The sequence below is a fragment of the Acinetobacter halobius genome, from assembly GCF_044130335.1.
Taxonomy (GTDB): domain Bacteria; phylum Pseudomonadota; class Gammaproteobacteria; order Pseudomonadales; family Moraxellaceae; genus Acinetobacter.
In genome coordinates this window covers 173,015-230,246 of sequence record NZ_JBIQOD010000001.1, presented here as the reverse complement: position 1 = coordinate 230,246, position 57,232 = coordinate 173,015, and the positions used below count along the sequence as shown (strand labels likewise).

Below are 57,232 nucleotides of genomic sequence, written 5' to 3'. Positions count from 1 at the left end.
GCGGGGTCAGTCCAAACTGTAAATATGCCATATTGGTGGCGATACGCCCCCGAGCGGTGCGCATCACATAACCTTGCTGGATCAAATACGGTTCAATCACATCTTCAAGCGTACCTGAGTCTTCAGCCATCGCTGCTGCCAATGCTTCTACACCGCCAGGGCCACCATCAAAACGCTCAAGTAACATACTCAAATAACGACGGTCTAAAGTATCTAAACCGTCTTTGTCGACATTGAGCATATCGAGTGCACGTTGCGCCATATCTTGTGTCACTTCACCTGTGCCTTTGACTTGTGCATAGTCACGGACTCGACGCAGTAAACGGTTGGCGATACGCGGTGTACCACGAGAACGACGTGCAATTTCTGCTGACCCTTCACGTGTAATCGGTACATCCATCAAATTGGCAGAACGAGTCACAATATGCGTCAAGTCAGTGACTGAATAGAACTCAAGGCGTTGCACAATACCAAAACGGTCACGTAAAGGAGAGGTGAGGAGTCCTGCACGTGTGGTTGCAGCAACTAAAGTAAAGGGGGGTAAGTCGAGCTTAATTGAACGAGCCGCAGGACCTTCACCAATCATAATGTCGAGTTGGTAGTCTTCCATAGCAGGGTACAGAATTTCTTCAATCACGGGAGAAAGACGGTGAATTTCATCAATAAATAGTACATCACCTTCTTCAAGGTTGGTCAGCATGGCTGCCAAGTCCCCAGCACGTTCCAATACAGGACCCGAAGTCGACTTGAGGTTTCCACCCATTTCACGGGCAATAATGTTCGCAAGTGTGGTTTTACCCAGCCCTGGTGGGCCAAAAATTAAGGTGTGATCAAGGGCTTCACCACGACCACGGGCTGCGCCAATAAAGATTTCCATTTGTTCACGAACCACGGGCTGACCGATGTAGTCATCGAGTGAGGTCGGACGGATGGCGCGGTCGATATGATCTTCGGGTTTTTCGGAACCACCGATGAGACGGTCTTGCATATAGTTAAATCAATCTCTGGCTGAACTTTCGAGGCACAGCCTCAAATTATGATTTGTGTTTAGGTACCATTGTGTAGGCATTGCCTTACTTTTGAAAGATCAAAATGAGGGCTTTTAAATATATTTAAAAGTCCGCAAGTAAATCTTATGTTGGATTGAGGATATGTCCTTATATCCCAATCCAACATGGCGACATCCATGTCGCCTTCGTGTATCCAATTTAGGTGTATTGGTGTGTCTATTTGAATTATTTATTCATGGATTTGAGAGCAGCACGGATGATGTCGCTCGCCTCAGTAAAATCACCTTTTGCAGCATTGACTAATTTCTGTGCTTCTAGAGGTTTATACCCTAAAGACTGCAATGCAGCTTCGGCTTCTGCCACGGCAGAGTTGCCTGTGAACTGGATTTGTTCAACGGTTGAATTGCTTGGCGCTGCGCCTGAAGACATCGCTTTAAAGCGATCACGTAGCTCAATCATCAAACGTTCAGCGGTTTTTTTACCCACGCCCGGTACTTTAACCAGAGTATTGATATCTTCATGTTCAACAGTGTGAATCAGCATATCGACACTGAGTGTGGATAAAATGCCTAAAGCCATTTTAGGGCCGACACCGTTGACCTTTAATAGCGTGCGAAAAATGATTTTTTCTTGTTGATGTAGAAAACCATAGAGCAGTTGAGCGTCTTCGCGAACGGCAAGGTGCGTCCATAAGGTAATTTTCTGGCCTTTTTGTAGTTGGCAGAAAGTGGTTAGTGGTGTATCAATTTCATAACCGACACCATTTACATTTAAAAGTACGGTGGGTGCTTCTAGTGCGAAGACTTCACCAATAAGACATCCGATCATGTTGTGTGATTCACTTTTTTATCAATGGTTGCATAGTAGTGAGCATTGCGCAGAAAGGCAAAAGACTCACGAAAAATTGAGTTGAGATTGATGGTTTTATCATCAAATTGGATGCTGATGAGAGGTTTAAATCAATCCTGCTTTATTACCTTGTAATTCCTGAGACAAGTTATAGGCTTGGTGGTCTGAAAACTTAGAAATAATATCTAAGACCTGCATGATATTTTCATAATGGTTACTGCCAAAGTGTGCACCAGAACGACATAAAATGGCCATTAAGCGCTGCTCTTTAAAACTTAAGGTTTTATGCGGTGTAGTGAGCGGAATAAAGGCATCTAAAATATTTTGCAAACTTTGATGAGCAATAATTTCCAAACCAGCTTTTTGCGGGTGTTCAAATATTTTATCGCGGGCTAAATCCTTAGCACGGTTAATGCCTAACTCAATATCAGCAGCACAGTATTGCAATAAACTGCCAGCCAGTTGTCCACTTAAAATTTCAAAATGATGCTTGGCAAAAGCGGATGTGACTTCTTCAACCAGACGTTTCATCACCCGTCCGCGTAACGCTGCAATTTTTTGCTGCCACGTGGTATCTGGCATAGAGAGTTCTACTGGCGCACTATATTCACCAAGTAAGCTTAAAAAAATCGGTTCAACTTCTTCATAAGACAACATGTTTAAAATGATGCCATCTTCAAGGTCAATCAGGGCGTAGCAAATATCATCTGCTGCTTCAAGTAAATAAGTCAGTGGATGGCGACAATAATGATATTCACCCAGTTGAATCAGTCCGAGTTGCTCTGCGATTTGTTGCAGGATTTCTTTTTCTGCTTGATAGCAGCCAAATTTGGCACGTTTACTGGCTGGGGTATCGCCTTGTGATTCGATGGTTTTCGACAGCCACGGATATTTTAAGTAAGCTCCCAACGTTGCATAGGTTAGACGCATGCCACCATCATTAGGATGATAGTCAATTTTAGTCAGTAGACGTAGACCTTGGGCATTGCCTTCAAACTGACGCACATCGGCTTGTTCCTCTGCGGAAAGTTTCTCCAAAAAGTTGCCGTGTGATGCATCATCAAACCATTCACGAATGGCATATTCACCTGCATGACCAAAAGGTGGGTTCCCAATATCATGTGCTAAACAAGCCGCTTGAATAATGGCTCCAACATCGGCAGGAGAAATCCACATTGGTAGTTCGTCTTTGATTTTTTCTGCTGCGAGCATACCGAGCGAGCGCCCAATGCAGGAGACTTCGAGTGAATGCGTTAAACGAGTATGAATGCCATCGTGTTGAGTTAGTGGATGGACTTGGGTTTTTCGGTTCAGTTGGCGAAAGCTTTGAGAAAAAATAATTCGGTCATAATCTTTGTGAAATGGGCTACGTGCCAATTCTGTGTTTTGTTTTTTACTTCCAATACGAACTGTTGAGAGCAGTTCTAACCAACGCATTTGCATCATTTATCGTTATTCAGTGAGTTATTGGCTTCATCATGCCAAAAAAGTGTGACGAGCTCTAGAGGGCTGCGACATAAGTTGTCTTTTAATTTATGCTGTATTAAATTTTTATCAATAGAGCATCTTAAAGCAGTTCTGTTTGTTCTCAAGGAGGCTGTCGACTTCGTTATTTGTAGCTCGAATATCAATTGACAATGGTTTTTAGAATCGAATCAAAGCCTAAAACTCGGGCATCTTTGAAATTTATCCCTTAAAACATTTGTTACTAATCATGTTTGATTTTTAAAGTCAAAGTAAATTGATCTTTTAAAACAAAGAAATCTCACTTTTTTAAGTCGTAGACGACTAGCTGATTTTGGCAATACACAGTAGAATATGCGCTCTCTTCAAGTCACATTGAGGTAGGTTGTTTAGACCTGCCCGTGGAGCCAAAAACAGCATGTTTATCGTTGCCGGTGCACCTGCACACTCTTCTTTTAAGCAAACACAACTTTTAACACGTCTATCGTCTATTAGTTCTGTTCAATCAATAGAAAGCCAATGGGTTTACCTTTTCGACCAAGCGCTCGACGAGCAACAACAGCAATCTGCTTTGCAGCTATTAAATGATGGCGCAACCTTCCAAGTTCGCCAAGCGACAAGTGATGAAGTTCAAGTCCTTGTGACGCCACGTGTAGGCACAATTTCGCCGTGGTCATCAAAGGCAACGGATATTTTTGCCAACTGTAATACCCCGATACACCGCTTAGAACGCGGTGTTTTGTTTACTTTAAAAGGTATTTCTGAAGTATCGGATGCAGTAAAACAAGTTTTACATGACCGCATGACTGAAAGTGTGTTCAATCAAATTGAAGACGCTGCTGCATTATTTTCTGAAACTGCACCAAAGCCTTTAAATGCAATTGACATATTAGGTCAGGGTAAAGACGCTTTAGTGAAAGCAAACTCTGAGTTTGGTTTTGCACTCTCTGATGAAGAAATTGATTATTTGGTTGCTGCTTTTAACAAGCTCGGCCGTAATCCACACGATATTGAACTAATGATGTTTGCTCAGGCAAACTCAGAGCACTGTCGTCATAAAATCTTTGGTTCTGAATGGACAATTGATGGTGAAAAACAGCCATTGTCATTGTTCCAAATGATTAAAAACACCTATAAAGAATCACCAACAGATGTATTGTCGGCATATAAAGACAATGCTTCGGTGATCGTTGGTTTTGATACTCAGCGTTTCTATCCGAAGAAAGATGAAGCGACTGGTCACCACGTTTATAAGTATAAGAGCCAAGCCGCTCACATCCTCATGAAAGTGGAAACGCATAACCACCCAACAGCGATTGCGCCATTTGCGGGCGCTGCGACTGGTTCAGGCGGTGAAATCCGTGATGAAGGCGCAACAGGTCGTGGTGGTAAACCAAAAGCAGGTTTAACAGGCTTTACGGTTTCAAACTTAAATATTCCGGGCTTTGAACAGCCTTGGGAAGAAAACTACGGTAAACCATCTCGTATGGCATCGCCACTTCAAATCATGATTGAAGGGCCTTTGGGCGGTGCTGCGTTTAACAACGAGTTTGGCCGTCCTGCGTTAAATGGTTACTTCCGTACTTTTGAACAAAACGTGAATGGCGATGTGAAAGGCTTCCATAAGCCAATCATGATTGCGGGTGGTTACGGTAACATCCGTCCAGACCACGTGGAAAAAGATGCGATTCAACCAGGCGATTTACTGATCGTTCTCGGCGGCCCTGCAATGCTGATCGGTTTAGGCGGCGGTGCGGCATCTTCTGTAGACAGCGGTAAACTCGGTGAAAACCTAGACTTCGCTTCTGTACAACGTGAAAACCCTGAAATGGAACGTCGTTGCCAAGAAGTGATTGATGCATGCTGGCGTATGGAAGACTTCAACCCAATCGTGTCTGTACATGACGTGGGTGCAGGTGGTGTTTCGAACGCAATGCCTGAACTGGTGAATGACCACGAACTGGGTGCGATTCTTGATTTGCGTAAGATCCCATCGCTTGAACCGGGTATGTCTCCAATGGAGATTTGGTCAAACGAAGCGCAAGAGCGTTATGTGTTGGCGATTCGTCCAAGTTCTTTAGAATTATTTGAATCATTATGTGCGCGTGAACGTTGTCCGTTTGCCGTTTTAGGTGAAGCAACTGAAGCGCGTCAATTGACGGTGAACGATCCATTGTTTGACAATAAAGCCGTGGATATGCCAATGCAAGTCATGCTAGGTGGCACACCTCGTATGAGCCGTTCGTATGAAACGATTGAACGTCAAGGCGATGACTTTGATGCATCTAAAGTTACAGATTTGAAAGATGCGATTTACCGTGTACTTAAAAACCCAACGGTTGCATCGAAATCATTTTTGATCACCATTGGTGACCGTTCAATTACAGGTATGGTTGCACGTGATCAGTTCGTAGGCCGTTGGCAGGTTCCTGTTGCAGATGCAGCAGTGACGACAACAAGCTTACAAGGTTACACAGGTGAAGCAATGGCGATGGGTGAACGTCCCCCCGTTGCGTTGTTAAATCCTGCGGCATCTGCGCGTTTATCAGTTGCAGAGTCGATCTCAAATATTATGTCTGCAAAAATCGACCAGATCAGTGACATTAAATTGTCTGCAAACTGGATGGCGGCGGCTGGGCAAAAAGGTGAAGACCAAGCTTTATTCGAAGGTGTAAAAGCCATTGGTATGGAAATGTGTCCTGCACTCGGTATTGCAATTCCAGTGGGCAAAGACTCATTGTCAATGCGTACTACTTGGAATGATGAAGGCGAAGACAAGTCAGTGACTTCACCGATGTCAGGGGTAATCACAGCCTTTGCACCTGTAACTGATGTACGTAAAACCTTAACGCCTGAATTGAAAGACGAAGAATCAGTACTGGTTCGTATTGATCTTTCTAAAGGTCAGTTCCGTCTAGGTGGTTCGATCCTTGCTCAGGTTTATAAAGCGATTGGTTCAGTGACACCTGATGTGGATAGTTTTGATGACTTCAAAGCTTTCTTTGCCTTGGTTCAGGACTGGAACAACCGTGGCTTAATTAAGGCGTACCACGACATCGGTGATGGTGGTTTGCTTGCAACTGTTGCGGAAATGATGTTTGCAGCACGTCTCGGTGTGGCTTTAGAAGATCAATCAACTGAAAGTCTATTTGCAGAAGAAATTGGTGCAGTGCTTCAAATCAGCGCATCTGATTGGGCAACACTTGCAGACGAAGTTTCGGCATCTACATTACGTGATGCAATTGCGGTGATTGGTACGGTAAACAATACTGATCAGTTGACTGTAAATGGATTAGTGCTTGAACGTGCAGACTTGCAAGTGGCGTGGACTGAAGTGTCACATCAGATTCAACGTCTACGTGATAACGTGGAAACAGCGGATCAAGAATTTGCATTGATCACGGACAAATCACATGCAGGTATTATTGCAAAACCTACATTTGATTTGAATGAGCCAATTGAAGCACCGTATATCAACGAACGTCGTCCAAACATGGTGATCTTACGTGAACAAGGCGTAAATGGTCATGTTGAAATGGCTGCGGCATTCGACAAAGTTGGTTTTAACACTGTAGATGTGCACATGAGCGACTTGCTTGCAGGTCGTATCAGCCTAGATGACTTTGAAGGTCTTGTGGCATGTGGTGGTTTCTCTTACGGTGATGTCATGGGTGCGGGTGGTGGCTGGGCGAAATCAGTTTTGTTCAACCCAAAACTTCGTGACCAATTTGAAAAATTCTTCAACCGTGATGAAACGTTCTCTCTTGGTATTTGTAACGGCTGTCAAATGTTGTCGCAATTGGCTCCACTGATTCCGGGTGCTGAAGCTTGGCCGCGTTTCCATCGCAACACTTCTGAGATGTTTGAAGCACGTGCAGTTAACGTTCGTGTTGAAAAATCGAACTCTGTATTGTTAGAAGGTATGGAAGATTCAATCCTGCCGATCGCAGTTGCACATGGTGAAGGTCGTGTGGTGACAAGCGCGGATAACTTGGCTGCATTAAATACAGGTCATCAAGTGATCTTGCGTTATGTTGATAGTCAAGGGAATCCAACTCAACACTATCCAATGAACCCGAATGGTTCGCCAGAAGCGATTTCAGGTGTCACATCGAAAGATGGTCGTGCAACAATTATGATGCCGCACCCTGAACGTAACTTCCGTGCTGTACAGCATTCTTGGAAGCCTGAAGAGTGGACTGAAGACGGTGCATGGTTACGTATGTTCCGCAATGCACGTAAGTTCATTGGTTAATCTGAAGTCAGTGTTTTAAAAGCCACCTTCGGGTGGCTTTTTTATTGAATCGTCTTTTTTGTTTTTTAAATTTTTATTTCTCCCGCTGATGTTGGTTTAGATTTTGCTTTTATATTTGTGTGAAAGTGATATTGTGTAATAAATGCACAAATATCATGCAAAATAGAAAAAAGATGGATTACTAAACAATTTCAGTATCAACACTCATGTATGAGGTGATGACATGATTAAAACAGTTACATACGAAGCAGTCGATAAGTCTGCGTTACGTAAAAAAGGATGGAAGTTGTTTGCTGTGATTTTGAGCTTGCAATTGATCTTTTTGATTTTGGGTTATGCGTTGCAGATGTGATTTTAATAATTAAAAAATCGCCATGTGAACTGACTGAACTGACCCCATAAAGTTGGACAGTTTTTCAGGCGGTTTATTTATTAATTTCGTTTAAGCAAATTGAAGTCATGACGGAGTGATAAATATTAAATGTAAATGATGCTAATTGAAGCAAAAGAAATGAAATGCCTATAAATAGTATATTGAATACTAAGTAATTGATTAGATGATAGAAACAATTAATATTCTCAATTTTGTTTGTAATAAGTGGTTCTAATATCTTAGATTTTGAAAAAAATATAATAAAAGTTAAAAACATTGTATATAGTAAATAATAGAAAAATACTCGCATAAATAACAGGTGTGAGTACTTTAATTGTGAAAAACCAAAAGGTTTCGTATTGGAGTTATATATTTCAATAGAAAGAGTATGATTCATTACAGAACAAAAAATTGCATATCCAGCTATAAGAAATCCAAGAACTGTAAGAATTACACTTATAAGGCTGGCAGAAATGGTAGGGATCATCTCTGCTAGTTCACTGCTATTAATACCTAAGCTTAAAGAAAATGAAAGAATACTAAATATTGTTAGCAAAAAGATGTTTGTATTGGAAAATGGAATTTTTCTTGAAGTCAGGTATACATCAAATAAATTTTTTTCATCTAATAGCTCGTTACACATTTCTACATTTTTATTTTCAGTCATTTTTCTGTGTGCTCTTTCGTTGTTCTAGAGTTTTAAGTTGCTCTATAACCGCAGGCTTAGTTGGAGGAACAATAATCTCCTTTTGCGAAGTGAGTTTAAGAAATGAACCATATAATTTTTTTCCAGTAGAAAGTATATTATCTAAGCTGATGTCTTTAATTGTCTTTATAACTTTGAATTTATCATTATTGCCTTTTATTAAATCTCCATTAGCATTGACCCCTTCAATTTGAATACCTTGGTTACCTTGTTCTGTAGCTTCGCTGAGTTGATCTAATGTTTCATCAAAATTTAAACCATTCTTTTTATTACTAAACATAAGGGTCGTATTGCTACTTTGAATAGCATCTGATTTCAATTGTGCTCTTTTAATTAAATCATTTTTAAATTGAAGTTCATCATTTCTTTTCTTAAGAGTAATTTTTATGCTTTGAATTTTTTTATATTGTGTCAAAAAATCTTCTAAGCTTTCTTTTGTGTTTAATGGAGTGATATGGATATCAGGTAATCCATATTTTACTATAAAATCTTTTCGTGAGTCCTGAAGTAGAGATTCAATATGAATTCTAGTTTGTCGTCTAAAAAATGTTTGACATGTTTCTTTAAACATTTCTAATGTTGGAGCATGAGGGGTTTCTTTTAAATATATCAAACGATGGTTATTTAAAATAAGTACAAATAACGCAGATGGTGAAGTTTGGATGGAATCTTTCTGAGAAATTAGTTCTTTAGTTTCATAATCATAGATCTGAGTACTTGTTAATTTAGTATCTCGAATAAATCTTCCGATTACTGCAAATGTCTTTTCAGATTGATTTGGTAATTCTACTATTTGAGTTGATTGAAAGAAAAAATTCCCTCGTTTTACTTTCCACGTATCTTCTATTGTAAATGCTGGAATAACAACTTCATGAAGCATATCCATTAAATTATATGAATTAAATTTGCAAACAAAATTAGCTAGTTCATAAGTATAGGTGGTAGTCATAAATCTATGTTGTCTATATTTTATACTAATATAGCATGCGTGATATTAAATACAAGTAACTGATTTTAATTAAAAAGGTATTATTAATGCTCAAACTCATCTACTATGTCCCTGAATCTCACCTTGAATCCACAAAACTTGCGATTTTTGAAGCGGGGGCAGGTGGTATAGGAAACTATGAACATTGCGCATGGCAGGTTCTAGGTACAGGCCAGTTTAAACCTGTAAAAGGCGCAAATCCGTTTATAGGTGAGTTGGATGCTTTGGAGAAAATTCCAGAGTGGCGGGTGGAAACCATTGTTCCAGAGGAAAAGGCATCTGCTGTGGCAAAGGCTTTAAAATTTAGTCATCCCTATGAAGAACCCGCTTTTGAGTTTATTCAGATGGTCGATGTACTTTAATGATGAACCTAAAAATATATTTGATACACGTTAACGGCATTCGCAACTGTTTGAGGCAGGACTTAATTTATCAGATAAAGTTTCTGCGACTAAATTGATAAACGACGGAATAGAACGAGTTTTGCGAATGACAATGGTTTTGTCTACTTTTCCCGAAAGAAAAGTAGGTCGAACCGAAGGTTAATCCTGAAATTAAAACTTTAATGAAAAGATTCCATTGAGAAAACTAATCTTAAACCTTCTGAATAAATAACTCACGATCAAAACGATACTGCGGGAAAAACACCCCGTCGGTCGCACGCTCACCTGCACCAATCACCATCACAGGATATTGCTGCTCGTTTAGATTCAAAATTTTACGAACCAAAGGCTCATCAAAACCTTCCATCATACAACTATCAAAACCATAGGCACGTAAAGCTAGAACAAGGTTTTCACAAGCCAAAGCTGTGGTTTTACTTGCCCAAAGTTTTGTATCTGCTTGGTTAAATGTGGTTACGGGTAGTTGTTTGTCTAAGCTACGTGCGATTTTGAAAGCAACTTTCTTAAAGTTACCTAACGCATTTAAGTAACCTGTTTTATAGTTATAAGGAATAAACTTGTAATATTTGAGTACACTTGCAGGGGCTTCAGGGAAAGGGAACTCTGTAATGTTACGTTTTGCCATTTCATCATTACGGTCAGTACGTGCGACACACACGATCAGTTCTGACGCTGTTTTTGCTGCAAGCTGATTTAGGCAAGCTTTAACCAATAGTTTCTTTTTCGTTGGATTTTGCACCACATAAAAAGTCCAAGGCTGTAAGTTAGATGAATTTGGTGCAAGTAGTGCCAAATCTAAACAGTCATCAAGTACTTCGGCTGGAATGGTCTTATCCGTAAATTTACGAACAGAACGGCGACTTTGAATGACTTTTTTAAAATTCTCAACATCAATGTCTTGTGGCGCGGGCTCAAAATAGCGTTTTTTTTCTGTAGTGTTCGACATAAGAAGTATTTCCAGATTGGGTTTTAAAATATGTTGGGACTAAAAGTAAAAAAACCACTGCGTTTTAATAAACGTAGTGGTTTTTTCAGTCAAGTTATAAAGCCTTAATTGAACTGGGAAAAATCAGGTTTACGTTTTTGCATAAATGCTGCTACAGCTTCCATCATTTCAGGCGAACCAACGCGATCCATAAAAATTTCAGCTTCATGATCAATCCAAGCTACAATTTCATTCACATTATGTTTCATCAGGCCTTTAGACTTAACCAAGGATGCTAAAGGTAAAGCAGACAATTGTGCTGCTTTTTTAGCTGCTACTGCATATACATCATCTTCAATACTGTTCACAATATTTGCAGCAACTGCAGTTGCACTGTCAAACTTCTGAGCGGTCAGCAGTAATTCCGCAGCTTTGTGGTAACCCGCTTGTTCAACCAATAATTTGCTTGAAGCTCCTTCTGGAGATAAGCCAAGGCTGACAAATGGAATTTGGAATAGGGCAGTGTTGTCGCTATACACCAAGTCACAATGTAATAAGATCGTTACCCCAATACCAATCGCCACGCCACGTACAGCAGCAATCAATGGTTTAGAAAACTTCGCTGCAGATTTGAGTAAAATAAATGGAGGGCCTTCAGATGCTGGTGCTTGACCTTTTTGCGCCGCAGATTTCATAAAGTCTTGCATGTCGTTGCCTGCGGTAAAGTCTGCATCTTCACCACGTAGAATCACGGTACGAACGCTATTGTCCTGATCTGCTTCATCTAAAGCTTTTGCAATCCACAAATAAAGTTCGCTATACAATGCATTTTTTGCTTCAGGACGATTAATGGCTAATGTCAGTACACCATTATCTAATTTTGCATTCAAATGTTGATGAGGTTGTTGAATACAGCTCAGTGTCATCGTACTATCCTTGCTTGAAAGTCTGATTTAATTTTATGGGTTCATTATGTCGCATAATTTTATGATCGACATAACTGATCAGTTCATAAAAAAGTAAAAGATTTATGCCATATACATTTGATTATCTCGTATTCATTGGTCGTTTCCAGCCATTTCACTTGGCACATATGCAAACCATCAAGATTGCTTTGGAACAAAGTCAAAATGTCATTTTGGCTTTAGGCTCTGCGCAAAATGAACGAAATACGAAAAATCCATTCTTAGCGGCTGAACGTGAAGAAATGATTTTATCTAACTTTTCAGAAGCGCATCAAAAACGGATTCACTTTGTACATGTAATTGACGTTTATAATGATGTTAAATGGGTGCAACTGGTAAAGAAATTAGTGAATCATGTAGTCACACCTGATGCTAAAGTTGGACTCATTGGCCATTTTAAAGACGATTCATCATATTATTTACAGCTTTTTCCAGAGTGGGAAATGGTAGAACTCGATAGCCTGCAAGATGCGATGTCTGCTACACCTGTTCGTGAAGCTTACTATCGTGGGGAAATTTTAGAACAAGCGTTTCCTTTAGGGACGAGTGATTTTTTACATAAATTCCAACAAAGTGAAATTTATAAACAGTTGCAACACAAATTTTTAACTCAGGACACATCGAATTTAGACTAAGGTTCTCAGTCGAATAAAAATATTTCGACGAGGACCAACTGCAATGGATAGAAAACAACAGACGATATCTAATACTGTCATTAAAAATACCTTGATGATTGCAGGTGTTATATTTGCCTGTAGTACACACGCGCAAGCTCAAGCTTGGACGTTGACACCACAAAGCAATGTAGGCTTTGAAATTAAATCCTTAGGTGTGACTGTAGTAAAAGCCAAGTTCAATCGTGTGCAATCCAGCATGCAGTTTGATGCTAAAGCACCACAGCATGCTTCGACAAATTTTGTTATGGATGTAAATAGCCTAAGCTTGAGCAAGCCTTCATTGAAAAATATGATTTTGGGTGAAGATTTGTTTTATGCATCCAAATACAAAACAGCCACGTTCAAAAGTACCAGTTTTAAAGATTTGGGTGGGGGAAAATATAATATTGCTGGGAATTTAACACTTCGCGGCATCACCAAACCTGTCACATTTAGTACCACGCTAAAACCGAATGCAAATACTGCTAATTTGTTGGACGTTCAATCATCAGCCATGATTAACCGCAGTGATTTCGGTATGAAAAAAGCGATTGGTGGTGTAGGTGAAAAAGTGAATATTCAACTGTCAGGCCAGTGGAAAGTGCAATAGCTTGCGTGGCTTAGAATTCTGAGTTAACTTTTTGCTCATTCATCTCTGCGTGTGCTTTTTTCACCAAGATATCTGTCAGCACATTTAATTGCACCGACTGCTGTTTCCAATGGTGCCAATACAAAGGTTGATCAATATTGAGCTGAGGATCCACTTCAACCAATGAGCCTTCTTCCAAACAAGACTTGGCTTGATAGTAAGGTAACCAGCCATAGCCGAGTCCTAAGGTAATCGCATCAAAAAATGCACTGGAAGATGGAATAAAGTGATGTGGATATTGAGTTGGATTAAGTCCGAATTTTTGTTGGATATAGGCCGTATGGAGCACATCTTTTGCATTAAAGATTAGGGCAGGAGCAGCACGTAATGATTCTCGGTTGACACCTTGGTCAAACCATTGCTGTGTAAAAGTAGGTGTTGCAACAAAACGGTAGTTCATATTCCCAAGATATTCGGCCATGCAGCCTTTCATGGCTTGAGATTCATCCGTCACGCAGGCATTCACTAAACCAGCTTCAAGTAAATGGTGAGTTTGTGATTGGTCATCGACCTGAAAATGTACCACAATCTTTTCATCAATCAATGTTGACTGTAACACGGGTAAAAGCCACGTGGCTAAGGAGTCGGCATTGGTTGCAATGTTGATCTGATAAAAAGCAGAGGTGTTTATATGACCAGTAAGGTTCTGAATGAAGCTTTGCTCTAGCAGACGACTATGCTGCAAGTAATGTAACAGCGATTGTCCAGCTTGGGTGGGACGGCAGGGTCTTTCTCGTACAATCAATAAATGTCCCAAACTTTTTTCTAGGCTTTGTACACGTAAAGTGACGGCAGAAGCGGTAATGCATAAGTGTTCGGCAGCAAGGTCAAAACTTCCTGTTTCTGCTACTGCTAAAAATGCATCACACTGTTTATGGTTGAGCATAATCGAGACTCACTTAAAACTAAAAATATTTTAGTTATATTGATATTTTCTAAATAATACTTAATTTAATCAAAAATGAAAGATAATCCTGACATTATCAATTAAGTTGAAAAGTCAAAATGTTAAGTACATATATGCAAGGGCTTGCAGTCGGGATGAGTCTTATTATTGCTATTGGTGCGCAAAATGCATTTGTGCTGAAACAAGGCCTCAAAAAGCAGTTTGTTTTTTGGGTATGTTTTGTTTGTGCATTATCAGATTCGATTTTAATTGTATTGGGTGTATCTGGCTTTTCAAAAGTGCTTCAGCACTATCCTGAAATTATTCAGTTTGCCAAATGGGCAGGGGCGCTTTTTTTATTTTGTTATGGATTTCAACATTTACTACGGGCCTTCAAATCACAGCAGGGCTTGGAAGCAAGTGCCATTGAAAAGTATCAGCTGTTAAATATTATTTTGCTGTGTTTAGCGCTGACTTGGCTTAATCCGCATGTGTACTTAGATACAGTTATTTTACTGGGTTCAATTTCAACACAGTTTGAGCAACCTGCGTACTTTGCCCTAGGGGCAGTGTGTGCGTCTTGGTTATTCTTTTTTGCTTTGGGCTATGGTGCTCGTATGCTTACTCCCATTTTTTCAAATCCGAAAGCGTGGAATGTCCTCGATGCGATCATTGCTCTGGTGATGTGGGGAATCGCCATTTCACTGCTTGTGAAATGAAAAGCGTGTGCAATAAAATCTATCAATAAAAAATCACAAAAAACAAAGCCCGCATTTGCGGGCTGATGTGGATTAAGCTTGTAATGCTTTTAAGTCTTCTAAAACTTGTTCCGCATGCCCCGCGGCTTTCACCTTACGATATTCTTTCACCATTTTGCCGTTATGAAAAATAAACGTTGAGCGCTCAATGCCCATCACTTTTTTACCATACATATTTTTTTCTTTAATCACATCAAAGTGTTTACACAGTACTTCTTCTTTGTCGCTAATTAAATTAATGGTTAAAGCCTGCTTTTCTGTAAAATTCTGATGCGCTTTAACCGAGTCACGTGAAATACCAATAATTGTGGTTTGCAGGGCATCGAACTGATCTTTTAAACATGAAAAACCAACGGCTTGAGTTGTGCAACCAGGTGTTGAATCTTTCGGGTAAAAATACACAATCAGCCATTCAGTCGGTACTTCAGTTAAGTTTACGTTGCCTGTTGTCGCTGGAAAGTTCTGATTTGGAAGTTGGATCGTATCAGTCATGTTCTATCCTTAAATGTCGCGCTGTTCTAATTCAAGTGGTAAAAAGGCATAATTTTCGTGATACAGAATATCACCTTTAACGACTGAAAGTGGATGTTTGAAAATTGGGCCATCAATCACCGTGGTGTGGAATTCACCCGCTTCGCCGCATGGATCAATGCCTCTTGCAACCAATGCATCAATATATTCAAGGCTAAGCGCTTGACCTAAGTCCTCAATTTTCATCCCTAAATTTAAGTTGACTGTAACGATGATACTTTGAAAACCGAGTCGAATAAACTCATACACAATGTCTAAACGTGGGCGTTGCCACAGTGGCATACATAAACTGAGCTCAGTTTTATCGCAAACGGATTGATTCCATTCGGCATGTGCCATTAAATCAATATCACCTGTGACTAATGTTTCTGCACCTAAACTTTGAGCTTTTTGTAGCAGTTGAATGAACTGGTTCTCATAGTCTTGCCACGTTGCAGAGGCACTGTAGATGGGAAGCCCAATTGCTTTTGCCTGCGCATGAATAATATCGAGTGACATCCCGTGTGAGCGTGACTTTTGGCCTTGCTCTTCTAACATGACAATCAATGCAATGGCTTCACCCATTTGTATGGCTTTGTATAAAGCCAGACTACTGTCTTTACCACCACTGTAAGAAGCAACAAATTTGCGGTCTTGTACGTTTGTATTCCATTCAACAAGCATATTTAAATATTCTATCTTTTGGAGCATATAAAAAAGCCTGCATAGAGCAGGCTTCATTCACATATTGTGAATTATTTTTTCGGAGCAGCTTTCATTGCTTCTTCAGTTAAAGACTTTAATTTGCCTGTTAACTGTGGACCGAAACATGTTTGAAGGTCTTTATTTTGTTTTTGTACAAAAGCTAAAGTAGATGGGCTTTTCTTTTGATTAATTGCACTTTGGATTTCCCATTTTTGTGCATTGGTCAATTTACCATCTGCTTCAACTGCACAAGTACAGTATTTGCTTACTTCCGCTGCGCTAAGCTTTTTGCTTTTCCCAGTTTCTTCTTTACAAACATTGATCAATGCAGATTTTACATTGGTGCTTTTATACGCTTCTTGTAGTTTGTTCGATTCAGCAGCATGTGAAGCTGTTGCGAACAATGCAGCTGCAGACACCAATGTAGAAAGCAAAATGTTTGATTTTAAATTTTTCATAAACTGTACCTTGTTATTACGGTATATAACGTGTCGGATCTTCTACGCCAGCATCTGCAAAACCTTCTTTACGAAGACGGCAACTGTCGCATTTCCCACATGCACGTCCTTGGTCATCTGCTTGGTAGCAAGACACCGTTTGACTATAGTCTACGCCATGTTCTATACCTAAGCGAATGATATTTGCTTTGGATAAATGTAACAGAGGTGTTTCAAATTTAAGAGGTTTTCCTTCAACGCCAACCTTGGTTGCAAGGCGAGCCATATTGGCAAATGCCTCAATAAATTCAGGGCGACAGTCTGGATACCCTGAATAATCAACAGCATTAATACCAATCACAATGGCTTCAGCATCTAAAACTTCTGCTGCTGCTAATGCATAAGACAAGAAAATTGTGTTACGTGCTGGAACATAAGTTACAGGAATACCGACTTGTTCATGATCTGGAACATCAATGCTATGGTCTGTTAACGCAGAACCGCCTAAATTACCTAAGTCGATATTAATAACACGATGTTCTACACCTGCTTTTTTTGTCAGTTCACGTGCAGCGTCCAGCTCGGTAGTTGAGCGTTGACCATACATAAAGCTGAGCGCTGTACAGTCATACTGTGCTTGCGCCCATGCTAAACAAGTTGTTGAGTCTAAACCGCCAGATAACAAAACTATGGCACGAGGGCGCATACAAATTTCTCCAAATATAAATTAAAGATGAATAGGCAATGCATTAACGACCAGTTTCGTCATTCCAAAGCAACTTGTGGAGTTGGAGTTGGAAGCAAACAGGGAGATGGTCTTCTAATATCCATTGCGCTAAGTCACGCGCAAGTTGAGGTAAACGAGCAGCACCTTTCTCAACTGCAAAAGCAGGAGAGAACCATACTGTGCTGACTTTTTCATTGAGTTTATAGTCTTCAACTTGCTGTTTTGACCATTCATAATCCTCACGGTTACAAATCACAAACTTGATTTGGTCGTGTTGGGTTAGATGGTCCAGATTCGAAAGCAAATTTCGTGCAACTTCACCTGAAGTTGGGGTTTTTAAATCTAATACTTTTGAAACACGTGGGTCAACCTTAGACACATCTAAAGCACCACTGGTCTCTAAAGAAACTTCACAGCCAAGATCTGCAAGACGTTGCATTAAAGGCAAGGCATTGGGCTGTGCAAGGGGTTCACCACCTGTCACGCAGACATAAGGGGTTTTAAAACCAAGCGTGGTTTGAATAATCTGATCTAAAGATTGGCGCTCACCACCTTCAAATGAATAAGTGGTATCACAATAGGTACAACGAAGCGGGCAACCTGTTAAACGAATAAAAACTGTTGGAAGTCCAGAGGTATTGGCTTCGCCTTGCAAAGAATAAAAGATCTCCGTGATACGTAGACCCGCAGAAGGGTCAGAAACAGGGATAGCAGAAGATCGAAGCGTATTCATAGCAAAATTAAACCACAGGTTAGAAAAACAAAAATCTCTACGGCTAGTCTTAACCGTAGAGATGAGGAACTTTAGCTCCGCAACAAGATGAATAAAAGTTTATTCGTCGCGTAATAAATCGTTCAAGCTCGTTTTAGAACGCGTTTGCGCATCTACTTTTTTCACGATGATTGCAGCATATAGACTGTAAGTACCGCACTTAGAAGGTAAGCTACCTGCAACGACAACAGAACCTGCTGGTACACGGCCGTAGTGAATTTCGCCAGTTGCACGGTCATAAATCTTAGTCGATTGACCAATGAATACGCCCATAGAAATCACAGAACCTTCTTCTACAATCACGCCTTCTACAATTTCAGAACGTGCACCGATGAAGCAGTTATCTTCAATAATTGTTGGGTTCGCTTGAAGTGGCTCAAGAACACCACCAATACCTACACCACCAGATAAGTGAACGTTTTTACCAATTTGAGCACATGAACCAACAGTTGCCCACGTGTCAACCATTGTACCTTCATCTACATAAGCCCCAATGTTCACATAAGAAGGCATTAACACTACGTTTTTCGCTTGGAAAGAACCTTTACGCGCAACTGCTGGCGGAACAACACGAACGCCTGCCGCTTTAAATTGTTCTTCAGTCCAACCTGTAAATTTAGTATCTACTTTGTCGTAGAATTGAAGGTCACATGACTCAATTGGTTTGTTATCATTTAGTTTGAATGATAAAAGCACGGCTTTTTTCACCCATTGATGAACAACCCACTCGCCATCAATTTTTTCAGCAACACGTAATGTCCCATTATCTAAACCAGCAATGACTTCTTCAACTGCTGCACGAACTTCAGCAGAACAGTCCGCTGCTGTAAAATTCGCACGGTCTTCAAACGCTTGTTCAATAATTGTTGAAAGCTGAGACATGATCTTCCTTCCAGAAAAAAAATTTTCCTGATTTTACACTAAATTGTGCGGAGAATAGATGAAAAAACAGCATAGGATCGGAAATAATAATGAATGATTGGAAATAAGGCATTTAAGCTGGTTGGGTTTGAAAAATTAAGTAAATAAATGTTATTTACAACAACAATAAAGCTTAAAATGTATCAAAAAATAACAAAAACTGAGCAAATCTCGAATAAAAAACAGTCAGGGGCTGTTTTAAGATGGGCTCATCAAAAAATGGTAAATGATGTAAAAAATCTTTATTTTTTAGAGGAGAAAAACATGAAATCATTACGTTTAATTGCAATCGCAACTGCAATGTCAGCGGTTGCAGGTACAGCTTTTGCTGATGATGCTGTCGTAAAAGATGGCTATGCTTTTGACCAAAATAAACTCATTCCTACAGGCGTCCGTGCTGAAGTGGGTACAACAGGCTACGGCGGTGCTTTATTGTGGACAGCAAACCCATACGTGGGTTTAGCTTTAGGTTATAACGGTGGTGATATTTCATGGTCTGATGATTTGTCTATCGACGGCACAAAATACGACATGGATATGGATAACAGCCTTGCATATTTAAATGCTGAAATTCGTCCGTGGGGTGCAAGTACAAACCGATGGGCTCAAGGCGTATATGTTGCTGCTGGTGTAGGTTATATTGATAATGATTATGCCTTAACCAAACGTCTGAACAACTCAAACGATACAATTAAGATTGATGGTCAGAATTTTTATGCGCCATCAGGTAGTGGTTCTGTAGATGGTTCTTTATCATATAAAAATGATATTGCTCCATATCTAGGTTTTGGTTTAGCTCCTAAGATTAATCAAAACTGGGGTGTATTTGGTGAAGTTGGTGCTTACTACACTGGTAATCCATCTGTGGATTTGAACTCGACTGGTTTGGTTGAAGTGGGTGGTTCGACTTCAGGTCAAACAGCTGCAGATAATGAAGCACGCAAGATTGCCAATGATGATAAATATAAATGGCTTCCAGTTGCAAAATTGGGTGTCAGTTACCACTGGTAATCCAAGACATAAAAAAACGAGCCAAGGCTCGTTTTTTTATGTTTAGTTATTTTGTTTCATTTTAAAAATGATGGGAAAAACGAATACCAATGGCCCATGCATCATTATCATTGAGTGCTGAAAGCCCTGTTATACTTTCAAATGGATTTGAATCATTGGGCGCTTTTGGGGTATCGAAATGAAAATAATAAAGACCCATTGCAATATTCAATTCAGGTCGCAATTTGTACATGCCGGCAAGCCCAATTCCTTTATAGCCATCACTTGGATTAAGCGTAGATGCAGGGTTATTGGTACCAGAGTCCCACAGTAACTCTAATGCACTGATCCATTTCTCATTCCATAAATGTGCAAGCCCAAGTTTTGTAGACCATTGATCTTCTTTATAGCTAATCAGTTTGATATCTTTCACTTCCGGGTAGAATATTGCAGCATAATCAATGACAGCTTCAAATTTGGGGGGATGAATGACGAATTCTTCCCAATTGACCCATCTCACACTACCGTACAAAAGATTCTGATAGGGTAGCCCCGTCATAAAATCAAAATTGACTGATTGGGGCGTTTTTATATGTGTTGTATCGGGTGTGCTAACACCAATTTCGATAGACTCGGTTGTGCTGAGTTGATGTTTGATGGGGGAGCGATAAGTCAAAGATGTTCTAAAATGATACTCTGGCATCTGATAACTTATACCTGCTAACCAGCCCAGACCCTCATCTTTTTTAAAATCGGCATCATAACCATCAAACACAGAATATGTTTTGCCTTTCATGTTTAAAGAACCTTCAAGACTTTGATAGCTTAGTCCTCCATAAACATCCCAATTCGGCGTGATTTGATAGCCTAAAAGTGTAGTTAGGTTATGGCTCTTAAAATTTATACTGGCTGCTTCGATTTCATGTTTTTCTCCATAGATGATTGGACGGTAACGATAGTCGATATCTACAGCAAAAGGTTGGTCATAAATGATTGCAAATTTGACTTGAGGGTTGAGTTCTAATTTTAATGCAGCCCCCATCATTACTTGTTTATTACTAAAATTTCCTGTTGAAAAGTCAGTTACACCAAATTGTTGTAATGCCTCACTATGCTGAACTTGGCCAGAAACTTGTGGCTGGATGTAGGCAAGAGAAAACTCAGCATAATTTTTAGGTTCAAAAAAAGGTTGTATGGTTTGACCTGACAGTTCAAAAGCAGCAGCAAAGCATAATTTTGAGGAATATAAACAGAGTAAAGGGAGGCTCAATAGTTTCTTTTTCATTGTTTGAGCTCATTAGTTTTTTTATCAAGCGATTAAATCATATACTATATTTACTTGAAATGTACGCGTTTAGCGGAAAAAAGAGGCTCGTTAGCCTCTTTTTGAAAGTATTAATAAATTAGTCTTCTGGATAAGCAACTCTTTTCAGTGCTTTAATATCCGCATCTGGTGAGCAGAGTGAAATAAATTCATAGCCATAACCACGTAGTAAGTGACCTTTACGCACGGCAATCCATGTCGTGTTGAGACCAAAAATATCGGTTGGGATTTGTTTTAAACGATAGTCGCGTTCAACATCATAGGCTACATTATTGACAATACCAACGCCCATGTTGAGTTCGACATAGGTTTTAATGACATCGGCATCTAGAGCAGACATGACGATGTCAACATCTACACCAGCATCTTCAAAAGCTTTGTCAATTTTTGAACGGCCTGTAAAACCACCATGGTAAGTAATCAGTGGATATTCCGCCAAGTCTACAATACTAATATTTTGTTTGCTTGCCAGTGGATGGTTTTGTGGGGTAATAATACTGTGCTGCCAATTATAGAACGGTACGCTGGCCAGATTATCTTCTGCGGTGAGTGATTCAGTCGCAATACCAATGTCGGCTTCGCCTTGAAGAAGCATCTCAGTAATTTCTACAGGGCTCGCTTGTTGCAAAATGAGATGAACTTTTGGAAACTCTTTTTTAAATTGATTAACAATAGGCGGCAATACATAACGTGCTTGTGTATGCGTTGTTGCAATTGTTAATGTTCCTTCATCGACACGATTAAAATCATCTGCAAGACGTTTAATATTATCGGCATCGACCAACATACGTTCAACAATACCCAGTAGGGCTTGACCAGGTTCGGTTAAACCGAGTAAGCGTTTTCCTTTACGAATAAACAGTTGAACACCTAATTCATCTTCTAGGTCTTTAATATGCTTACTGACGCCTGACTGAGAGGTGTACAGTGCGGCAGAGGCTTCGGTAAGGTTGAAATTTTGTCTCACCGTTTCCCGAATAATTCTAAGTTGTTGAAAGTTCATATTTTGGATCTCTTTTATCATGAAGCAGGCATTCAACATGCCCCTTCATCTTGGTTTTAAGCCGCAGGTTTTGCAAATAAATGTAAGTTAGAAGGGCTTAACCATACCGTTTGGTTCGGTCTAAATTGGTGTAATCTTGCTTCTTCTGCCGTGAGTGATATTTCAATCAGTTTACCTTGGCGATCATGTAATTCAGCAACTACTTTTCCTGCAATCCATAATTCACGAACAAAGGTTGCTTGAATGGCATTGTCTTGAGGCTGCGCATGGATACGTAATTCATCTGGACGGGCAAAGGCGATGACTTCACCAGATGGTGCATTGCGTAAACTGTCTAATTGAATACGGTCTTCACCAATCTGGATTGTACCTGCATTATTTTGTCCTTCGAAACGGTTTGCTTGACCAAGGAAATCGAATACAAACGGCGTTGCAGGCTTTTCATACACTTCACGTGGTGATCCAATTTGTTCGACATTACCTTTGTTCATTACGATGATTTGGTCTGCAACCTCAAGTGCTTCTTCTTGGTCATGGGTGACAAAGATGGAAGTAATATGTAATTCATCATGCAGTGTACGTAGCCAACGACGGAGCTCTTTACGTACTTTGGCATCTAGTGCTCCAAAAGGTTCATCCAGTAATAGTACACGTGGTTCAACAGCCAAAGCACGTGCCAACGCAATACGTTGACGTTGACCTCCAGAGAGTTGCGCAGGGTAGCGATCTGCCAAAAAGCCCAATTGGACTAGATCCAGCAAACGTGTGACACGTTTTTTAATTTCAGCTTCAGAAGGACGTGTTGAACGTGGTCGTACACGAAGGCCAAAAGCAATATTTTCAAACACAGTCATATGGCGGAACAATGCGTAGTGCTGAAATACAAAACCGACTTCACGTTCACGTACGTGGACATTGGTCGCATCTTCACCTTCTAAGATGACTTGACCGCCATCTGCAGACTCAAGCCCTGCAATGATGCGGAGTAGAGTGGTTTTACCACAGCCTGATGGGCCAAGTAACGCAACCAATTGACCATCAGGAAAATCGAGGGAAATGTTATTCAGCGCATGGAATGCACCAAAGTGTTTTTCAATATTTTTAACTTGAATACTCATGAGGTCATTCCTTTAAACGGTTGAATCATTTTGTTTGTTTTGCTTTTCTTGGCGTAGCTCAACCCATGTTTTTAAAACAAGCGTTACAATCGCTAATAGCGCCAACAGTGAAGACACAGCAAAAGCAGCACTGAAAGTATATTCGTTATAGAGAATCTCAACGTGCAATGGCAAAGTGTTGGTTTCACCACGAATGTGTCCAGAAACAACAGATACCGCACCAAACTCACCCATTGCACGGGCATTACATAGAATGACGCCGTAGATCAGGCCCCATTTGATGTTCGGTAAAGTGACTTTCCAGAATGTTTGCCAGCCTGATGCACCAAGGACAATCGCCGCTTCTTCTTCTTCAGTTCCCTGAGCTTCCATTAGAGGAATCAGCTCACGTGCTACAAAAGGAACAGTAATAAAGATCGTTGCCAATACAATGGCAGGAACAGCATAGAGAATCTTGATGTCATGATCCATGAGCCAACCGCCAAACCAACCTTGTGTACCGAAAATCAACACCAGCATTAAACCTGCGATAACAGGTGACACAGAAAAAGGCATATCAATAATCGTGGTTAGGATTGATTTACCACGGAAGTTGAATTTGGCAACACACCATGCTGCTGCAACACCAAATACCACATTCAGTGGAACCGCAATCACAGCAGTTAATAAAGTGAGTTTGACTGCAGATAATGTATCAGGATGAACCAAGGCTTGGGTATAGACGCCCACACCTTGTTTAAAGGCTTCAACAAACACCAAAATCAGCGGTAAGATCAAACAGCTCAGAAAGAACAGCAGAGCAATAGTAATCAGGGTGTAGCGAACCCAAGTGGGTTCACGTGTCGCATCACGCGATTGGAGTTTTTCAGCCAGTGCATTACTGTTGATATTCATCGTGCAGTTCTCCCTGTGCGGCGGCTGGCCCATGCCTGTAACAAGTTAATCAGGAATAAAATAGCGAATGACAGCACTAACATGACGACAGCAATCGTGGTTGCACCTGCATAGTCATATTCTTCTAGACGCGAAATAATCATGAGTGGCGCAATTTCAGTTTTGAAAGGCTGATTGCCTGCAATAAAGATCACCGAGCCGTATTCACCGACCCCACGTGCAAATGCCAAAGCAAAACCCGTGATAAGTGCTGGAAATAAAATCGGAAAAATGACTTTCGTGACAATTTGCAGACGGTTTGCACCCAATGCCGATGCTGCTTCTTCTAACTCAGTTTCCAAGTCGCTCAGTACAGGTTGGACGGTACGAACTACGAAAGGAATACCAATAAAAATAAGGGCTAGAGTAATCCCAATTGGAGTGTATGCCACTTGAATCCCTAAAGGCTCAAGATACTGACCAATCCAGCCTGTAGGCGCATAAAGAGAAGTCAGTGCAATACCTGCAACCGCAGTGGGTAAGGCAAAAGGCAAATCGACCAAAGCATCGACAATACGTTTGCCCGGGAAGCTATAACGAACCAAGCACCATGCTAGTAATAAACCAAAGACAACATTAATAAACGCAGCAATTAATGCAGCACTAAAACTGAGCTGTAGAGATTTTAAGATGCGTTCTGAGCTTAAAATTTCCCATAAACCATCCCAACCGATGCCTAAGGATTTAATAAAAACGGCAGACAACGGAATCAAAACAATTAATGACAGATATGCTAGGGTAAAGCCTAGAGAAAGACCAAATCCTGGCAGCACTCGGGATCGCTGCGACATGATTACTCCTCAAAGAGAGAAGACTGACTCAAAAGTGGTCAGCCCAAATAAAACTAAATTTCGGCACAAACATTATTTGCAGTGTTTAAATAGCAAATTTAAATAAATAATTGCTTTCATTGCGGAAATCGACATTTTTTAGCACATTTTCTGAAATCAAAAAATCATAAATTTCAGGAAATGGACCAAAACCTGATGCAACATTGATATGACCAACTTGACCTAAATTTTTAGGTTTAATTTTCCAAGCTTTAGAAAGTTGCATTGCATCTTCAAAACCTAACCAAGGATCATTTTCACTAATGATCATTTGTGTCGGAACTTGAATTTTAAGGTGGTGAAAGTATTGCTGATAGTCATTTTGACTATCACGTGCAAAACCTAAATCCCCAAAGCGTGCAGGATTAGCTGGCGCAACCAAAACAAGATTTTTAACTTTCTGATTCAGTTCTGGATGCTGAGCTAATGCCGCAACTGTGGTTAAGCATCCAAAGCTATGCGCCACAATTTGGATGGGTTCTGAAACGGACTGCACTGTTTTGACAAATTGTTCAATCCATTCATGGAGTACAGGTTTATTCCAATCCTGTTGCTGTACACGAGAGCACGACTTGAGCTGACGTTGTAACCATGATTGCCAGTGGTCATGTTCACTCCCACCCACGCCCGGTACAATTACAGTATGAATCATGTCGATGCTCCCTTACAGATGTTTACTTGATTCGTTGCTTATTTTGCAGTATTCGCTTTCACGATTTGGTCGTACACACCACCATTTTCAAAGTGTTGTTTTTGTACTTTGGTCCAACCACCAAATTCTTTATCAATAGTCACCAACTTTAACGGTTTGAATGTGGTTGCATATTTTTTCAAGACGCTTGCATTACGTGGGCGATAGAAGTTTTTTGCTGCAATTTCTTGACCCGCTGGCGAATATAAATAGTTCAAATATGCTTTGGCTAAGTTCAGATTGCCGTCTTTTTCTGCATTCTTTTCAACAATAGCAACAGGTGGTTCAGCCAAGATAGACAGTGATGGAGTCACAATTTCAAACTTACCTGGTTGTTCACGAAGTGCTAAATGAGCTTCGTTTTCCCATGCGAGTAAGACGTCTCCAATGCCACGTTCAGCAAAAGTTGTGGTTGCACCACGTGCACCTGAGTCAAGTACTTTGGTATTTTTATAAATTTTACGCACGAATTCTTGTGCCTTGGCATCATTGCCCGCAGGTTGATGCTTTGCCCAAGCCCAAGCGGCTAAATAGTTCCAACGTGCGCCACCAGAAGTTTTTGGGTTTGGTGTGATAATCGCAACATCAGGTTTAACCAAATCACCCCAGTCCTTAATACCTTTAGGGTTACCCTTACGTACGAGGAATACAATTGTTGATGTATACGGGGTCGAGTTATTTGGAAGCTTCTTTTGCCAGTTGGTTGGTAAGAGTTTTGCTTTTTCAGCAATCACGTCAATGTCCGCTGCAAGTGCAAGTGTTACGACATCTGCACCTAAACCATCAATGACTGAACGCGCCTGTTTACCTGAACCACCGTGGGATTGTTTAAAGTTGATGTCTTGTCCAGTACGCTGCTTCCAATATGCCCCAAACTGTTTATTGACATTTTCATACAACTCACGTGTTGGATCATACGAGACATTTAGAAAATCTTTTGCGACTGCGCCAAAAGATGTAACTGAAACTAGCGTTGCTAGTACCCCGATTTTTAACTTCGATAAGCTCATGTGAGACCTCAAATTTTAAGCGTTTTTAAATATGAGCCAAGAATACTGCGAGTCTTATTGCTAAAAAAATAATAAAAAACGAATTTTATATGAATAAAAATGAAAAGAGGTTCTGCGCTGAATTCATTAAACTAAGGCGGATCATTGTTTCAAGGCAAATAGATATGCAATGCTATAAAAATGCAGAAAAAGTCAAACAAATAGAATTATTAGACCGTGCATTTCATTATGGTGATGGATGTTTTACTACGGCAAGAGTTTGTAATGGTGTGATTGAATTAGAGTCATTGCATATTGCTCGTTTGCATTTGGGCTGTGAGCGTTTGCTGTTGTCAGCAGACTTATCTTATATTCAACAAACCATCGAACTTTTCAAACAAGACCATGTAAATTTAAATGGCACTATGAAAATTGTGGTCAGTCGGGGTGAAGGGCAACGAGGTTATAGTTTGCCAACACAGCCTGCGGATGTTTGGGTCTTTTTTTATCCGCAAGCATTAGAAGCGTTGACATACAGCGAAATTGATTCAGGAGTGTTGCAACTTGCGATGGGCTTGAATATGCCACAGTTGGTCGGTGTGAAGAGTTTGAATCGTTTAGAGCAAGTTTTACTCAAGCGTGAGGCAGAGCAGCAAGGCTGGTTGGAAGCATTGGTGACTGATGTACAGGGTTCTGTTGTTGAAGGTGTGAGCAGTAATTGTTTCATTCTGATAAATGATCGGTGGATTAGTCCTGAACTTCGTTATAATGGCGTGCATGGCGTTATGCGCGCAGAAATATTGGCGCGTATGCAACAGCAAGGTATTGCCTGTGAGCTGAGAATGGTGGATATGGAAGAAATTCCACGCTTTCAAAGTGTATTTTTTTGCAATGCCTTGAGCCCTATGAAAATAGCCAAAAGTTTGAACCATCAGCATTTAGATGTTCAACCATGTATAGATTTGTTTTATCATCTTCAACTTAATCAGATGCACTAGTATGTCCGCAGCCAAAACCAAATCGAAAAAGAAAATACAACCGCTCAAACGTAAAATCAAAGCTTTGTTATTGATTGCTGTAAGCATCCTTGTTTTAGTAATGGTTGTACTGTGGTCAAGTTTATTTAAGTCCTATCCGATTGAAGGCAAAAAGCAATTACTGGCCATTAATTCAGGCGATACCTATTCTGGTTTTATCGACCGTTTGGCCAAAGATGATATTGCAAATTTTCCGATTATTTTAAAGCTCTATCAAAAGATTTTTATTCATGACACGCTGAAAGCGGGCGTTTATGCAGTACATGAAGGTATGAGTATTCGCCAAATTTTGGATATGATTTCTAATGTCGATAATGCGCAAATGAACCGTATATTGATAATAGAAGGCACGACTTTTAAACAACTGGTCGAAGCGTTAAAAAAAGATGCTCTCGTCAAAAAAGAAGTGTCTAATTTGCCCATGGATCAGCTTTTAAAAGCTTTAGAGATTCCTTATGACCATGCAGAAGGACTGTTTGCGCCAGATACTTACTTTTTTGCTAAAGGTGAGTCGGACAAAAAAATCTTAACGGATTTATACAAACGCCAAATGAAAACTTTAGATGAAGCGTGGGCAAACCGTGCGGCAAATTTGCCGTATAAAGACAAATACGAAGCCTTGATCATGGCCTCTATCATTGAAAAAGAAACCAATGTTGATCGTGAACTGGAGCAAGTGTCAGGTGTGTTTGCGCGTCGCCTTCAACTCGGTATGCGTTTGCAAACGGACCCAACCGTGATTTATGGTATGGGGGATAAATATACAGGCAATATTAGCCGCCAAGACTTACGTACGCCAACCGCTTATAATACTTATACCATCAATGGCTTACCGCCAACGCCAATTGCTTTACCAAGTAAAAAGGCCATTGAAGCCACCATGCATCCAGACAACAGCAAAAACATCTACTTTGTTGCAACGGGCAATGGTGGTCACACATTTAGTGAGACTTTGGAGCAGCATAATCAAGCTGTACAAGAATATCTCAACGTTTTAAAAACCAAGAAGGGTGAATAGATGTTTATTAGTTTTGAGGGCACAGAAGGTGTCGGTAAAACCACACTGATTCGCAAAATTTATGAGCATCTAGAGCAACAAGGCCAACAGGTTGTTTTAACCCGTGAACCAGGCGGTACACCGATGGCTGAGCAAATCCGTGCCTTGTTACTCTCTGTTAATCATGAAGAGTCGATGTCAAATGACACGGAACTATTGTTAATGTATGCAGCACGTGCACAGCATTTACAGCAAGTGATTGTTCCTGCATTGACTGAACAAAAAACAGTACTATGCGACCGCTTTACCGATGCGAGCTTTGCTTACCAATGTGCAGGACGCGGTTTAAGCCAGTCGAAGTTGCAACTCTTGAATGATCACTTTGTGAGTCATATGCCAAATATTACATTTTGGCTCGATGCACCGATTGAAACAGGTATGTCGCGCGCACGTGAACGTGGGGCTTTAGACCGCTTTGAACAAGAAAAAGTCACTTTTTTTGAAAAAGTACGGGCAGGTTATCAGCAGCTCTGGGAGCAGTATCCTGAGCGGGTCAAACGCTTGGATGCGACCCAGTCACCAGAGCAGGTTTTTGCACAAGCGTTGCAATATTTAAACTAAAAACTATCCTGAAATTTCCATTTCGGGATTGTAGTGAAATGAATTTTTCTTTTATAGTCAGTCACAAAGGATTGTAAATAGCAGGGAAAATGAAAAGTAACTTAACCGAAATTGTGGCTTTTTTAGAAAAGGAATTTCCACAAAGTTTAGAAAAATGTTGTATTGAGTCAGTCACTGAGCGTGCTGCAACGGTGCTCTATCAAGTTGATGACCGCGACTTGCGACCAGGCGGTACGGTTTCAGGCCCAACTATGATGACCCTTGCTGACTATGCGCTGTATATTGCTATTTTAGGAGAGATTGGGATAGTCGGTTTAGCTGTGACCACTAATTTGTCGATTAATTTTCTCAGTAAACCTGTTGCGTCAGCAAATATACGTGGTGAGTGTAAACTGATGAAGGTAGGCAAAGCGCTGGTGGTTGGTGATGTGTGGTTATATTCTGTCGGGAAGGATGAGCCGATTGCACATGTGGTGGGCACATATTCTATTCCGCCAAAATCCTAAGATGATAATTTTAAAATAAAAGCCTGATAGTCAGGCTTTTATTAGGGGTTAAATTTAGCTGTTCACTAAAGGTGTTTCAACTTCGAAGTTGGGCGGAGTAAGTACCGTTTTACGCAGTTCATTTGATAGCTCAGGGTAATCTAAAGTGTAGTGTAAACCACGAGATTCTTTGCGTTCCATAGCACAGCGCACGATCATTTCAGAGACTAAAACCAAATTCCGTAGCTCAATTAAGTTCTTACTAACTTGATAATCTTGGTAATACTCGGTAATTTCCCGCTTCAACATTTCAATACGGTGGAGTGCGCGTTCAAGACGTTTTGTGGTGCGGACAATGCCGACATAGTTCCACATGGTCTGACGCAGTTCATCCCAGTTTTGCAAAATCACCACATCTTCATCAGGATTTGTCACTTGGGAATCGTCCCAAGCTGGAGCCGTTGGAGATTGGTAATTTGAATCAAAACTTTTCTCGATGTGTTCCGCAGCACTCATACCATACACAAAACATTCTAAGAGTGAGTTGCTCGCCATACGGTTAGCACCATGCAAACCTGTATATGATGTTTCACCAATCGCATATAAACCTTGAATGTCAGTTTGACTATGTTCATCAACCACGACACCGCCGCAGGTATAGTGCGCAGCAGGAACTACAGGAATCATTTCCTTGGTAATGTCGATGCCAAGTTCGAGCAAACGTGCATACAAAGTCGGAAAGTGTTCTTTAATGAAACTTTCGGGTTTATGACTAATGTCGAGCCAGACATGACGAATACCTAAGCGTTTGATTTCATAGTCAATGGCACGTGCCACAATGTCGCGGGGTGCAAGTTCAGCGCGCTCATCAAAGCGCAACATAAAGCGTTCACCATCGGGTAGACGCAGATAAGCACCTTCACCGCGCATCGCTTCAGTAATCAGAAAAGAGCGTGCTTGTGGATGATAGAGGCAGGTTGGGTGGAATTGGTTAAATTCCATATTGGCCACGCGGCAGCCTGCTCGAAAAGCCATGGCAATACCGTCACCCGTTGCAATGTCAGGGTTTGAAGTATACAAGTAAGCTTTCATTGCCCCCCCACAGGCTAAAGCAGTGAAAGGTGCTAAAAATGTATGGACTTTTTCAGTCTTTTCATCCAGTACATAAAGACCGAGAGCACGATTATTCTGTTCTTCTAAGCTTAATTTTTGAGAGGTGATTAAATCAATCGCAATATAATTTTCAAAAATAGTGATGTTGTCTTTTTCAATTGCACGTTCAACTAAGGTTGTTGAAATGGCACGGCCTGTAGCATCGGCAGCATGAATAATACGGCGCTGTGAATGCCCACCCTCACGGGTCAGGTGCAATTGTTCTTGATCATCAAGGGTAAATTGCACGCCATGTTTCAGCAGAAAATCAACAGAAGGTTTACCACCTTCAACTGTTTGTTTAACGGCATTAACCTCACAAAGATGAGCACCAGCAATCATGGTGTCATCAATGTGCTGTTCGATAGAATCCGTTTCGTCTAAAACAGCAGCAACGCCACCTTGCGCATAGAAGGTACTTGCATCGGTCAGGTTTGATTTTGCAAGAACAGCAATATTGAAATGTTGAGGCAACGATAAGGCTAAGCTCAGGCCTGCACCGCCACTTCCCACAATAATCACATCAAAATGATGCGTTGTGCTTAAATTAGACATGTCCGTCAGCTAATTTGGAAAAAGTTTGCTAATCACAGCGCTTTTTTCACAAAAAGGCAAGGGCAATATCTATTCAAATTATGGAAAATATAAATAAAGAACTTGTTTTTTAAGCAAAGTTTAAGCATCTGTTTATACAAACATAATAGAACATATTATTACCCAAGATAGACAAACTTTATGCTAAAAACGCTAATACATAAATTGATAACAAACACATAGGTCAATGCTTGATATGAAAAGTCGCGCTATACACACTGGTTTTTTTGCTGTTGCATGCACAATGGCTGCCGTACAAACACAGGCAGCACCTGTTGATTTCTCAAATTTAGTTGAGCAAGTCAGCCCTGCGGTAGTCAGTGTCAATGTTGTAAAGAAAATGACTCAAGAAGAGTTAATGCAACAGCAGATACCTGAAATTTTAAAGCGTTTCTTTGGCAATCAAGTCATTATTCCACAGCAGCAAGCACCGCAAGAAAAAACGGCTTATGGCAGCGCATTTTTTATTAGTAAAGATGGTTACTTGCTGACAAACCACCACGTTGTAGAAGATGCATCGAAAGTCACCATTATGTTTAATGACCGCCGTGAACTGGATGCGACCGTGGTGGGTAGTGATGAACGAACCGATGTGGCCTTACTTAAGGTGAATGGCACAAATTTTCCATCACTCCGTGCCGGTAATGTTGACCAACTGCGTGTAGGCGAACCTGTGCTTGCGATTGGCTCTCCTTTTGGTTTTGATTACTCTGCCTCAGCAGGTATTGTCAGTGCCAAGATGCGTAATATGATGGGGGAAACGTCTGTACCCTTTATTCAAACTGATGTAGCTTTAAACCCTGGAAACTCAGGTGGACCATTGTTTAATCAACAGGGTGAAGTGGTTGGGGTGAACTCACGTATTTTCAGTGGTACGGGCGGGTATATGGGACTGTCTTTTTCGATTCCTATAGACGTTGCCATGGACATTGCTGACCAACTGAAGAAAACAGGTAAAGTCACACGTTCTTATTTAGGTTTCAATTTACAAGATTTAGACCGCAATTTGGCTGAATCTTATAATTTACCGAAACCAGAAGGTTCCCTGATTACCAATGTACAGCCAAATTCACCTGCAGAAAAAGCAGGGTTAAAAGCAGGCGATATTATTTTAAAATTCAATGGAACACCGATTTCACGAACATCTGAATTATTGAATTATTTAAACCGTACTATGCCAAATCAAACGGTACAGTTAGAGATTTTACGTGACGATAAAAAGCGCAATATTTCAGCGACACTGACCACTGCACCAGATGATACACCAGCAAAGTCAGATGCAACTGCACAAGCAAAAGGACCTGTTCTAGGTGTGGCGATTCGTAATTTATCGCCACTTGAATCATCTCAATTAAAGCTAAAAGGTGGTGTTCTCATTCAAGAAGTGAAGCGTGGTGGAGCGGCTGCACAGGCAGGTATGACAGCTGGAGATGTCGTCACTCGTATTAATAACAAGTTGATTACTGATACTAATGATTTTGTTCAGGCTGTATCTGATTTGAAAAAAGGTCAGGTTGCTCGGGTTGGAATCATTCGACAAGGTACACCAGCCATCTTGGGTATGCGTATCCAATAAATAAGTGTAAAAACCACTCCTAAGAGTGGTTTTTTATTTTTTGCAATTTGATGCTGTCTTTGATTGGCGTACACTGCGACATTCTTCGGGGAAATGGGGATTAGATAGAGTTCTTATGAGTAGTATTTTTGATTTAAACCTTCAGGTACAAGCAGAACATATCGACCAGTTGGGCCATGTGAATAATGTGGTTTATATGCATTGGATGCAGGATGTTGCAACAGCACATATTGATGCTTTGGGTTTGGGCTTAAAAGAGTATATTGAATTAAAACATGCCATGGTTGCGGTTGAGCATCATGTGCAGTACCGAAAAGCTGCATTTGAAGCGGATGAAATCATCTTACGGACATGGTTTGACGATATAAACGCTTTATATTCATCACGCCAGTATGTGTTTTATAGACCTAAAGACAATAGTATTTTATTTGTTGCACAAACCAAGTGGGCATGTGTTGAAATTGAAACGGGACGCCCGAAACGAATGTCACCCAGTTTTACCCAAGCTTACCAACCGCTTGCAAAAGATGTGAATGCCCTAGATTTTTCAATGAATTATTCAAAAAGCTCAGTACGAAGCGAAAAACGTAAAAAAGCGTCTGAGTTGTGAGAAGGAAGCGTATTATTATGGATACTTTGAAAAAACCATCTGCTATAATCCTTCGCAATTTCTATTCGGCTTTTGTTATGCATCGAAATTTGTCTGCATAACGCTTCATTTTGTTCAAGGTAGCCCATGGCGCAAGCTAAAAAATCTGTTGATATTAAAAATATCCGTAACTTCTCGATTATTGCGCATATCGACCACGGTAAGTCGACGCTTGCCGATCGTTTTATTCAGACCTGTGGTGGTTTGCAAGATCGTGAAATGCAAGCACAAGTACTAGACTCCATGGAGCTTGAGCGTGAGCGCGGTATTACTATTAAGGCTGCGTCGGTTACTTTGTATTATACCCATCCAAATGGGCAAGAGTATCAATTGAACTTTATTGATACCCCGGGACACGTCGATTTTTCATATGAAGTGTCACGCTCACTAGCGGCCTGTGAAGGTGCATTGTTGGTTGTAGATGCGGCGCAAGGCGTGGAAGCACAGTCGGTTGCGAACTGTTATACCGCTATTGAACAAGGTCTTGAGGTTCTTCCAGTACTCAACAAAATTGATTTACCACAGGCTGAACCTGAACGTGTGATTCAAGAAATTGAAGACATTATTGGTATAGAAGCGACTGAAGCGCCAACCTGTTCGGCAAAAACAGGTCTTGGGATTGATAGCGTTTTAGAAGCCCTTGTTAATGTCATTCCTGCACCTACTGGTGATCGTAATGCGCCATTACAAGCTTTAATTATCGACTCTTGGTTTGATAACTACTTAGGCGTGGTTTCTTTGGTACGTGTGAAAGAAGGTCGTGTGCGTAAGGGCGACAAGATGTTGATGAAATCAACAGGCCAAACGCACATCATTACTTCTGTGGGTATTTTCAATCCTAAGCATACAGAAACAGACATCCTTGAAGCGGGTGAAGTTGGTTTCGTAATTGCAGGAATTAAAGACATTTTTGGTGCGCCAGTCGGTGATACGATTACCCTTGCAAGCACACCAGAAGTCAAAACCTTACCAGGCTTTAAAAAAGTGAAGCCGCAGGTGTATGCAGGTTTGTTCCCAATTGATTCAAGTGAATTTGAACCGTTCCGTGAAGCTTTGCATAAGCTTCAGATCAATGACTCGGCGTTATTCTTTGAACCTGAAAGCTCGGATGCTTTAGGTTTTGGTTTCCGTTGTGGCTTCTTAGGCATGCTACATATGGAAATCGTGCAAGAGCGTTTAGAGCGTGAGTATGATTTAGACCTCATTTCATCTGCACCGACTGTGATTTATGAAGCGGTGATGAAGAATGGTCAAACGATTTATATCGATAGCCCATCTAAAATGCCAGATGGTTCAACAGTCGAAGACCTACGTGAGCCGATTGCTGAGTGCCATATCCTTGTACCGCAAGAGTATTTGGGGAATGTCATGACTTTGTGTGTGGAACGCCGTGGTGTTCAAAAAGACATGAAGTTTATGGCGAACCAAGTTTCAATTACCTTTGAAATTCCAATGGCGGAAGTGGTAATGGACTTCTTTGATAAATTGAAGTCGTGTTCACGTGGTTTTGCGTCGCTCGATTATAACTTTGTACGTTTTGAAAGTTCATCATTGGTAAAAGTTGATGTTCTAATCAATGGCGATAAAGTGGACGCCTTGGCAATGATTTGTCACCGTCAAGATGCGCGTCATCGTGGTATTGCATTGGTTGAAAAAATGAAAGATTTGATTCCACGTCAAATGTTTGATGTGGCAATTCAAGCGGCCATTGGCGCACAAATTATTGCTCGTTCAACCGTAAAGGCAATGCGTAAAAACGTATTGGCGAAATGTTATGGTGGTGACGTTTCTCGTAAGAAGAAACTGCTATCGAAGCAAAAAGAAGGTAAGAAACGCATGAAGCAAGTGGGAAGTGTAGAAATCCCACAAGAAGCGTTCTTGGCTGTGTTGAAAGTAGAAAGATAAAAAGGTAGGAATATAAGCCCATGGATTTTGATTTTAATTTGATACTTGTTCCTGTCACACTAATTTTCTTTTTGGTGTGGTTGCTCGATAAATTTGTATTTAAACAACGAGCGACGAAAGGCAAGGGAAATGAAAATTTTGTCATTACATGGGCTTATGATTTCTGGCCAGTCCTTGCGATTGTTCTATGCTTACGTTCATTCTTTTATGAACCTTTTAATATTCCTTCGGACTCGATGGTGCCGACTTTAGAAACGGGTGACTTCATCTTGGTCAATAAGTTTGACTATGGTGTGCGCCTACCGATTGTGAATAAAAAAGTGATTGATGTGGGTGAGCCTGAGCGTGGTGATGTGATCGTCTTCCGTTATCCACCGCAACCGACGATCAGCTATATCAAACGTGTAGTTGGTATTCCTGGCGATCACATTGTTTTTGATCATGGCCAATTAACCATTAATGGTCAAAAAATTGCTAAAGTTCCTGTTGAATTTAGTCGTGAAAAAGACCGTTTAGATACGCCTACTTCGATATATCATAAAGAAACCATTGGCAAGCATACCTTTACCATGCGTGAGTTAGAAGGTGTTAATGTTGCACGCCAAGCACCCTACATTAACTTTGTAGAAAATGGTAAATACTCTGCTGAAAATGGTTTATATTGGGAAGTGAAAGTAAAAGAAGGTGAGTACTTTGCGATGGGGGATAATCGCGACCAAAGTGCTGACAGCCGTTTCTGGGGAATGGTTCCTGAACAGAACCTAACAGGTCGTGCATTTTATATTTGGATGCATAAAGAACCTGGCTTTAAGTTGCCGTCATTTAACCGTAACGGTAGCATTGACTAATATCGATTCGGAAAATAAAAAATGCGCAAGAATCAACAAGGGGCATCTTATATCGCCATTTTATTTGCAATCATGGGGTTTGCATTTATGGCGAAAGTGGCAATTGCAGTTTGGGCTCCCTATTTTGATGATCGGATGATCAATAGCCAAATTGAGGAAGTATTTCAAAGCAGCCCGAAAAATATTCAGCCCGCGGAGTTTGAGAGTCAGCTTTCAAAACGTCTGGAAATGAATGGTATTCGCGATGTGAAGATTAAAGAAATTATGCAAGTCACCAATACCGAAGGGTTGCAGGTGAAAAAGGAGTATGAGGTAAGAAAACCATTCTTGCTGAATATAGATTTAGTATTAAAGTTCGAGAAAAGTTTTGATCAAAGCTCAGTCCAAGCTAAGTGAAGCCCGCTTAGCGAGCCGTATCGGTTATCAGTTTAAACAACCTGAGTTACTTCAGCTTGCACTGACCCACCGATCGGTGAGCCACAAATACAACTATGAGCGCCTAGAGTTTCTAGGCGATTCTTTGTTAGGGATGATTATTGCAAATTATCTCTATAAAGCTTATCCAACTGAGAACGAAGGCCGTTTGACGCGTATGCGTGCAACCTTGGTTCGTCAGGAAGCTTTAGGTAAAATTGCAAATGATTTAAAACTGAGCCAGTCACTCATTTTAAGTACAGGCGAGTTAAAATCAGGTGGACATCATCGCGAGTCCATCCTTGCGGATACAGTTGAATCGATTATTGGTGCAATCTATGTGGATTGTAGTGATTTAACGGTGTTGGAGCCGATTGTGTTAAAATGGTACGAGCCATATTTAGACCATATCGAGCCAACCGATCAACTTAAAGATCCAAAATCACGTTTACAAGAATATCTACAGGCACGAAAAAAAGCTCTCCCAGTTTATGATGTGGTCGATATTCAAGGTGATGCACCGAATCAACATTTCAAAGTGGAATGTAAAGTCGATGGATTGCCTGTTGTAAAAGGTGAAGGTACAAGTCGTCGCTTTGCTGAACAAGCTGCTGCGGCGGATATTTTAAAACTTTTGGAGCAGTAATCTGCCATGTCAAATTCTTCCGATCACATCGATGCTGATCACGAGTCGCAAAGCGACAGTAATGATTTAATTAGCCAATTTTTTAGCGAACAAGGCACAGAAATCCCAACGGATTTTCGTAGCGGCTTTGTGGCAATTGTCGGTCGTCCAAACGTAGGCAAATCTACGTTGATGAACCATTTGTTGGGTCAAAAATTATCGATTACTTCACGTAAACCACAAACCACACGTCATAAAATTGTGGGAATTGATTCGCGCTCAAAATCTCAAGCAGTGTTTGTGGATACGCCAGGGATGCATAAAAAAGAAGTACGCGCCATCAACAAAATGATGAACCGTGCTGCGTCTTCTGCATTGCGTGATGTCAACTTGGTATTGTTTGTTCTAGATGCAGACAAGTGGACTCAAAATGATGAGCTCGTTTTGGAAAAACTCAAAAATGCAGAGATGCCAGTGATTCTTGTGATCAATAAAATTGATACACTTGAAAATAAAAACCATGCATTACCTTTGATTCAACAGCGTGCAAAATTAATGAATTTTGCTGAGATTGTTCCTGTTTCTGCACTACGTGGTGCAAACTTAGACCATCTGCGCGATACCATTGAAAAATATTTACCTTTCCAGCCACCGATGTATTCATTGGATCAACTGACAGATCGTTCTGAGCGTTTCTTGGCATCAGAAATTATCCGTGAAAAGATTATGCGCCAGTTGGGTGAAGAGCTACCTTATGATTTAACCGTGCAAATTGAGTCGTTTAAGACTGAAGAAGCAACGGTGAATGAAAAAACAGGTCGTCTAAAACCAGCATGTACATACATTGATGCAACGATTTTTGTAGACCGCCCAGGCCAAAAAGCGATTGTGATTGGTGAAAAAGGCGCTAAGCTTAAGAAAATTGGTATGGATGCCCGTATCGATATGGAAAAAATGTTTGAACAAAAGATCATGTTGACGCTTTGGGTTAAAGTGAAAGGCGGCTGGTCTGATGATGAACGTGCATTGAAAAGCTTAGGTTATAGCGATATCTAAGTTTTAAGAAAGCAAATTTTTATAGGGATGGTGTTATGGTCAAAGTGTTCGCAGTAATGGCTTGTATGTTGTTTTTGCAAGGTTGTATACACAAGATCGTCACCGTTCCTGTAAAGATTGCGTATAAAACCACAAAAGGCGTGGTGAAAGGAACCGCAGCGGTGGTTGGTGCTGTTATCCCAGATGGGGATGATGAAGACAGCGAACATAATGATAAAGATAAAAAAGATTAGTTAATTTCTCATGCGCAATGAAGTACTGCATGGTTATTTAATTCACCATAGAAAATACCGTGAACGTAGTCATATTGTGCATTTATTTACCCAAGAGCATGGGCGAGTTGATGGCATTCTAAGGCAAACCCCGCCGCCACAATATCAGCCGATTTGTTTACAAGCTTCGGGTAAATCTGAACTCAAAAATTTTACAAAACTTGAAATTGTCAATCAGCCGATTTTTTTCTTCGGGGATGCTTTTTTTTCAGGTTTTTATCTCAACGAGATTCTGCTCAGACTATGTCCGCTCGAAGTACAAATGGAGCAAAGTTTTGCTCAATATGCACATACGCTAACGCAATTACAACAACTGGCGCAGCAAGCAGATCCCAATCAATTTTTAAAACAAATTCTAAGACAGTTTGAGCACGAACTACTGGAAGATTTGGGCTATGCCTTAGATTTTTCGACCGATGCCAATCAACTAGAAATTCAAGCATCACTCAACTATATATTCCAGCTGAATGAAGGCTTTATTCCTACTGCACAAGCTTCACGAGCGACCTTAAATGGACAGCAAATTTTAAGCATGTGCCAATATGAAAAGGGTAGGGATTTTAGTTTGGAACAGTTACAATTGCTGACCAAGTTGTACCGACAAATGATCAGTTCATTGTTGGGCGATCGACCCTTAAAAAGTCGTCAGTTGTGGATTCAGAACACTCAAACTCAATCGTAATTAGGAAATGAATATGGCTGCATTACTTGGTGTAAATATTGACCACGTGGCAACTTTACGACAAGCGCGTGGAACGTCTTATCCTGATCCAGTCAATGCAGCACTGATCTGTGAGCAAGCAGGGGCGGAAGGGATTACTTTACATTTGCGTGAAGACCGTCGTCATATTCAGGACGATGACGTGCGTCGTATGCGTCCAGCGCTTAAAACACGTATGAATTTGGAGTTGGCAGTCACAGATGAAATGATTGCATTTGCTAAAGAAATTAAACCGCATCATGTGTGTTTCGTTCCTGAAAAGCGCCAAGAAGTGACGACTGAAGGTGGTTTAGATGTAGTTGGACATTTTGATGACGTTAAAGCGGCAACTCAAGCCTTGTCCGAGATTGGCTGTGATGTGTCCTTGTTTATTGATGCTGACTTTGCACAAATTGATGCAGCGGTTGCTTGTGGTGCACCAACCATTGAAATTCATACAGGCGCTTATGCTGATGCAGAAACACCTGAAGCTCAGCAATATGAGCTTGAGCGTATTGTCAAAGGTGCCGAATATGCAGCATCGAAAGGTTTAGTAGTCAATGCTGGGCATGGACTCAACCTTGAAAATGTGACCCCAATTGCACAAATTCCACAGATCCACGAATTAAACATCGGACATTCCCTAATTGCCGATGCTATTTTTGTGGGCTTGGAACAAGCCGTGCGTGAAATCAAAGCAGTAATTAAAGCTGCACGTTAATTTTAAAGTTTTTAAGATTTGAATATGTCGAATATCAATTATGATGAACTCATGAAGCCCGTCATGGATTTCTTGGGCTGTGAAACACCAAAAGCTTGGTTGACTGAAGCACTGAATAATCTTGATGTGCTGATGCAAGACCACGCGAATTGTGAGAAGAAAGCAGCAGGTACAGCGATGAACCTGATGTTTCGTTATAGCTTTTTTACCGATTTGCAGGTCAAGCTTTCACAACTGGTTCGTGAAGAAATGCTGCATTATGAGCAAGTGCTTGAATTTATGAAAAAGCGCGGGCTAGAGTGGAGCAATCTGAGTGCTGGTCGTTATGCGGGTAGTTTACGTAAAGAAGTGCGGACTTATGAGCCTGAGGCTTTAATTGATATTTTAATCATTGGTGCCTTTGTAGAAGCACGTTCATGTGAGCGTTTTTACGCGTTAGCACCCTTGGTGGATGATGAATTAGGTCGTTACTATCGTTATTTATTAAAGTCAGAATCCCGTCATTTTGAAGACTATTTGGCTTTGGCTTTAGAAGTTGCACAAACGGGTAAATTGAAAAACCCGAAAGAGGATATTCAAGCGCGTATTGACCATATCCGTAACGTTGAAAAAGAGCTGATTAGTACCTCTGATGATCTGTTTCGTTTCCATAGTGGTGTACCAGTCAAAGTAGCTTAGTCTTTTACTGGTTTTTGAAGTGTATCTCTCATTTTATGTCATGCTGAGCGATGCAAATAAAAGCCCAATCTAGTGAGATTGGGCTTTTATTTTTTATGAGTTAAGGCTTTTTTTCTCAGCTCGATTGATTAGCCATGTTATGAGTAAACCTGGAACCAGAAAGCCTAAAAGTACTAGAAAACCGTGAACGAGAGAGGCCGCAGGCTCTTGTAGGGTTGCTGCGTGTTTCATTGGCGATAGCCATGGAGAAAGTTGAAAAAAGCTGATAACCAACAAGACAGTTGGCCATAAGATGGAAATATGTTCTCTGCCAAAGTTTCTCCATGCATAAAAAATGAGTGCAAGGCTAAACAGACCCTCAAAAATCCATGAACCAGTACCCCATTTTCCCCATAAGCCATAACCCATGTGCTCAGCAGAATATGGATACAGTGCTAAATCCATATTGTGCATAGGCCAATCGGCAAGCCAATGCGAGAAACAAGCGAACCCTGCGATGAGCGCAACACGTTTGTCTTTCATAAAAAATAAAGCCCAAACGATAGAGAGGATCACAGCCATAACTAGGGAATGATCCCAGTCAATAAACGTTAAATCAAAGAATAAGTAGGGGCCTGCTTGCAGATTTGGTGTGACATGATTTAGACCGAACATGATGAGTAAACCATCAATGATATCGAGAAAACCAACACCGAGCATGATGGGAAGGGTTGGAACTTTTGGGAATTTTGATTTAATGGCTAAACCAATGGCTAAATGTCCGACATACATAATGATTCACCTATCTAGATTGGAGTAGGGTTAAGCTGTTTCTTAAAACGGCATTAATAAAAGAATCATCAACCTTTTTATTTTCAATAAAAATTTGAAAGTAAAAACTTCCTAGCGTCATGCTGATGATGTCATGAATATTTTGTTGTTGCTGGTTTTCAGGGAGTAATCTCTGAAAACTTTGGGCAATGAGTTGGTAACGTGCATGCCATAAATCTTGACGCTTACGAATACTGATTTCATCCTTAATGTTTAATGATGCTTGCAAGAATGAGTGACCAAGTGGGGACTGTAAAAACATTGCAAGTTGCTGCAACATGATTTTAAAGGCATCTATTGGTGCTAATTCTTGCGGTATCTCAATGGAATCTTGGATTTTCTTTGCAATAGCATCCACAATTAAATCATCAAGGGATGACCATCTTCGGTACAGTGTTGTGCGACTAATCCCTGTCAATTTTGATAGTTGCTGTAGGGAAATATTTCCATAGCCTTGACTGAGCAACAGCTCGAATAAAGCCTCATAAATGACCTGTGAATTTGAACGGTCTTGTTCACTGACTAAGGCCTGTTGGCTTTTATTTCGGTATTTCTTTAAAGGTAAGTCGCTCATGCTTAGCTATCTTAATTTTATATGTAACAGATGTTACATTGTGTTTTGGAATTTAGAAAGCTTGTTTTTTGATCTGTTACAAATTTAGATCAAAATTGGAAAAAATACAGAGATTGCTTTTGCAAGAAGCTGACAGCAGAGTTGAACTTATAATCAGGCAAGTATAGTGATGCTGATATTTGGGCAAAAAAAAGCCCACGTCATATTGCGTGGGCTTTCTTGAATTTGGCTCTCCAACCTGGGCTCGAACCAGGGACCTGCGGATTAACAGTCCGTCGCTCTACCGACTGAGCTATTGGAGAATCTGCATGCGATTATAAGGACATTTTATAGTGGGTCAAGTCTAAAATGTCATGTTGCTGTCATTTTTGTTTCGGGTGCTTCTAATTTGAACAAAAAAATTTTTTTCAAAAAAAATCGTACCGAATTACTTGCAATGTTGAAATGGCGTTGATAGTCTGAATTCAACAACAGAGCGTTTAATTAAAACTTAAACAGTGTGGATTTATCACCAACTTGCCAGCACTAAAATGGCTAAACAGGAGAAAGCGAATGAATACGCTGACAATTTCCGATCTTTTCAATCATCTTTCTGATTATCAAAACCAGTATCTTTCGATCATTTCAGACCCTGAACAGTATTATACGACTGTAGAATCTGCATATATTGATGTTTGGCCCGTAGGTCGCACCGATTTGTATTTAGGTGACTTACTACAGCTTTGGTTTAGTGAACGCTGGTTAATTAGCAGTCCATGTCAGTTATTGTCTGTGCAGACCGAGCGTAGTGTTAAAAAGTCCTTTCAACGTGAACATGATTTATATCTATACCAACTCTCAGGCAGTGCATTGTCTGGAAGTAATCGCTCTAAAGTGTGGTCTGTCTCTGAAGGGAAAAGCTTAGACGTAAGTTTGGATAGTGCATTTAAGTATTATTGTATTTTTAAAGGTGCACAACGTCCTGAAGCTGAGAAACCATATACGAACAGTTCTTTTAAAACAGCGATCTAGCAGACAGGGATTGATTTGATTGAGTAAAAAGGCACTGAGTTATCAGTGCCTTTGGTTGTTATGGGCGAATAATCATACAAGTTGCAGTGGCATGTGCATATAGTTTGCCATCTTCATCGACAATTTGACCTTCTGAAATGCCTAGGTTTTTACTGATGTTAATGACGTTGCCAATAGCAAGTAACTCTTTATCTTTTGGAATTGGACGACACATTTTAATATTCAGATCAATCGTGCCATAACCTACGCCAGCTTCAAGCATGCTATGTACAGCACAACCTGTAACGGAGTCGAGCACTGTTGCAGCAAATCCACCATGCACGCCACCTAGTGGATTTAAATGACGATGATCCGCTTTTGCTTTAAAGCTAATTTTCCCTTCTGACACTTCATAAGGCTGCATGGGAATGGTTTCACTAATGCTCGCGGGTGGTATATTTCCAGTACACATAGCTTGTAGAAGTTGTAGTCCAGTCATTTCTTTAGGGTTCATTATAGCTTCCTTTGTATTATTAAGTTCCTTTTTGGAACTTAATAGGAAATTAATCAAAATTTAATCATTAGGTCAATATTAGATTGTGAGCTGATCAGTAAAAAACTTATAGAAATCCCTTATATTGAGATTGCTAAGAGAGATGGTTGAGCTGCAGGGGCGTTATATTCCTGAATTTGCAGATGATGGTCTATCGAGCTTTATGAATCAGTGAATTAAAGAAGCTAATTGTTTCAAAAATAATGCATAAGTTTTAGGCATCGGAACACTTTTGATTTATATATGGAATAAACAATATTTTGATGCCGATTGATATCGTATTTTAATAATCAAGGAAATAATAATGAATGTATCTTGCTTATGCGGTAAAACCAAATTCCAAGCTGAGCTTAAAAATCATGATGTACATGCTTGTCATTGTTCGATGTGTCGTCAACAGTCGAGTGGTGTACTCATGAGCATTGATGTCGAACCAAGTAGTTTAACATTCCAAGATCAATCATATTTAAAGCTGTTTCAGTCGTCTGAATGGGGAGAGCGTGGTTTTTGTAGCGAATGTGGCACGTCACTTTTTTGGCGTACTCAAGATGGGAGCTATTGTAATATCAATGTATTTGCTATGGACGAGCAGCCGAAAGACTTAAAGCTTAGTACGGAGATTTATATTGATAACAAACCTGACTTTTACCAATTTAAGTATTCTACAGAACAGCTCACGGAAGCAGATGTTATTGCCTTATTTTCCCCAAATGAAAAAGAAAGATAGTTGTCGGTTGTATAGAGCTTGAAATTTACATCAATATTCCTGATAAGTTGAATGAGAAAATCACTATAGATTTAATAAATTATATTGGATATATCTAAAGTAAGCTGTTGAATAAGGATGCTCAAACATGCTGCTTAAAATTTGTGTAGCGATGTTGGCCTTTGCTGCGAATTCTGTACTGTGTCGTTTAGCTTTGGCTGATCAGCAGATTGATCCTATGAGTTTTAGCCTGATTCGGGTGTGTAGTGGTGCCGCAGTATTATGGGTACTTTATAGGTTTTCTACACATAAGGCGAAAATAGAATGGAACATAAAAAACGGATTCTTGCTCGCTTTATACATCGTTGCTTTTTCACTTGCTTATTTGCATATTGATGCAGGTGTGGGAGCGCTGCTCCTCTTTGGTACGGTTCAGCTCAGTATGGTCGCTTATGGATTGTATCATGGTGAAAAGATCAATCTGCGTTGTGGTCTTGGTTTAGCGATTGCACTTTTAGGTATTCTCATTTTGTTGTTGCCTGGGGCTTCAGCACCTCATTTGGGCTATGCCACGATGATGGTACTTTCAGGTATGGGATGGGCGATGTATAGTATTGCAGGTAAAAATATGCATAACCCACTAGCAAGTAGCTTGGCAAATTTTGTACTGGCGATTCCTTTTGTATTGCTGGTTTATTTAGCATTTTTCACGCAAACTTTTATCAAGCCACAAGGTGTAATTTTAGCAGTGCTGTCTGGCGGTCTAGCATCGAGTGGAGCTTATGTGCTGTGGTATGCCATAGTGAAGCAGATTGACCGTGTGACAGCCAGTAGTGTGCAATTGTCTGTGCCGTGTTTAGCGATTCTGGGTGGGGCATTGTTTATAGGTGAAGCACTGAGCTTTAGAATTATCATTTCTGCAGTGATTGTTTTAGTCGGGATTGCTTTGGTGATTTCGGCATCGTCTCACCGCACCAATTCAAATAAATCGGATTTAATCGGTTCTGAACGTCCATAAGTAAATTTCAATTCATCCATAACTAATTTTGACTTTAGCTTTTGAGATAGAGGCTAGGTTTTGTCGTTGTTCTTATTTTAATTTTATATCATGTAAAAATGGAATGAACTAAATTGATTTTTAGTAAATAGGCTAGATATATTTTCATTTTGTTCGGCGTCATTAAATAAAACAAAAATATTCGGCATGAAACTTGTATATCAAGATACAGTTTCAGTAAAAATGAAATGTTGCTTAATTGTGCTAAAAAAATACAAAAGTAAAAGGTATATCGTAGATATAAGTACCTTTCTCTTTAAGTTTAGAGAAACTTCTTGGTTTAATAATGAAAAAATTTTGGGATTTATTTATTCCTTTATTATTAGGGAATGTGACAATTGCGGTCAGTGGCTTGGTCGATACGCTGTATTTATCGCATTTTAGTGCAAAACATGTGGCAGTCTTAGCAATTGCAATATCTTTATATAGTATGGTTTTTATCTTTGGTTTTGGGCTTTTACAAGGCATGATGCAGACTTTAGCCGAAGCAAAGGGGAGTGGCGAGTTACATCAGATAGATTTGATCGTTAAACAAGGGATATGGAGTGTATTGCTTTGGGGCCTGTTTGGTATATGTGTACTCAGTCATGCTGATTCTATTGTCGATTTACTTGGTGCAGATGCAACATTAAAAGACATGATCTTGGTTTGTTTAAAGATCAGCATGTTTATTATACCCGTTCAATTATTACTGCGTGTTTTTTTTATTGTGACACAGACTTGTGGTCAAGCTAAGCTGGTTTTTTATGGCAATATTTTATTTCTAATTGCAAAGTTGATTTTGTCAGGTGTATTTATCTTTGGTATCCCACTTTGGGGCTTAAAAGCATATGGTGTTTATGGTGCATTTATTTCTTCATTTTTAGCATATTGTATTATATTTATAACTTTCTATATTTTTCTTATGGATAAAAGCCATCGGCTTCAATGGAAAGCCCCATTTTTCAACTTTGACATTTTAATAAAAATTTTACGTATAGGGATCCCTGCAAGTATAGTTATTTTCATTGATGTTTTTGCATTTACTTCAATTTCATTGCTTGCTGTTCCATTAGGGGATATTGCATTATCGGCAAACCAAATTGTGATGGTGGCGGGTTATTGGTTGTTTAATGTTATTAATGCGCTGATTGTAACATTTAGCATATTACTGTCGATAAAAATTGGAGAAGGTCACCAAGAACAAGCTTGGCAATTAAGCCAAAAAGCTGTTTATATCGTGTTGACGGTGGCGTCAATTTTGTCTTTCAGCTTGTTTTTATTTCAAAAGCAATTTGTTGTTTTATTTACTTCAGATCAGTCCGTTGCATTTATGGTTTCATCACTGATTGTATTGGTCTGTCTATTTCACATCGCAGATGCAATGCTTGCGATCGCTGTAAATTTACTACGTTGTTGGCAGGTCACTTTGCTTCCAATGTTCATTTATAGTTTTATGTTGCTTGTCGTTGGGCTGGGTGGCGGTTGGTATTTTGCTTTTCACCCGATGAGTTTTTTTGAGATAAATATCCCTTCGATGGGTATCCATTCATTTTGGGTTTTTGCTACCTTTGCTTATGCAAGTTCAGCAATTTTATGTCTGATTTGTTTGTACTATCGCAAATATCTAAACTAAGTAAATTCACTTAAGATTTGTATAAAAAACCCGCGAAGTTCGCGGGTTTCTCTAATCTAACTTTAAAGGGTTAAATTATTTTTCAGCAGCAATTGAAGCAATCGCAGCATCTACGCCTTCGATTGAATCAGCAGCTTTCTTGATACGAGCAAGCGCATCAACAAGCACTTCGTCAGCAGTTGCGTAAGAAATACGCATGAAGCCACCTAAGCCAAATGCATCACCAGGAACTACGGCTACACCAGTTTCTTCCAATAACCACTCAGAGAATTCTGTGCAAGATTTTAAACCTTTCGCACGAATCAATGGACGGATGTTTGCATATGCATAGAATGCACCATCAGCAGGTAAGCAAGAAATACCGTTGATGTCGTTCAAACCGCTAACTACTAAGTCATGACGGCGTTTGAATGCTTCAATCATTGGCTCAAGAACGTCTTGAGGCCCATTCAACGCAGCTTCAGCAGCAACTTGTGAAATTGAAGTTGGGTTTGAAGTTGATTGAGACTGGATTTTTTTCATTGCGCCAATCAGCTTAGCAGGACCTGCTGCATAGCCAATACGCCAGCCAGTCATTGCATACGCTTTAGACACACCGTTTAACACGATTGTACGGTCATAAAGGTCTGGTGCAACTGTTGCGATGTTGTAGAACTCATCATCCCAACGGATTGGTTCGTACATATCGTCAGATGCGATATATACTTCAGGATATTTACGAAGCACGTCAGCCAAAGCTTCTAATTCAGCTTTAGTGTAGATCATGCCTGTTGGGTTTGATGGACTGTTTAAAACCACTAAGCGTGTTTTGTCTGTGATCGCTGCTTCAAGTTGAGCAGGGGTGATCTTGAAACGTTGTTCTTCGCCACATTTCACAATAACAGGAATGCCTTCAGCGATGATTACCATGTCTGGGTAGCTTACCCAAAATGGTGCAGGGATGATCACTTCATCACCTTTGTTTAACAAAGCAAGTGCTAAGTTAAAGAATGACTGCTTGCCACCGCAAGAAACCAAAATCTGGTTTGCTGCATAATCAAGGTTATTGTCGCGCTTGAATTTTGCAATGATTGCTTTTTTAAGGCCTGGCGTACCATCTACAGCGGTATATTTTGTGAAACCGTTGTTAATCGCTGCAATTGCTGCATCTTTGATGTGTTGTGGGGTGTCAAAGTCAGGTTCACCTGCGCCCAAGCCAATAACATTCTTGCCAGCTGCTTTTAATTCAGCAGCTTTGTTGGTCACAGCAAGAGTTGGGGACGGTTTGATGGCATTTACACGATCAGAGAGACGTACGTCCACGGCATATTCCTTCTTATGGGGATTAAAAAATAAAAAGCACACTATCTTAGCTCAAAAAACTCTAGCAAGGCGTTTAAAAACGCAGAATTTTTGAAAAAAACATAATTTTTTTTAAATTTTGGGTTTTGAAATACAAAAATTGACAGAATGTGGAAGTTTCTCGCATCTCAAAGAAAAAAACTTTAAAATAAACCTAATTTGATGAGAGTGATGGTCATGAGTAAGCAACAGCCTACTTCAAAAAAACCTTTGGTGAATCTCCCTTTTCCAATGCCGAACGTAGAAGGCAGTTCTGATGATGTTGCACATAATCAGGTGCGCCCAAAACCTGAGCAATATGCAGATCGAACGTGGATGCCACCTCGTGGTACACGCCGTTCAATGGGTAAACGCTAAGGTTTAAAAAACGTGTAATAAAAAAGCCAATGCTGTAGCGTTGGCTTTTTTTATTCACTTAACGAAATATATCAAATGAAATCATGAGGCTAGTAAGACATAAACGTTAATGCATTCCAATACGGATCATCGGTACAGAAATCATCATCAGATACTTACTAACCACATATAAACATAGAATTTATTTGTAGCCAATTTTAAATGCAGCCAAGAATTGATTTGGCTGTTTTGCGTCGAATACAATGTGGTCAAGGGCGCTAGTTTGAGGAGCTTTGATGAAGGCATTATTTTTTAGGCTTGGAAATTGCGTATCCTGCATCTTACCTTCTTGAATTAATGCTTGCGCAGCTTGTACATAAATATCAGGACGATAGGCCTTTTGGGCTGTTTCTAGGTACCATTGATCTGTTTGACTAGTGCTGATTTGTCCCCAACGACGCATTTGTGTTAGCCACCATACTGCATCTGAATAATAGGGAATGCCATATTGTCCCTTGAAGAATGTATGAAATGATTTTGCTGGTCGAACATCGCCTTGTTCATACTCAAATACGCCAGTCATACTATTGATAATAATATCTTCATCGACACGTAGATAATTATCTTGTGCAATAATTTTTGCAGCTTCTTTACGGTTTGCACCGTTATTTTCATCTAGCCAATTTGATGCACGTATTAAAGCTTTAACCAGTTTAAGTGTAGTCGTTGGATTTTGTTCAGTAAATTTTTTAGTTAGACCAAAGACTTTGTCTGAACCATTTTCCCAAATGGCATCTGAGGTGATGACAGGTACACCAAAACCTTTTTTTACGGCTTTCTGATTCCACGGCTCACCAACGCTATAGCCTGATGTCACACCTTCAACCATTGTTGATACCATCTCTGGAGGTGGAATAACGGTTAAATCTACATCTGAACCTGTATTTCCTGTGGTGTCATTATGTGCAGAATCATAAGTGCCCGGATGAATTCCGCCAGCAGCTAACCAATAGCGAATCATATAGTTATGTGTCCCCATTGGATAAGTCATGCCTAATTTAAATATTTTCTGCTGTTGCTTATATTCCGCAATCACAGGTTTTAAATTACTCGCACTAATGGGGTGCTTCGGTCGATTATTTTCCATAACTACGGTTTTTTTCATCTCATTCCAAACATTATTTGAAACCGTAATGGCGGCACCATTGTAGGAAAGGGTGAATGGTGTAACGATTGGTGTTTTTTCTGCGGATGTATCTATTATTGATGCTATAGGCATTGCTGCAAGCATATGAGCAGCATCGAGCTCACCACTCTGCACATGTATGTAAAGTTCAGTCCAACTCGGTTGTGCTTCAAGTTTGACTTCGAGCCCTTCATCTTTAAAAAATCCCTTTTCAACGGCAATTGCAAGGGGAGCCATATCGGTTAATTTTAGAAAGCCAATGGTTAATCTGGTTTTTTCAACAGCTAAAGGTTGAGCAGCTGTCTCTTGATCAGGTTCTTTTTGGCACCCCCCCAGTAAAAAACTGAGACCAAGCAAGCAGGGTATAAAAAAAGCCTTGTTTAATAATATCTTTTTCATTCATTTCCCAGATTTTATTGTGATTCGAGCGTCCTCGAATAGCAATATAGATGCCAAATGTAAAACCAAGGATAGAAATTCAAAATCTTATTTTTACTGTAGTAGGCTACTTATAGGTTTACGGTGAATATATGCATTTGATTTGGCGGGTAGGGGCTGTTAGTCGGGGGGAGTATTTCTGGTCTAACTGTATGTATCTCATCGTGTTTTGAGCGTATTTGGTGCAAGTGAAAGAAAACATGCCCATTTTTGTACATTTAGAATCGAATAGAATGGGGGGAGCATCAAGGTGGTGCATGGCAAGGGTATTGGGTCTGAAAGAGTATGCGTTAAGTGAGGAGATTAAAATTATTTTTATACATTTTCACGCGAGTGAATCAAAAATGTAGGAGTTTGATTTTAAACTCCTACATGAGGCTTAGGGAATGTATGAGAAACAAAGATTTTTTAAGAGTTGTGTGGATTAAAATTAACGTGCGCGACGTTCATTGTCTGCATAGTATTGATTCTTCTGTTGGTACATCAGCTGATCTGCGCGTTTCAACATATCCTCAATCCGTTCATTCTCTCTGACGGTAGCAGATCCGATAGACAGACTAATCGGTTGGCTAGAATAGAATTGATTATCGACATGAATAAGTTCATGCAAACTATGTAGGCAGTTATGTAGAGCAGCTTCATCAGCACCTGACATTAGAATCACCAATTCATCCCCACCAATACGGGATGCAGAATAAAGCGTGTTTTGTATAAGCTGATTTAAAATACTTCCTACACGACGTAATAAACCATCGCCTACATCATGTCCAAAGTTATCATTCGCTTCTTTTAGACCATTCATATCGAGAAAAATACATGATACAGGTCGGATGGGACTACGTTCTAAACGATTCACTTCTTCAGTGTAGAAAGAGCGATTGTAGAGTTTAGTTAAAACATCATGTCTGCCTAGGTATTCTAAATAGTTCTCCGCCTTTTTGCGTGCAGTTATATCGGTCAAAGCAACTTGTACCATACTCCAGTCATCTCGATAATCTGGGAATACGGTAAATTGCAGTAAAACATGGCGGATACTGCCATCAAGAGCATAATTTACGGCTTCACGCTGATGGTGAATATTGCCATTCCATAATTCAATTAACTGCTCTCTAAAGGTTTGCACCATTTCTTTAGCAAAAATTTTATGAGTATTTTTCAGCAAAGTATTCTTATCCGCAGCACCAAACAAATCTAAGGTTGCTTGGTTGACATCAATAATAATAATGTCTTGAATACACTGCATAATAAAATCATGATGCACATCTAAAAAGGTTTTAAAGTCATCTATACCTAAATGACGGACTTGGTCTAACCGCGCTTTGATACGGCTAAAATCTTCAACCCAGAGTGAGGTTGGTGAGAAATGAAAACGTGATTCGGCTAACTGTCGGTTTTTTTCTTCTAATCGACAGGCTGTTTTATATGAGGTGATGTCTTCTGTGGTGATGAGTAAACGAGATAGATCATGTTCATAGCCTGGTATAACAGTACCACGTAACTGAATATCTAATCGGGTACCTTTAATTGTGTAATTCACTGTTGTGCTGATGAATTCATTATGACCATTCCATAGACTCGATAGCTCTTGAATATGCGTTTTGGCCATGTCTTGTTTGAAAACAAGATCTAGATTCTGTTGCAGATGCTCCAGATTATCTGCTTCAAATAGTTCCAGTGTTTTGGGATTTACTTTTAAAATTTTAATTTTACGTGCACAAAGGAAAACACGAGCTTCGTCCTCTTGTAAAAACTCTTGTAGATTCTCAACACCTTGCTGTCGCCAGATTTCAAATTGCTGCTTTACTTCACTAAAATCTTCTAACCACATTGCTATTGGGGACAAATCGAAAACTGAAGAATCCAGAATCTCCATTTTTTTGCTCTTAATTATTTTTAAGTGAGCGTAGTATAGAGTCTATTTTTTCTTTTTGAAATCGTGAGGTAAATAAAAGATTTATAATTCATTTTGTGATTTAGTTGGCATTAAATTTGCTAGATTGAATTCTTGTTAAGCTATGATAGCTCCAATCAAGACTCCAATCTGCAATAAATATATTCTTGTATTTAGCGTGTCGTTTTACGTGCACGGTGTTCAGGTTTAGGCGGTGATATTTCTCGGGTGCCTTGCCATACTTCGATAAAGTCTTGTTCATTAATATTATAAAGTTCAAGCAACGCTAAAATGACACCGCCAAAGAGCATGGAACCTTCTGCATTTGATTCAAAATCAAATATTTTGCCAGACAGAACATGCAAAATATCTTCAATTTCAAAAGCACGATCACGTCCATTACTGTCCGTTGGATACATCCGAGTATTTAGAATAATTTTGGCTAAGCTTTTTTCATTATCAGTTAGAGCCAGATGCTGAACCAGCATGTCGTCATTTTGGGTACTGAAAATCACAGCATCGTTAAAAATGGTATGCAAAAACTTTTTGTTTAGACGAGGCAGTGTTCTTTCTACAAATGGGCGAAATGATGCAGGAAAGATAACGTTATGCGAAATGCCTTTAAACATGGGAGCAATTTCTTCGACTTTATAACCTGCAATACCACAGCCGATAGAGGTGAGAAAATAAGTCATTTTCGGATGATTCTTGGTATAGATTTTAAAATCATCAATATAGTGTTGAATTTGTGAGAGCGGCATTTGTTGTAAGTGTTCGTTCATGGTAGGAATGGCATAACTTTGCCCCGACCAACCACGTCCAACACCTTTCATCGCCCCAAAATGTTCGAGTGCGGTACGTGCAGCACCATCTGCATGTTGGCCTGCCATGTTACTACCAAAAACAAATACAGTCTGTTCATCTAAGTTTTTGACGATGCTTTCGTCATGATATTGGTAAGTCATAGGCTCTGATTTTTCGCTCTTCTTCACTTCATGTTGCCCTTGAAACTGAGGAGGGTCAAGTGAAAAATCTTTGTAATATTTTCAGTAAATTACATTAAAAATTTAAAAGCAAGATTTGCTCGGGATTGAATCTGTTAAAATAGTTGGTTGAAGAAGCAAATCTTGGGATATGTCTGTGAGTGAGAAACAACCTTTTGATTTAGTCACCAATTACCAACCCGCAGGTGATCAGCCGCAAGCCATTGAAAAGCTTGTTGCTGGAATAGAAAAGGGCTATCACGACCAGTTATTACTTGGAGTTACGGGTTCAGGTAAAACCTATACCATGGCCAACGTGATTGTGCGGACGCAACGTCCGACTATTGTTATGGCACATAATAAAACCTTAGCTGCACAGCTTTATGGTGAGTTCAAATCTTTCTTTCCGAACAATGCTGTCGAATATTTTGTTAGTTATTATGATTACTATCAACCCGAAGCTTATGTGCCATCTTCAGATACATTTATTGAAAAAGATTCAGCGATCAATGACCATATTGACCAAATGCGTTTATCTGCAACACGTTCTCTCTTAGAACGTCGCGATGCAATTATTGTTGCTTCAGTTTCTGCTATTTATGGTTTGGGTGACCCCAATGCCTATATGAGCATGTTGCTACATATTGTGCAGGGTGATCGTATTGCACGTGATGATATCATCCGTCGTTTGGTGGAAATGCAATATAGCCGCAATGAACTTGAGTTTTTACGTGGTACTTATCGTATCCGCGGTGAAATTATTGATATTTTCCCTGCCGAATCAGATCAACATGCAATTCGGATTGAGTTGTTTGATGACGAAGTCGATTCGATTCGTTGGTTTGACCCGCTAACAGGCAAACTGGTGCGGAAAGTTCCGCGTGTAACTATTTATCCAAAAAGCCACTATGTAACACCAAAAGATAATTTGGAACGTGCCATCGGCACGATTCGTGAAGAATTAAAAGAGCGTTTAGGTTTCTTTCGTGCCCATGACAAATTGCTTGAAGCACAGCGAATTGAGCAACGCACCCGCTATGACTTGGAAATGATGCAGCAGTTGGGCTATACCAACGGTATTGAAAACTATTCACGTCATTTATCTGGTCGGCCTGCGGGTGAAGCACCACCAACTTTGTTCGATTATGTCCCTGATGATGCCTTACTGATTATTGATGAGTCGCATGTGACTGTACCGCAAATTGGCGCGATGTATAAAGGTGACCGTTCGCGTAAAGAAAACTTGGTGAATTATGGTTTCCGTCTTCCTAGTGCTTTAGATAACCGCCCAATGCAGTTTGAAGAGTGGGAACGGATTACCCCAGCAACGATTTATGTCAGTGCAACACCAGCCAAATACGAGCTTGAAAAAGCCGAACAGGTGGCTGAACAGGTGGTTCGTCCTACAGGTCTGATTGACCCCGAAATTGAAGTGCGTCCAGTACTGACTCAAGTGGATGATGTGTTGTCTGAGATCAATATCCGTAAAGATCTCGATGAGCGTGTGTTAGTGACGACTTTAACCAAACGTATGGCAGAGGATCTAAGCTCGTATTTGAAAGAATATGGAGTGAAGGTGGCTTATCTACACTCAGATATTGACACTGTTGAGCGAGTGAAAATCATTCATGACTTACGTTCAGGTGTCTACGATGTGCTTGTCGGGATTAACTTACTACGTGAAGGCTTGGACATGCCAGAAGTCTCTTTGGTCGCTATCTTAGATGCTGATAAAGAAGGCTTTTTACGTTCTGAACGGTCTTTGATTCAAACTATTGGTCGGGCAGCCCGTAATGTAAAAGGTAAGGCTATTTTATACGCAGACCGTATCACCGACTCTATGCAAAAAGCCATTGATGAAACGGAACGTCGTCGTCAAAAGCAAATGGCGTTTAATGAACTGCATGGCATTATTCCACGTAGTACCATTCGACAAAATAAAAAGGATATTGATACAGGTGAAGTACTGACGGATGAGCAAGTTGAGAGCAATATTGCCGATCAACATCAGACATTCAGTGCAGACGAACAGCATTTATTGTCTGATCCAAAACTGCTTGCGAAACACTTAAGCAAGTTGGAAAAAGAAATGCTCAAAGCCTCTAAAGAGTTACAGTTTGAGCAAGCTGCGCGACTACGCGATGAAATTTTGCGTTTAAAATCTCAGCTTTTGGCTTAGTCTATATTTACATAACGCTACAGTAATTTGGGCAGAAAGCATTATTTTTTAAAGAGATGTTTATTTTTAGATCATAAATTCTGAAATATTAAAGGTACAGTTTATGTCTGCAAATCTTCCCAAGGCGGGTTTTACCCTTGCCAAAATTGCTGTAGGTGGTGCTGTTCTGGTGGGCTTAGGTATGGCAACCATGGCTTATGCTCAAAGTAAGCCTTTAGCCGTGGTGGATAAGATCGAATTGGATCGTTATTTGGGAGTATGGTATGAAATAGCGCGTAAGCCTATGTACTTCCAAAATAAATGTGGAACTAATGTTTCAGCGACTTATACGCTCAATGAAAATGGCAATGTCAGTGTCGATAACCGCTGTTATGCTCAAGATGGCAAGCTGATGCAGTCGATAGGTGAGGCATTTGTACAAAACCCACCTTTTAACAGTAAGTTGAAAGTGAGTTTTTTACCTGAGGCTGTGCGGTGGTTGCCTGTGGCGCGTGGGGATTATTGGATTTTAAAAATTGATGATGACTATCAAACAGTGCTTGTAGGTGAGCCACGTCGCAAATATATGTGGGTGCTTTCTCGTACACCGCAAGCAGATCCTAAAGTTATTAATGAATACTTGGAATATGCTAAGTCGGTAGGCTATGACTTAAATGATTTAATCCATACCAAACAGCTGCTAAAGTAAAATTGATAGTATTGTCTAAGCCATGCGGAAGCATGGCTTTTTTACTTCTAGGCATTATTTTAAGCCTATTAAAACTTGAATAATAAAGCTTTATTTGGATGAAAGCTTTATAATTGGTCGAATTTAAAGTTGCCCACAATGTATATGGAGTGAAGGATGTATAAAGGTGTTGCATTATCAGTTTTAGCATCCGTCACTTTTGGGGTGTTATATTTTTATACCTTTTTTCTAAAACCTTTAGATAGTGAGCAAACCTTTGCTTGGCGTATGTTTGCCACACTTCCTTTTTTAACGGCATTTATGTGGTGGAGTGGTGATTTAAAACTGATCATCGAATTATTTAAGCGTATTTTTAAACAACCATGGATGATTGCATGGTTATTATTCAGTTCGTTTTTATGTACAACCCAACTATGGCTGTTTTTATGGGGGCCGATGAATGGTCGTGGCTTACAAGTGTCACTCGGCTATTTTTTACTGCCTTTGGTCATGGTATTGGTTGGTTGCATCCTTTACAAGGAAAAGCTATCCCGCTGGCAAATGGTTGCGGTCGCTTTTGCTGTGCTTGGGGTTGGGCATGAAATTTGGCGTATTGGCAGTATGGCATGGGAAACAGTCTATGTTGCTGTGGCTTATCCTTTGTATTTCTTCTTGCGCCGTGTTTGTAAAACAGATCATTTGGGGGGCTTCTGGTGGGATCTGTGTTTAATTCTCCCT

The 57,232-nt window shown here is 40.1% G+C and carries 58 protein-coding genes and 1 tRNA gene (2 of these 59 cut by a window edge); 30 read left to right on the top strand and 29 right to left on the bottom strand.

Translation table 11 applies throughout. The annotated features are described in order from the left end of the window. From ruvB to ACE01U_RS01090, 3 genes are all read right to left on the bottom strand, one after another. On the bottom strand, window positions 1–988 hold the 5' portion of the coding sequence (gene ruvB, locus ACE01U_RS01100; RefSeq protein ID WP_395553073.1) for a Holliday junction branch migration DNA helicase RuvB. The gene continues 20 nt to the left of window position 1, outside the view; only the first 988 of its 1,008 coding nucleotides appear in the window; it begins with the start codon at window positions 986–988; its stop codon lies beyond the left edge, outside the window. Between the two features lie 247 nt (window positions 989–1,235). Next, window positions 1,236–1,838 (bottom strand): Holliday junction branch migration protein RuvA, encoded by a 603-nt coding sequence (ruvA, locus tag ACE01U_RS01095; RefSeq protein ID WP_086208279.1) that lies wholly within the window; start codon window positions 1,836–1,838, stop codon window positions 1,236–1,238. A gap of 126 nt (window positions 1,839–1,964) precedes the next feature. Next, a complete protein-coding gene (locus ACE01U_RS01090; RefSeq protein ID WP_086208278.1) occupies window positions 1,965–3,305 on the bottom strand; it encodes a deoxyguanosinetriphosphate triphosphohydrolase in 1,341 nt (446 codons plus the stop codon). Between the two features lie 436 nt (window positions 3,306–3,741). Between ACE01U_RS01090 and purL the strand changes: the two genes are divergently transcribed. Together purL and ACE01U_RS01080 are read left to right on the top strand one after the other, a co-directional pair. Continuing rightward, a complete protein-coding gene (purL, locus tag ACE01U_RS01085; RefSeq protein ID WP_395553072.1) occupies window positions 3,742–7,578 on the top strand; it encodes a phosphoribosylformylglycinamidine synthase in 3,837 nt (1,278 codons plus the stop codon). Window positions 7,579–7,801: 223 nt separating this feature from the next. Continuing rightward, window positions 7,802–7,930 (top strand): KGW motif small protein, encoded by a 129-nt coding sequence (locus ACE01U_RS01080; RefSeq protein WP_004693854.1) that lies wholly within the window; start codon window positions 7,802–7,804, stop codon window positions 7,928–7,930. Window positions 7,931–8,610: 680 nt separating this feature from the next. Here ACE01U_RS01080 and ACE01U_RS01075 read toward each other — a convergent pair. After that, window positions 8,611–9,606 carry a hypothetical protein gene (locus ACE01U_RS01075; protein ID WP_291374472.1) on the bottom strand — a complete coding sequence of 332 codons (996 nt, stop codon included), beginning with the start codon at window positions 9,604–9,606 and terminating at the stop codon, window positions 8,611–8,613. Between the two features lie 86 nt (window positions 9,607–9,692). Between ACE01U_RS01075 and ACE01U_RS01070 the strand changes: the two genes are divergently transcribed. Next, the gene (locus ACE01U_RS01070) at window positions 9,693–10,007 is read left to right on the top strand and encodes a YqfO family protein (protein WP_110974583.1); all 315 of its coding nucleotides are present in this window, start codon (window positions 9,693–9,695) and stop codon (window positions 10,005–10,007) included. 232 nt (window positions 10,008–10,239) lie between these two features. Here the strand turns inward: ACE01U_RS01070 and ACE01U_RS01065 are convergent, their stop codons facing one another. Together ACE01U_RS01065 and ACE01U_RS01060 are read right to left on the bottom strand one after the other, a co-directional pair. Then, window positions 10,240–10,995, bottom strand: a complete 756-nt coding sequence (locus ACE01U_RS01065; RefSeq protein ID WP_086208274.1) for a nitroreductase family protein — start codon at window positions 10,993–10,995, stop codon at window positions 10,240–10,242. A gap of 104 nt (window positions 10,996–11,099) precedes the next feature. Next, window positions 11,100–11,900 carry an enoyl-CoA hydratase-related protein gene (locus ACE01U_RS01060; protein ID WP_086208273.1) on the bottom strand — a complete coding sequence of 267 codons (801 nt, stop codon included), beginning with the start codon at window positions 11,898–11,900 and terminating at the stop codon, window positions 11,100–11,102. Window positions 11,901–12,004: 104 nt separating this feature from the next. Between ACE01U_RS01060 and ACE01U_RS01055 the strand changes: the two genes are divergently transcribed. Both ACE01U_RS01055 and ACE01U_RS01050 read left to right on the top strand, forming a co-directional pair. Continuing rightward, entirely contained in the window at window positions 12,005–12,574 is a 570-nt protein-coding gene (locus ACE01U_RS01055; RefSeq protein WP_119063647.1) for a nicotinate-nicotinamide nucleotide adenylyltransferase, read from the top strand. Window positions 12,575–12,617: 43 nt separating this feature from the next. Then, entirely contained in the window at window positions 12,618–13,205 is a 588-nt protein-coding gene (locus ACE01U_RS01050; RefSeq protein ID WP_395553071.1) for a YceI family protein, read from the top strand. Between the two features lie 10 nt (window positions 13,206–13,215). Here ACE01U_RS01050 and ACE01U_RS01045 read toward each other — a convergent pair whose 3' ends face one another. Next, on the bottom strand, window positions 13,216–14,130 hold the full coding sequence (locus ACE01U_RS01045) for a LysR family transcriptional regulator ArgP (protein WP_395553070.1): 915 nt from the start codon (window positions 14,128–14,130) through the stop codon (window positions 13,216–13,218). 119 nt (window positions 14,131–14,249) lie between these two features. Here ACE01U_RS01045 and ACE01U_RS01040 point away from each other — a divergent pair, with 119 nt between their 5' ends. After that, complete coding sequence (locus ACE01U_RS01040; protein WP_395553069.1) at window positions 14,250–14,849, top strand: LysE/ArgO family amino acid transporter; 600 nt, start codon at window positions 14,250–14,252, stop codon at window positions 14,847–14,849. Between the two features lie 72 nt (window positions 14,850–14,921). Here ACE01U_RS01040 and ACE01U_RS01035 read toward each other — a convergent pair whose 3' ends face one another. From ACE01U_RS01035 to dapD, 6 genes are all read right to left on the bottom strand, one after another. Further along, window positions 14,922–15,380 (bottom strand): peroxiredoxin, encoded by a 459-nt coding sequence (locus ACE01U_RS01035; protein ID WP_395553068.1) that lies wholly within the window; start codon window positions 15,378–15,380, stop codon window positions 14,922–14,924. A gap of 9 nt (window positions 15,381–15,389) precedes the next feature. Continuing rightward, a complete protein-coding gene (locus tag ACE01U_RS01030; protein ID WP_291374501.1) occupies window positions 15,390–16,082 on the bottom strand; it encodes a Dph6-related ATP pyrophosphatase in 693 nt (230 codons plus the stop codon). Between the two features lie 71 nt (window positions 16,083–16,153). After that, complete coding sequence (locus ACE01U_RS01025; RefSeq protein WP_086208267.1) at window positions 16,154–16,561, bottom strand: hypothetical protein; 408 nt, start codon at window positions 16,559–16,561, stop codon at window positions 16,154–16,156. A 16-nt stretch (window positions 16,562–16,577) separates the two neighbouring features. Then, window positions 16,578–17,246, bottom strand: a complete 669-nt coding sequence (gene queC, locus ACE01U_RS01020) for a 7-cyano-7-deazaguanine synthase QueC (protein ID WP_086208266.1) — start codon at window positions 17,244–17,246, stop codon at window positions 16,578–16,580. Between the two features lie 43 nt (window positions 17,247–17,289). Next, the gene (gene queE, locus ACE01U_RS01015) at window positions 17,290–18,000 is read right to left on the bottom strand and encodes a 7-carboxy-7-deazaguanine synthase QueE (protein WP_086208265.1); all 711 of its coding nucleotides are present in this window, start codon (window positions 17,998–18,000) and stop codon (window positions 17,290–17,292) included. Window positions 18,001–18,099: 99 nt separating this feature from the next. Then, complete coding sequence (gene dapD, locus ACE01U_RS01010) at window positions 18,100–18,921, bottom strand: 2,3,4,5-tetrahydropyridine-2,6-dicarboxylate N-succinyltransferase (protein WP_110974588.1); 822 nt, start codon at window positions 18,919–18,921, stop codon at window positions 18,100–18,102. A 303-nt stretch (window positions 18,922–19,224) separates the two neighbouring features. Here dapD and carO point away from each other — a divergent pair, with 303 nt between their 5' ends. After that, entirely contained in the window at window positions 19,225–19,971 is a 747-nt protein-coding gene (carO, locus tag ACE01U_RS01005) for an ornithine uptake porin CarO (protein ID WP_086208870.1), read from the top strand. Window positions 19,972–20,032: 61 nt separating this feature from the next. Here the strand turns inward: carO and ACE01U_RS01000 are convergent, their stop codons facing one another. The 7 genes from ACE01U_RS01000 to ACE01U_RS00970 form a co-directional block, all read right to left on the bottom strand. Further along, the gene (locus tag ACE01U_RS01000) at window positions 20,033–21,235 is read right to left on the bottom strand and encodes an outer membrane protein transport protein (protein ID WP_395553067.1); all 1,203 of its coding nucleotides are present in this window, start codon (window positions 21,233–21,235) and stop codon (window positions 20,033–20,035) included. A 118-nt stretch (window positions 21,236–21,353) separates the two neighbouring features. Beyond that, complete coding sequence (locus ACE01U_RS00995; protein ID WP_086210834.1) at window positions 21,354–22,277, bottom strand: CysB family HTH-type transcriptional regulator; 924 nt, start codon at window positions 22,275–22,277, stop codon at window positions 21,354–21,356. A gap of 56 nt (window positions 22,278–22,333) precedes the next feature. Then, a complete protein-coding gene (locus ACE01U_RS00990) occupies window positions 22,334–23,395 on the bottom strand; it encodes a sulfate/molybdate ABC transporter ATP-binding protein (protein ID WP_086210835.1) in 1,062 nt (353 codons plus the stop codon). Window positions 23,396–23,407: 12 nt separating this feature from the next. Next, the gene (cysW, locus tag ACE01U_RS00985) at window positions 23,408–24,289 is read right to left on the bottom strand and encodes a sulfate ABC transporter permease subunit CysW (protein ID WP_086210836.1); all 882 of its coding nucleotides are present in this window, start codon (window positions 24,287–24,289) and stop codon (window positions 23,408–23,410) included. Further along, complete coding sequence (cysT, locus tag ACE01U_RS00980) at window positions 24,286–25,119, bottom strand: sulfate ABC transporter permease subunit CysT (RefSeq protein ID WP_110975707.1); 834 nt, start codon at window positions 25,117–25,119, stop codon at window positions 24,286–24,288. The genes cysW and cysT overlap by 4 nt, the downstream gene beginning before the upstream one ends. 85 nt (window positions 25,120–25,204) lie before the next feature. Beyond that, window positions 25,205–25,810 carry an RBBP9/YdeN family alpha/beta hydrolase gene (locus ACE01U_RS00975; protein ID WP_086210838.1) on the bottom strand — a complete coding sequence of 202 codons (606 nt, stop codon included), beginning with the start codon at window positions 25,808–25,810 and terminating at the stop codon, window positions 25,205–25,207. 38 nt (window positions 25,811–25,848) lie between these two features. Next, window positions 25,849–26,859 carry a sulfate ABC transporter substrate-binding protein gene (locus ACE01U_RS00970; RefSeq protein WP_086210839.1) on the bottom strand — a complete coding sequence of 337 codons (1,011 nt, stop codon included), beginning with the start codon at window positions 26,857–26,859 and terminating at the stop codon, window positions 25,849–25,851. 164 nt (window positions 26,860–27,023) lie between these two features. Here ACE01U_RS00970 and pabC point away from each other — a divergent pair, with 164 nt between their 5' ends. The 4 genes from pabC (at window position 27,024) to ACE01U_RS00950 (ending at window position 29,999) form a co-directional block, all read left to right on the top strand. Then, a complete protein-coding gene (pabC, locus tag ACE01U_RS00965) occupies window positions 27,024–27,836 on the top strand; it encodes an aminodeoxychorismate lyase (protein ID WP_395553066.1) in 813 nt (270 codons plus the stop codon). A 1-nt stretch (window position 27,837) separates the two neighbouring features. Next, the gene (gene mltG / locus ACE01U_RS00960; protein ID WP_395553065.1) at window positions 27,838–28,893 is read left to right on the top strand and encodes an endolytic transglycosylase MltG; all 1,056 of its coding nucleotides are present in this window, start codon (window positions 27,838–27,840) and stop codon (window positions 28,891–28,893) included. Then, window positions 28,894–29,493, top strand: a complete 600-nt coding sequence (gene tmk, locus ACE01U_RS00955; RefSeq protein WP_086210842.1) for a dTMP kinase — start codon at window positions 28,894–28,896, stop codon at window positions 29,491–29,493. Between the two features lie 89 nt (window positions 29,494–29,582). Beyond that, the gene (locus ACE01U_RS00950) at window positions 29,583–29,999 is read left to right on the top strand and encodes a PaaI family thioesterase (RefSeq protein WP_086210843.1); all 417 of its coding nucleotides are present in this window, start codon (window positions 29,583–29,585) and stop codon (window positions 29,997–29,999) included. 54 nt (window positions 30,000–30,053) lie between these two features. Here the strand turns inward: ACE01U_RS00950 and nadB are convergent, their stop codons facing one another. Continuing rightward, window positions 30,054–31,685 carry an L-aspartate oxidase gene (gene nadB, locus ACE01U_RS00945; protein ID WP_395553064.1) on the bottom strand — a complete coding sequence of 544 codons (1,632 nt, stop codon included), beginning with the start codon at window positions 31,683–31,685 and terminating at the stop codon, window positions 30,054–30,056. A 235-nt stretch (window positions 31,686–31,920) separates the two neighbouring features. On the opposite strand from nadB, the gene ACE01U_RS00940 reads away from it, so the two are divergent. The 11 genes from ACE01U_RS00940 (at window position 31,921) to ACE01U_RS00890 (ending at window position 41,168) form a co-directional block, all read left to right on the top strand. After that, entirely contained in the window at window positions 31,921–33,300 is a 1,380-nt protein-coding gene (locus tag ACE01U_RS00940; protein WP_395553063.1) for a Do family serine endopeptidase, read from the top strand. Between the two features lie 115 nt (window positions 33,301–33,415). Next, entirely contained in the window at window positions 33,416–33,910 is a 495-nt protein-coding gene (locus ACE01U_RS00935; protein WP_151707086.1) for an acyl-CoA thioesterase, read from the top strand. Window positions 33,911–34,036: 126 nt separating this feature from the next. Next, entirely contained in the window at window positions 34,037–35,854 is a 1,818-nt protein-coding gene (gene lepA / locus ACE01U_RS00930) for a translation elongation factor 4 (protein WP_395553062.1), read from the top strand. 20 nt (window positions 35,855–35,874) lie between these two features. Beyond that, window positions 35,875–36,702 carry a signal peptidase I gene (gene lepB, locus ACE01U_RS00925; protein WP_010326441.1) on the top strand — a complete coding sequence of 276 codons (828 nt, stop codon included), beginning with the start codon at window positions 35,875–35,877 and terminating at the stop codon, window positions 36,700–36,702. Window positions 36,703–36,723: 21 nt separating this feature from the next. Then, window positions 36,724–37,098 carry a DUF4845 domain-containing protein gene (locus ACE01U_RS00920; RefSeq protein WP_087526961.1) on the top strand — a complete coding sequence of 125 codons (375 nt, stop codon included), beginning with the start codon at window positions 36,724–36,726 and terminating at the stop codon, window positions 37,096–37,098. Beyond that, window positions 37,070–37,762, top strand: a complete 693-nt coding sequence (gene rnc, locus ACE01U_RS00915; protein WP_086210849.1) for a ribonuclease III — start codon at window positions 37,070–37,072, stop codon at window positions 37,760–37,762. Before ACE01U_RS00920 ends, rnc begins: the two co-directional genes overlap by 29 nt. A 6-nt stretch (window positions 37,763–37,768) precedes the next feature. After that, on the top strand, window positions 37,769–38,797 hold the full coding sequence (era, locus tag ACE01U_RS00910) for a GTPase Era (protein WP_395553061.1): 1,029 nt from the start codon (window positions 37,769–37,771) through the stop codon (window positions 38,795–38,797). A gap of 35 nt (window positions 38,798–38,832) precedes the next feature. Next, window positions 38,833–39,030, top strand: coding sequence for an NF038104 family lipoprotein (locus ACE01U_RS00905; protein WP_395553060.1), 198 nt, complete (start codon window positions 38,833–38,835; stop codon window positions 39,028–39,030). A 10-nt stretch (window positions 39,031–39,040) separates the two neighbouring features. Further along, complete coding sequence (gene recO, locus ACE01U_RS00900; RefSeq protein WP_151837135.1) at window positions 39,041–39,751, top strand: DNA repair protein RecO; 711 nt, start codon at window positions 39,041–39,043, stop codon at window positions 39,749–39,751. A 13-nt stretch (window positions 39,752–39,764) separates the two neighbouring features. Continuing rightward, window positions 39,765–40,490 (top strand): pyridoxine 5'-phosphate synthase, encoded by a 726-nt coding sequence (gene pdxJ, locus ACE01U_RS00895; RefSeq protein WP_395553059.1) that lies wholly within the window; start codon window positions 39,765–39,767, stop codon window positions 40,488–40,490. A gap of 24 nt (window positions 40,491–40,514) precedes the next feature. After that, a complete protein-coding gene (locus tag ACE01U_RS00890; protein ID WP_395553058.1) occupies window positions 40,515–41,168 on the top strand; it encodes a MiaE family protein in 654 nt (217 codons plus the stop codon). Window positions 41,169–41,261: 93 nt separating this feature from the next. Here the strand turns inward: ACE01U_RS00890 and ACE01U_RS00885 are convergent, their stop codons facing one another. The 3 genes from ACE01U_RS00885 to ACE01U_RS00875 all read right to left on the bottom strand — a co-directional run bounded on the left by ACE01U_RS00885 (window position 41,262) and on the right by ACE01U_RS00875 (window position 42,854). After that, window positions 41,262–41,939, bottom strand: coding sequence for a hypothetical protein (locus tag ACE01U_RS00885; RefSeq protein ID WP_395553057.1), 678 nt, complete (start codon window positions 41,937–41,939; stop codon window positions 41,262–41,264). A gap of 10 nt (window positions 41,940–41,949) precedes the next feature. Then, the gene (locus tag ACE01U_RS00880; RefSeq protein WP_086210856.1) at window positions 41,950–42,552 is read right to left on the bottom strand and encodes a TetR/AcrR family transcriptional regulator; all 603 of its coding nucleotides are present in this window, start codon (window positions 42,550–42,552) and stop codon (window positions 41,950–41,952) included. A 226-nt stretch (window positions 42,553–42,778) separates the two neighbouring features. Next, window positions 42,779–42,854 (bottom strand) — tRNA-Asn (locus ACE01U_RS00875). Between the two features lie 250 nt (window positions 42,855–43,104). On the opposite strand from ACE01U_RS00875, the gene ACE01U_RS00870 reads away from it, so the two are divergent. Beyond that, a complete protein-coding gene (locus tag ACE01U_RS00870) occupies window positions 43,105–43,563 on the top strand; it encodes a hypothetical protein (protein ID WP_395553056.1) in 459 nt (152 codons plus the stop codon). A gap of 58 nt (window positions 43,564–43,621) precedes the next feature. On the opposite strand, the gene ACE01U_RS00865 is transcribed toward ACE01U_RS00870, so the two are convergent. Next, entirely contained in the window at window positions 43,622–44,059 is a 438-nt protein-coding gene (locus ACE01U_RS00865) for a PaaI family thioesterase (protein WP_162900268.1), read from the bottom strand. 340 nt (window positions 44,060–44,399) lie between these two features. On the opposite strand from ACE01U_RS00865, the gene ACE01U_RS00860 reads away from it, so the two are divergent. From ACE01U_RS00860 to ACE01U_RS00850, 3 genes are all read left to right on the top strand, one after another. Then, window positions 44,400–44,822, top strand: a complete 423-nt coding sequence (locus ACE01U_RS00860; RefSeq protein ID WP_086210859.1) for a GFA family protein — start codon at window positions 44,400–44,402, stop codon at window positions 44,820–44,822. 127 nt (window positions 44,823–44,949) lie between these two features. Then, window positions 44,950–45,819, top strand: a complete 870-nt coding sequence (locus ACE01U_RS00855; protein WP_395553055.1) for a DMT family transporter — start codon at window positions 44,950–44,952, stop codon at window positions 45,817–45,819. A gap of 325 nt (window positions 45,820–46,144) precedes the next feature. Continuing rightward, window positions 46,145–47,473: an MATE family efflux transporter gene (locus ACE01U_RS00850; RefSeq protein ID WP_291374493.1), complete on the top strand. Its 1,329-nt coding sequence runs from the start codon at window positions 46,145–46,147 to the stop codon at window positions 47,471–47,473. A 75-nt stretch (window positions 47,474–47,548) separates the two neighbouring features. On the opposite strand, the gene ACE01U_RS00845 is transcribed toward ACE01U_RS00850, so the two are convergent. Further along, entirely contained in the window at window positions 47,549–48,775 is a 1,227-nt protein-coding gene (locus ACE01U_RS00845) for a pyridoxal phosphate-dependent aminotransferase (protein WP_395553054.1), read from the bottom strand. 216 nt (window positions 48,776–48,991) lie between these two features. Here ACE01U_RS00845 and ACE01U_RS00840 point away from each other — a divergent pair, with 216 nt between their 5' ends. Beyond that, window positions 48,992–49,171 carry a hypothetical protein gene (locus ACE01U_RS00840; RefSeq protein ID WP_062032428.1) on the top strand — a complete coding sequence of 60 codons (180 nt, stop codon included), beginning with the start codon at window positions 48,992–48,994 and terminating at the stop codon, window positions 49,169–49,171. 181 nt (window positions 49,172–49,352) lie between these two features. Here ACE01U_RS00840 and ACE01U_RS00835 read toward each other — a convergent pair whose 3' ends face one another. The 3 genes from ACE01U_RS00835 to ACE01U_RS00825 all read right to left on the bottom strand — a co-directional run bounded on the left by ACE01U_RS00835 (window position 49,353) and on the right by ACE01U_RS00825 (window position 53,630). Beyond that, the gene (locus ACE01U_RS00835) at window positions 49,353–50,735 is read right to left on the bottom strand and encodes a CmpA/NrtA family ABC transporter substrate-binding protein (RefSeq protein ID WP_395553053.1); all 1,383 of its coding nucleotides are present in this window, start codon (window positions 50,733–50,735) and stop codon (window positions 49,353–49,355) included. Window positions 50,736–51,204: 469 nt separating this feature from the next. Further along, a complete protein-coding gene (locus ACE01U_RS00830; RefSeq protein ID WP_086210863.1) occupies window positions 51,205–52,647 on the bottom strand; it encodes a sensor domain-containing diguanylate cyclase in 1,443 nt (480 codons plus the stop codon). A gap of 191 nt (window positions 52,648–52,838) precedes the next feature. Beyond that, the gene (locus ACE01U_RS00825) at window positions 52,839–53,630 is read right to left on the bottom strand and encodes an A1S_2505 family phage non-structural protein (RefSeq protein ID WP_110975889.1); all 792 of its coding nucleotides are present in this window, start codon (window positions 53,628–53,630) and stop codon (window positions 52,839–52,841) included. A gap of 175 nt (window positions 53,631–53,805) precedes the next feature. Here ACE01U_RS00825 and uvrB point away from each other — a divergent pair, with 175 nt between their 5' ends. From uvrB to rarD, 3 genes are all read left to right on the top strand, one after another. Further along, the gene (gene uvrB, locus ACE01U_RS00820; RefSeq protein ID WP_395553052.1) at window positions 53,806–55,827 is read left to right on the top strand and encodes an excinuclease ABC subunit UvrB; all 2,022 of its coding nucleotides are present in this window, start codon (window positions 53,806–53,808) and stop codon (window positions 55,825–55,827) included. Window positions 55,828–55,930: 103 nt separating this feature from the next. Next, on the top strand, window positions 55,931–56,515 hold the full coding sequence (locus ACE01U_RS00815) for a lipocalin family protein (protein WP_110975890.1): 585 nt from the start codon (window positions 55,931–55,933) through the stop codon (window positions 56,513–56,515). 156 nt (window positions 56,516–56,671) lie between these two features. Next, window positions 56,672–57,232, top strand: partial view of an EamA family transporter RarD gene (gene rarD / locus ACE01U_RS00810; RefSeq protein ID WP_086210866.1) — the 5' portion only. 375 nt of this gene lie beyond the right edge of the window; only the first 561 of its 936 coding nucleotides appear in the window; the start codon lies at window positions 56,672–56,674; its stop codon lies beyond the right edge, outside the window.

Bases quoted from the DNA above. Each gene is read 5' to 3' on its own strand.
- ruvA (WP_086208279.1), bottom strand. From the start codon at position 1,838: ATGATCGGATGTCTTATTGGTGAAGTCTTCGCACTAGAAGCACCCACC.
- ACE01U_RS01090 (WP_086208278.1), bottom strand. From the start codon at position 3,305: ATGATGCAAATGCGTTGGTTAGAACTGCTCTCAACAGTTCGTATTGGA.
- purL (WP_395553072.1), top strand. From the start codon at position 3,742: ATGTTTATCGTTGCCGGTGCACCTGCACACTCTTCTTTTAAGCAAACA.
- ACE01U_RS01080 (WP_004693854.1), top strand. From the start codon at position 7,802: ATGATTAAAACAGTTACATACGAAGCAGTCGATAAGTCTGCGTTACGT.
- ACE01U_RS01075 (WP_291374472.1), bottom strand. From the start codon at position 9,606: ATGACTACCACCTATACTTATGAACTAGCTAATTTTGTTTGCAAATTT.
- ACE01U_RS01070 (WP_110974583.1), top strand. From the start codon at position 9,693: ATGCTCAAACTCATCTACTATGTCCCTGAATCTCACCTTGAATCCACA.
- ACE01U_RS01065 (WP_086208274.1), bottom strand. From the start codon at position 10,995: ATGTCGAACACTACAGAAAAAAAACGCTATTTTGAGCCCGCGCCACAA.
- ACE01U_RS01060 (WP_086208273.1), bottom strand. From the start codon at position 11,900: ATGACACTGAGCTGTATTCAACAACCTCATCAACATTTGAATGCAAAA.
- ACE01U_RS01055 (WP_119063647.1), top strand. From the start codon at position 12,005: ATGCCATATACATTTGATTATCTCGTATTCATTGGTCGTTTCCAGCCA.
- ACE01U_RS01050 (WP_395553071.1), top strand. From the start codon at position 12,618: ATGGATAGAAAACAACAGACGATATCTAATACTGTCATTAAAAATACC.
- ACE01U_RS01045 (WP_395553070.1), bottom strand. From the start codon at position 14,130: ATGCTCAACCATAAACAGTGTGATGCATTTTTAGCAGTAGCAGAAACA.
- ACE01U_RS01040 (WP_395553069.1), top strand. From the start codon at position 14,250: ATGTTAAGTACATATATGCAAGGGCTTGCAGTCGGGATGAGTCTTATT.
- ACE01U_RS01035 (WP_395553068.1), bottom strand. From the start codon at position 15,380: ATGACTGATACGATCCAACTTCCAAATCAGAACTTTCCAGCGACAACA.
- ACE01U_RS01030 (WP_291374501.1), bottom strand. From the start codon at position 16,082: ATGCTTGTTGAATGGAATACAAACGTACAAGACCGCAAATTTGTTGCT.
- ACE01U_RS01025 (WP_086208267.1), bottom strand. From the start codon at position 16,561: ATGAAAAATTTAAAATCAAACATTTTGCTTTCTACATTGGTGTCTGCA.
- queC (WP_086208266.1), bottom strand. From the start codon at position 17,246: ATGCGCCCTCGTGCCATAGTTTTGTTATCTGGCGGTTTAGACTCAACA.
- queE (WP_086208265.1), bottom strand. From the start codon at position 18,000: ATGAATACGCTTCGATCTTCTGCTATCCCTGTTTCTGACCCTTCTGCG.
- dapD (WP_110974588.1), bottom strand. From the start codon at position 18,921: ATGTCTCAGCTTTCAACAATTATTGAACAAGCGTTTGAAGACCGTGCG.
- carO (WP_086208870.1), top strand. From the start codon at position 19,225: ATGAAATCATTACGTTTAATTGCAATCGCAACTGCAATGTCAGCGGTT.
- ACE01U_RS01000 (WP_395553067.1), bottom strand. From the start codon at position 21,235: ATGAAAAAGAAACTATTGAGCCTCCCTTTACTCTGTTTATATTCCTCA.
- ACE01U_RS00995 (WP_086210834.1), bottom strand. From the start codon at position 22,277: ATGAACTTTCAACAACTTAGAATTATTCGGGAAACGGTGAGACAAAAT.
- ACE01U_RS00990 (WP_086210835.1), bottom strand. From the start codon at position 23,395: ATGAGTATTCAAGTTAAAAATATTGAAAAACACTTTGGTGCATTCCAT.
- cysW (WP_086210836.1), bottom strand. From the start codon at position 24,289: ATGAATATCAACAGTAATGCACTGGCTGAAAAACTCCAATCGCGTGAT.
- cysT (WP_110975707.1), bottom strand. From the start codon at position 25,119: ATGTCGCAGCGATCCCGAGTGCTGCCAGGATTTGGTCTTTCTCTAGGC.
- ACE01U_RS00975 (WP_086210838.1), bottom strand. From the start codon at position 25,810: ATGATTCATACTGTAATTGTACCGGGCGTGGGTGGGAGTGAACATGAC.
- ACE01U_RS00970 (WP_086210839.1), bottom strand. From the start codon at position 26,859: ATGAGCTTATCGAAGTTAAAAATCGGGGTACTAGCAACGCTAGTTTCA.
- pabC (WP_395553066.1), top strand. From the start codon at position 27,024: ATGCAATGCTATAAAAATGCAGAAAAAGTCAAACAAATAGAATTATTA.
- mltG (WP_395553065.1), top strand. From the start codon at position 27,838: ATGTCCGCAGCCAAAACCAAATCGAAAAAGAAAATACAACCGCTCAAA.
- tmk (WP_086210842.1), top strand. From the start codon at position 28,894: ATGTTTATTAGTTTTGAGGGCACAGAAGGTGTCGGTAAAACCACACTG.
- ACE01U_RS00950 (WP_086210843.1), top strand. From the start codon at position 29,583: ATGAAAAGTAACTTAACCGAAATTGTGGCTTTTTTAGAAAAGGAATTT.
- nadB (WP_395553064.1), bottom strand. From the start codon at position 31,685: ATGTCTAATTTAAGCACAACGCATCATTTTGATGTGATTATTGTGGGA.
- ACE01U_RS00940 (WP_395553063.1), top strand. From the start codon at position 31,921: ATGAAAAGTCGCGCTATACACACTGGTTTTTTTGCTGTTGCATGCACA.
- ACE01U_RS00935 (WP_151707086.1), top strand. From the start codon at position 33,416: ATGAGTAGTATTTTTGATTTAAACCTTCAGGTACAAGCAGAACATATC.
- lepA (WP_395553062.1), top strand. From the start codon at position 34,037: ATGGCGCAAGCTAAAAAATCTGTTGATATTAAAAATATCCGTAACTTC.
- lepB (WP_010326441.1), top strand. From the start codon at position 35,875: ATGGATTTTGATTTTAATTTGATACTTGTTCCTGTCACACTAATTTTC.
- ACE01U_RS00920 (WP_087526961.1), top strand. From the start codon at position 36,724: ATGCGCAAGAATCAACAAGGGGCATCTTATATCGCCATTTTATTTGCA.
- era (WP_395553061.1), top strand. From the start codon at position 37,769: ATGTCAAATTCTTCCGATCACATCGATGCTGATCACGAGTCGCAAAGC.
- ACE01U_RS00905 (WP_395553060.1), top strand. From the start codon at position 38,833: ATGGTCAAAGTGTTCGCAGTAATGGCTTGTATGTTGTTTTTGCAAGGT.
- recO (WP_151837135.1), top strand. From the start codon at position 39,041: ATGCGCAATGAAGTACTGCATGGTTATTTAATTCACCATAGAAAATAC.
- pdxJ (WP_395553059.1), top strand. From the start codon at position 39,765: ATGGCTGCATTACTTGGTGTAAATATTGACCACGTGGCAACTTTACGA.
- ACE01U_RS00890 (WP_395553058.1), top strand. From the start codon at position 40,515: ATGTCGAATATCAATTATGATGAACTCATGAAGCCCGTCATGGATTTC.
- ACE01U_RS00885 (WP_395553057.1), bottom strand. From the start codon at position 41,939: ATGTATGTCGGACATTTAGCCATTGGTTTAGCCATTAAATCAAAATTC.
- ACE01U_RS00880 (WP_086210856.1), bottom strand. From the start codon at position 42,552: ATGAGCGACTTACCTTTAAAGAAATACCGAAATAAAAGCCAACAGGCC.
- ACE01U_RS00870 (WP_395553056.1), top strand. From the start codon at position 43,105: ATGAATACGCTGACAATTTCCGATCTTTTCAATCATCTTTCTGATTAT.
- ACE01U_RS00860 (WP_086210859.1), top strand. From the start codon at position 44,400: ATGAATGTATCTTGCTTATGCGGTAAAACCAAATTCCAAGCTGAGCTT.
- ACE01U_RS00855 (WP_395553055.1), top strand. From the start codon at position 44,950: ATGCTGCTTAAAATTTGTGTAGCGATGTTGGCCTTTGCTGCGAATTCT.
- ACE01U_RS00850 (WP_291374493.1), top strand. From the start codon at position 46,145: ATGAAAAAATTTTGGGATTTATTTATTCCTTTATTATTAGGGAATGTG.
- ACE01U_RS00840 (WP_062032428.1), top strand. From the start codon at position 48,992: ATGAGTAAGCAACAGCCTACTTCAAAAAAACCTTTGGTGAATCTCCCT.
- ACE01U_RS00835 (WP_395553053.1), bottom strand. From the start codon at position 50,735: ATGAAAAAGATATTATTAAACAAGGCTTTTTTTATACCCTGCTTGCTT.
- ACE01U_RS00830 (WP_086210863.1), bottom strand. From the start codon at position 52,647: ATGGAGATTCTGGATTCTTCAGTTTTCGATTTGTCCCCAATAGCAATG.
- ACE01U_RS00825 (WP_110975889.1), bottom strand. From the start codon at position 53,630: ATGACTTACCAATATCATGACGAAAGCATCGTCAAAAACTTAGATGAA.
- ACE01U_RS00815 (WP_110975890.1), top strand. From the start codon at position 55,931: ATGTCTGCAAATCTTCCCAAGGCGGGTTTTACCCTTGCCAAAATTGCT.